The sequence below is a fragment of the Frateuria sp. sgz306004 genome, assembly GCF_057750885.1.
The window spans coordinates 54,854-110,955 of the sequence record NZ_JBYLFE010000008.1 but is presented as its reverse complement, the minus strand read 5'-3'; the positions used below and the strand labels follow the sequence as shown (position 1 = coordinate 110,955).

Sequence of the window (56,102 nt, the reverse complement as noted above, 5' to 3'; positions counted from 1 at the left end):
GGTGGCCGTTGGTTACAGTGCGCACTGAATCCACTTATGCAGTCGATGGAGCGGGCCATGTCCAAGAACTCAAAAGCCAAGCGTGACGCCAAACGAAAGAAACTTCCCACGCGTGGACATGGCGGGCATACGAGCCGTCAGATTGAGCCTCACGGTGAGATGAAGGACTCAACCGGCCGGGTGATTGCCGGTATTGGGCGCCAGGGCAGTGATTGGGTACTGGTGATTGGCAATCAGGTGATCGGCGGCGGCGCTAGTGCGGCGGAGGTGATGGCGATGTTCCATTGCCTTGCGGACATCCAGCAGAAGGATGGAGGAAGTATCTCGCACGCCTACTCCTCGGAATTCCAGGCCGAGGCAGAGCGCGATGCGCTTGAGCAAGGCATGACGCTTGATGCGTATGTGGAACGTGCGCGTGCAGAGATGGCGAAGCCAGAGGATGAGGGCTCGGATGGTGCGGAAGATGACGAGCTGTAAGCTGACATCTTTCGAAGAAAAGGCCCTGTGCACTTCTTTACGCGCACAAGAGGTGCCAACCGTGTTCGTGACGTAAGTCGCATGGCCTCATGCGTATGTTCTGGTAGCGCCTAAAGAGATCTTCGAATTGGTCGTAAAAAATACGGATCATGGAAGAACACAGGAGGTTTCTATGTCGATCATCTCCCCCGCCGCTGCGGCCTCGGCACCCCAGATTGTCGCCTCACTTCCGGGCCTTTGCGGCAAGCCCTCATCATGGTGCACGAACGGCGCTCGCGCTTATCCGCGAGCAAAAGAAAAGGGCCTGCATTTCTGCAGGCCCTTGGAATCATGGTGGCCGGGGACGGAATCGAACCGCCGACACGGGGATTTTCAATCCCCTGCTCTACCAACTGAGCTACCCGGCCAAAATGTCGACGCGCATCGAAGATGCCGCGTGGAGCCGTGCATTAAATCGGAAGCGGGGAGGTTCGTCAAGCCTTTGTGTCGGGTGGCACGAAGCCTTGGGGTTGCTGCACGTCGCCGCCGAACAGGAATTTCTCCATTTCCAGGGTCAGGAACTGGCGCGACTTGGGGTCCAGCGGGTTCAAGCGGTATTCGTTGAGCAGCATGGTCTGGTGGCCCAGCCACTGCTGCCACGCTTCTTTGGAGATTTCCGCGTAGATGCGCTGGCCGAGGGGGCCGGGCCATGGGGCGAAATCCAGTCCTTCGGCGTCGTGGCCGAGTTTGGCGCAATGAACGGTACGGCTCATGGAAAGCGGCTCTTCAATGGTGGGTTTTACAGATCTTGCAGCAGGCTGCGCACGGGCGCAGGCAGGCCGAGGGCGGCGCGTTCGGCAGCGTCGCACCAGCGCCGTTGCGCATTATCGGCGACGCGGCGGTGTGCTGTCGCCTGATCGAACAGCAAGGGTTCGACTTTCAGGCGGTAGTGGCTGAACACGTGCATGAAAGCGGGCAGGGCTTGTGCATCGTCGATCTTGGCGAGGGCCTGTGCCGAGCGCCAGGCGTCGTCGTGATCGGCGGCTTCGGGCAGGCTCCACAGGCCCGACCACACGCCTTGCGCACCGCGTCGCTCAAGCAGCACGCGTCCGCGCGCATCGCGCAGGATCAGCATGACGGTTTCGCGCGTGGGTACGGCTTTGGTGGGTTTGGCGCTGGGCAGTTGCGCGGTGAGGTTGTCGCGCTTGGCAACGCATGAGGCGACCATGGGGCAGGCCTCGCAGCGTGGGCGCGAGCGCACGCATAGCGTGGCGCCCAGATCCATGATGGCCTGGGTGTAGTCGGCCACGCGGATGTCGGGCGTGAAGGCCTGTGCATGCTGCCAAAGCTGCTTCTCGATAGCGCTTTGCCCTGGGTGGCCGTGAATGCCCAGGTAGCGCGTGAGCACGCGTTTGACGTTGCCGTCAAGAATGGCGAATGGCAGGCCATGCGCTTGCGCAAGGATGGCGCCGGCGGTGGAGCGACCAATGCCGGGCAGGGCGGCCAGTGCGTCGAAATCCTTGGGTAGCTCGCCATCGTGATGTTCCACGCAAAGCTGCGCCGCGCGCTGCAGGAAGCGCGCACGGCGGTAATAGCCCAAGCCAGACCACAGCGCGAGCACGGTGTCTTCGTCGGCAGCGGCCAAGTCGCGCAGCGTGGGCAGTGTTTGCACAAAGCGTTGGAAGTACGGAATGACCGTGCTTACCTGCGTCTGCTGCAGCATGACTTCGGACAGCCACACACGATAAGCATCGCGGGGGTGTTGCCAGGGCAGGTCCTTGCGGCCGTGTTCGTCGAACCAGGCCAGTAGGGCGGTAGCAAACGGATTCATGGTGTCTTGCGCGGCGTAGCCGTTTTTGTTGGTGGTGTCTTGAGTGCAGCGCCTGAGGCGGGTGCGGTGGCGCTCGCTGCGGCAGCGGGTGCGTCATCGCCGGCCTGAATGGTGAGGCCTTCGATGCTCATGTCACCCACTTCGAGTTTGGCGATCTCGGCATGGCCGCTGCCGGGGGGCACGGCCAGGCGCGGGCCTTCGTCGTGATCGAGTTGGCTCCACCAGCTTGCCAGCGCCAATGGAGGCAGGCGCAGGTCGGCATGGTTGTCGGGGCCGTCGAGCTTGAGCGCGAGCATCAATGGGTTGACCTCATCGGCTGGGCTCAACGCGAGGGCCATGGTGTATTCGCCGCTGTCGGCGAGGTCGAGCTTGCCCGCTAGGTGCGCGGAGGCGTCGGCCGCACCGCGCCAGCGTGCATCGCCGGTAAGGTGCAGAGTGAGCGTGCTGCTGTGTGAGAGTTGCAGCGCGATGTTGTCCAGTTGCAGCGCATTGTTCTTGATGCGCGGCGTCAGCGACAGCCGCAGTTGCGTGGGGGTGTCGTGGGAATCTTTGGCGGAGGCCGTGAGTGCAAAGGCTTGATCGGGCGCGAGGCGGCCGGTGAGCAAGTCCACGTCGCTCAGCAGCATCTGGTTGCCGCGCACCAGTGTGCCGCGCGTGATGTGCACGCCCGCGTCAATGCGCGGAATGGTGGCGGGCGGCGTGGCAGGGCCGGAGGGAAGGTCGTCGAACCACGTTTGCAGTGCATCGAGATCCACGCGTGGCGAATCGATCTGCATTTGCGAAATCACCGTTTCGCCGCGAAACAGGGTGCGCCAAGGCAAGGCGAGCGTACCGCGCGCCGCGAGCAGAATGGGCATGTTGGCGCCTTGCGCGCTCAGCGTAATGCCCTCCAGTTCCAGTGCAGGGCGAGGAAACAGTGCGGGTGTGGCGGGGCTCGCCAGGCTCAGTTCCAACCCCGCCTCTTTCGCCTGCGACTGCAACATGGCGGTGATGCGCTCGGGTTGCAGCAGCACGTGCACGGCCACCAGTGTGGCCGCTACCAACGCCAGCGTGGCGCTGCTGGCGATGAGCAAGGTGAGGCGTAGCCAGCGCGGCACCGGTCGGCGCCCTTCAGCCTTGACCCAGGCTGGCGGGCAGCAGGCCGTCCACGTAGGCCTCCGCGTCGAACACACGCAAGTCGGTGGCAGTTTCGCCCAGGCCCACGTAGCGGATCGGCAGGCCGAATTCGCGAGCCAGCGCGAACACTACGCCGCCCTTGGCGGTGCCATCGAGCTTGGTCACGACCAGGCCGGTAACGCCGACGATCTGGCGGAACTGGCGTACTTGGCTCACGGCGTTCTGGCCGGTGGTGCCGTCGATCACCATGAGCACTTCGTGCGGGGCTTCGGTGTCGATTTTCTTGAGCACGCGGGCGATCTTGCCCAGCTCGTCCATCAGGCCGCCCTGGGTGTGCAGGCGGCCGGCGGTGTCGGCGATCAGCACGTCGGCCTGGCGCGAACGCGCGGCTTGCAGGGCGTCGAAGACCACGCTGGCGGCGTCGGCGTCTTGGCCTTGGGCGATGACCGGCACGGCGTTGCGGGCGCCCCAGGTCTTGAGCTGCTCAACGGCGGCGGCGCGGAAGGTGTCGCCCGCGGCGAGCATCACCTGCTGGCCTTCATCGCGATAGCGGCGGGCCAGTTTGCCGATGGTGGTGGTTTTGCCCGCGCCGTTGATGCCCACCGTGAGAATCACGAAGGGCTTGTGACTGGTGGTTGCCAGCGGCTGCTGCACTGGCTGCAACAGGGCGATAAGCGACTGGCGCAGTGCGGTGAGCAGTGCGCCGGCGTCGGCGAACTCGCGTTTGTGCATGCGCTTGCGCAGGTCTTCCACCAGCGCGGTGCTGGCTTCGATGCCCACGTCGGCGGTGATCAGGGTGGTTTCCAGCTCGTCCAGCAGGTCGTCGTCGAGCTTGGGGTGGCGCACGAACAGCGAGCTGAGCCCGCGCGCAAAAGCGCTGCCTGAAAGGCGCTCACGCCAGCTGCGCTTGGCGGGCTGGGCGGGCTGGGCGGCTTCGACAACGGCCGCAAGCTCGGCGGCTTCGTCTTGCACTGGGGCCTCTGCCGACGGTGGGGCCTCGGCGAGTACCTCGTCCAGCACGGGCGTGGTGTGGTTAAGCGAGGCGGCATCCGTGTCGTGCGGCGTCCCGGCGGCCGGCGGCACGGGCTCGGCCGCTGGCGCGGCAGGCTGGGCCGGAGGCGTTTCGGCGGGTTTCTTCTTCCAGAACTTAAGCATTGCGGCGACGATTCAAAGACAATGGGCGGCATGCTACCACCCCGACCCATACTCACCGCTGAGTTGAGCCTGCCGTGAAGAGCGCCCCAGGGCGCATCCGCATCATTGGCGGCCAACTGCGCAATTCCCGACTCGATGTGCCCGATTTACCCGGCCTGCGCCCCACGGCCGAGCGTGTACGGGAGACGCTGTTCAACTGGCTGGCCCCGGTGATGTCCGGCGTGCGCTGCCTGGATCTATGTGCCGGCACCGGCGCGCTGGGCGTGGAGGCGCTCTCGCGTGGTGCGGCGGCGGTGCAGTTCGTGGAGCGGGACGCCAAGGCGGCCCAGGCCCTTCGAGCGAATCTGTCGAGGCTCAAGACGAGCGGCGGGCAGGTGACCACGGCCGATGCGCAGGCCTATCTGCACGGGGCGGCGCAGCCGTTCGGGTTGGTGTTTCTCGACCCGCCATTCGCCTTGGGTCTGTGGACGCCGCTGGCGGAGCGCCTGGAGCAGGGTGGCTGGCTGGCACCCTCGGCGTGGATTTACGTGGAGGGCCCTAAAGGTCTGGCCCCAGTGTTGCCTGCATCGTGGGTGCTGCATCGCGAGGGGCATGCGGGCGAGGTGCGCTACGCACTTTACCGCCGCCTGGCACCGGTTTCCTGACCTTTGCGTACGGACGTTGGTCACTCTAGGCGGGGCACGCGAACCGGCCTAAGCTAGCCGCCCCTGTCCCCCCGTGGTCTGCCCTGTGAACAAGCCGCCGGTCAATACGCGTCTCGCCGTCTACCCTGGCACTTTCGACCCGATCACCAATGGTCATGCGGACTTGGTCGCGCGCGCCGCGCCGCTGTTCGAAAAAATCATCGTGGCGGTGGCCGAAAGCCCCAACAAGGGCCCGGGTTTCAGCCTGAACGAGCGCATCACGCTGGCGAGACTGGCCCTGGCCGACCTGCGCAATGTGGAGGTGCGAGGCTTTGACGGCCTGCTCGCGCATTTCGTGGAAGAGGTGGGCGCGGGCGTGATCATTCGTGGCCTGCGGGCGGTGTCCGATTTCGAATACGAGTTTCAGCTCGCCAGCATGAATCGCCATTTGATTCCGCAGGCCGAGACGCTGTTCCTCACGCCGGCCGAGCAGTACAGCTTTATCTCCTCCACGCTGGTGCGCGAGATCGGCCGGCTGGGTGGTGATATTTCCGGCTTTGTGCATCCTGCCGTGCAGCAGGCCATGCGCCAGCGCTGGCAGCGCGGCTAAACCCCACGCGAGTTCACGCCGCACCGCAGCACCGGCAACGGTGTCGGGGCGGGCCGCCGTCGTGTATCCTCGCCGCATCCTGCGGACAGGACAGTCACTCGCCGCGGACCTGTGGGGAGCAGGGTGGGGTGCCACCGCGCTTGCACCCGGGTTTCACGGTGCAGTCGCGCGACGGCTGGATGGTCCAGTCATCCAATGGATCCATAGCCCCAGATTCCACCCTCCAAGGTGACACACATGTACAAGTACGCTCTCCTCGCCGCCATCGCGCTCGCTGGCACCCTGTCGATCTCCGCTTGCAGCCAGCAGGAACAGGCTCAGCAGCCGACCGAGCAGGCCCAGGCCGTGTCCAAGCCGACCGACCCGAACGATTCCAAGGCGTGGAACGCCTACCTCGGTTCGATCGTGCAGAAGAACATGCAGGGCATGACCGCCGACCGTCCGTTCCCGTACCTGGTGCCGGCCGGTGACAGCGACGACGCCAACGCCCTGCGCCAGCGCCAGCTTGACCAGGTGCAGGACACCGTGGCCCGCGGCGTGCTGCCGGGCAACATGCTGGTGTTCGCGGGCCCGGAATCGGCCAAGACCGCTGAGTTCGTCACCGAAGCGTTCAAGGACGCCAAGCCCGGTTCGTTCAAGGACGTGATCGTGCTGGTGATCGGCGACGCCGCCGACAAGGATCGCGTGACCGCCGCGCTGCAGCCCACCGGCGCCACCGTGCGCTACGTGAACATGTAAGCAGCGGTTTCCGATTCGGAAATTCGACCCGCGGCACGCCAGTGTCGCGGGTTTTTCTTTTTATGCGGCGGTAACTTGCGTTGCGGATGGGGGGTTCCTCGGCCGCATCGGTGGGGCCTAGCGTGTAAACTGCCCGGCATGTCTCTGAAAATCCTCGATACCTGCGTCAATTGCGACGTCTGCGAACCGGTTTGTCCGAACAAGGCCATCTCGCTGGGCGAGGAGTACTACGTGATCGACCCGTCGTTGTGCACCGAATGCATCGGTCACTACGACCAGCCGCAATGCATCGAAGTGTGCCCGGTCGAGTGCATCATCATCGACCCCGCACACACCGAAACGCACGAACAGCTCGAACATAAGTACCACCACCTGATGGCCGCGAGCGGCGATGCCGCCGGGGCCGTGAACGATGCCTCCGCAAAGGACGACGCATGACGTTTTCGTTGAACTGGCGCGTAGCGCTGCTCGGGTTGCTGTTTACCGCTGGCGCGGCCTGCGCCGCCGATGGGCGCCCGCCCGTTTCCCCCGCCAACGCGCCTGCGACACACGCCCTTTCCCAGCGCCCCGGCCACGCCGGTATCGCCAGCGCCAATTTCCACGCCACCGAAGCGGGCCTGGAAGTGCTCGCCAAGGGCGGCAATGCGTTCGATGCGGCCATTGCGGTGGCCGCCACGCTGTCGGTGGTGGAGCCGGAAAGCTCCGGTATCGGCGGCGGCTTCATGGCCGTGCTGCACCGTGCCGATGGCCGCGAGGTGTTTATCGATGCGCGTGAAACCGCACCAGCCGCGGTGAATCCGCAGGATTACCTGGACAAGGACGGCGAGCCCAATCGCGACACCGCGCTCAATGGCCCGCTCTCGGCGGGTATACCGGGTGAACCGGCGGGCTTGGCCTGGCTCGCCACGCACTACGGCAAGCTGCCCTTGAAGGATTCGTTGGCGCCGGCCGTGCGCGTGGCGCGCGAGGGCTTTGTGCCGGATGGGCGCATGATCAATGCCATCACCGAGCGCGAGAAGGACATTCGCCGCTGGCCGGCATCCGTGGCCAAGTATTTGCCCAGCGGCAAGCCACCGGTAGCCGGGCAGACCTGGAAGGACCCGGACCAGGCTCGCACGCTGGAGTTGCTGGGCGAGCACGGTTTCGACGGGTTCTATCGCGGCGAAGTCGGTAAGAAGCTGGTAGACGCCGTGCGCGCCGCTGGTGGCAATTGGACGGCCAAAGATCTGGAGGGTTATCAGGTCAAGGAGCGTACGCCGATCAGCGTGGATTACCGCGGTTATCGCGTGCTCACTGCGCCGCCGGCTTCCTCCGGTGGCGTGGCGGTGGCGGAGATTCTCAATATTCTCTCCGGCTACGACCTCGCCAAGCTCGACGAGCCCCATCGCCTGCACTTGGTGATCGAAGCCATGCGTCGTGCTTTCCGCGACCACAACGATTACCTTGGCGATCCGGATTTCGTGAAGATGCCGCTGGATATGCTGCTGTCGCCGTACTATGCGGCGGGCCTGCGCCAGACCATCCTGATGGACAAGGCCACGCCCTCGTCGATGCTGCCGGCCAGCACGGGCGTCGATCCTGGCATGCACACCACGCATTTCTCCGTGATCGATAAGGACGGCAATATCGCCTCGATCACGCTGACGGTGAACTACACCATGGGCTCGACCTTCGTGGCCGAAGGCACCGGCGTGCTGCTCAACGATGAGATGGACGACTTTGCGCTGGTGCCCAACAAGCCCAACGTGTATGGCCTGCTCGGTAGCGCTGCCAATGCGCCGGCACCGGGCAAGCGCATGCTTTCCTCGATGACGCCGAGCATCGTGTTCGGCGCGGATCGCGTGGGCGTGATCGGGTCGCCGGGCGGCTCCACCATCATCACGCAGGTGCTCGAAGGCATCCTTGCTTTTATCGACGGCAAGGACGCCAAGGGCATCGTGGCGCAGAAGCGCTTCCACCATCAGTACATGCCTGACCGCGTGGACGTGGAGCCGGGCGCATTCTCGCCCGCCACCGCCGAGGCACTGACCCGCATGGGCCACACGCTGAAGGATCGCAACCCCTGGGGCTACATGAACGTGGTGACCTGGGACCTCAAGACCAACACGCTTGACGCGGCCAGCGATCCGCGCCGCGAGTCGGGTCTGGGCAAGGTGCAATAACGATGGAGCTCTGGTCGCTCACCGGCAACTCGCAGAAGCTCGATGGTGGCGCCATGTTCGGCAACGCCCCGCGGGCCCTGTGGTCGCGCTGGATCGCTCCGGACGCGGAGAATCGCATTCCGCTGGCGTGCCGCTGCCTCCTGGTGAAGAACCTGGATGGTAAGAACGTACTGTTCGAAACCGGCATCGGCGCGTTCTTCGAGCCCGCCATGCGCGAACGCTACGGCGTGGTGGAAGATCGCCACGTATTGCTCGACTCGTTGGCGCAGGCAGGCCTATCGCACGAGGACATCGATGTGGTGGTGCTCTCGCACCTGCACTTCGATCACGCGGGCGGCTTGCTTGCCGCGTGGGAAGAGGGGCAGGCGCCGCGCCTGCTGTTTCCCAACGCCACCTATGTCGTGGGCGCCGAGCATTGGCGGCGCGCGCTGACGCCGCACTCGCGTGATCGGGCCTCCTTCGTCCCCGAGCTGCAACCGCTGCTGGAAGCCAGCGGTCGGTTGGAGCTGGTGGAGGGCGACCATGCGAAGGCTTTGGGCCAGGCGGTGCGCTTTAGCTATTCGGACGGCCATACACCCGGCCTGATGCTGTCGGAGGTGGCCGGCGTGGTGTTCTGTGCCGACCTGATTCCGGGGCGCTTCTGGGTGCACCTGCCCATCACGATGGGTTACGACCGTTACCCGGAAGCCTTGATCGACGAGAAGCGCCGTTTTCTGGACGACAAGCTGGCAAGGGACGTGCGCCTGTTCTTTACGCACGATCACGATTGTGCGGTGGCGCGCGTGGTGCGTGATGAGCGGGGGCGTTACGGCACGGCGGACGAACAGCGCGAACTGCGGGGCTGACCGGACATAGCCGGTCGACACGGGGGAGATGACCGCGATGCAACCATGGCTACGACGAGTGCTGGGCACGCTGCTGTTGTTGGGCGGCGTGGGCTTGGCGGCAATGACAGAACAGGGCTTGCTCGACCACCGTCGGGCCGCCGAGCGGCATGGCGGGCAAATTCTCGACCTCGGGGCCGACGCGTCGCCGGGGTCGGGTCAGCATGGCTACCTGGCGCGTGTGTCGGGCCCGTTACGGGTGGTCGAAGCGCCTTACGACCCAGAGTTTGGTCAGCGCTCCCAGTCGCCAGTGCTGATTCGGCACGTGGAGATGTTCCAGTGGCGTGAAGTGCGTGTGTCCGATGAGGTGCATTACGAGTTGGACTGGGTAGATCGCCCGATCGACTCCAGCCGCTTTGCGCAGCCCGCTGGGCATGCCAATCCTTCGCGCTTTCCCATCCAGGGTAAGCAGTTCGATGCTGGTCAGGTACGCGTGGGTGGCTATGCGCTGGCGCCCGCCTTGCTGCACGCGTTGCCTGGCAGCGATGTGCTGATGCCGGACGCGAAAAGCTTGCCGCCCAATCTGGCGGCAAGCTTTTCCCTCAATGATCGTTATTTCACCACCAGCGCCAAGCCGGCTCAGCCGCGCCTGGGCGACCTGCGCGTGAGTTGGGAGATCGTGCCCGCCCAGCCGGTGACGGTGTTTGCGCAGATCGATGGCGACCAGTTGGTGCCCGCGGCACAAGCGAGCGATGGCAAGGGCTTCGATGTGCAGGTGGGTGAGCGCGCGCTCAATGACATCGCGCCGGACGTGCCACAACCGCCATCGTATGCGTGGTTGCGCCGCGTGGCTGCCTTGATACTCGGTGCGCTCGGCGTGCTGCTGCTATTGCCGGAGAGCCGTCGCACCCATCACGAGTGGTTGCTGGCGGTGGGCGCGGGTTCCCTGTTGGTTGGCGCGGTGGCCAGTGTGTTGTGGCTGGGCACGGACCTGTCCATGGGCGGACTTTGGTTTCTGGTGGCCTTGGCAGGGCTTGGCCTTACCGTGTGGCGGTTGCGGGTAACCTCGCACTGAGAGCCTGTTCATGATCTCCGCGTGGCCCGCGCCGGGAGCGGTCTGCGCGCAGATCAAGGAAGAACGAGGGCATGTACGTCCGTACACAACCGAGTGATGACGCGGAGCTGGGTGCAAACCGCCCCGGCCCGAAGGGTTGCACTGGTGTGCCCGCCAGTCAGGCGCTTCGCTCCCTGGCGGGCACACCAACGCAACGCGGACTACGCGGAGATCGTGAACAGGCTCAGAAAGCTTTCCGTGCGAGGCGCCCGATCAATTGGGGCGCTGATCCGCGAAGGCGTAGACGTGATCGGCCCACTGGATGGCTTCCAGGTAGATCGCCGCCATGCGACGGATCACTTGCGGCTGCACCTCGCCGCCGCGCAAGTCGCCGGCTTCCCAGGCGCGAATCTGCTCCAGCAAGGGAGCGAACGGCCCCTTGTTCTCCAGCAGGGCACCGCTGATTTCGCGTGCCAGTGGCAGATGCCACAGCACGAAATCCATCGGGGCTTCCATCAGCGAATCGAGCAGTGAGAACAGGCCAGCAGTGAAAGCCATCTCGCGTTGCTCGGGTGCCATGTGCTGGGCGAGCTTTTCGCACATGTGCGCTCGAATCAGCGCGGCGCGCAGCAGTTCCGGCGGGCGATCGCCCATGCCGCTGAGCGCCATGGTGTAGATCCAATTGCGCATGCGTGACGCGCCGAAGAAGATCGCCGCTTGCTGTACCGACTTGAGCTGACGGGGCAGGGCGAAATAGGCGGAATTCACGCAGCCCAGGAGCTTGTAGCTAAGGATGGCGTCGTCGCGCACGATCTGGCCCAGTTCCACCGGGCCCGGGTTGCCCTCCTGCAGCGCCTTCATCAGGCGAAGCAGGCTTAGGCGGTTGGCGGTGAGCACGGGCACTTCCACGGGCTCGGGCTTGAGCAGGAACTGACCTTGCACCGCCTGTACGGGCAGTTCTTCGCAGCGGCGATAGGTCGAGTGATCGTCCACATGCCCGGCGACCACGTGGGTGCCACGCGCGTGCAGGTATTCGCTGCGTGAGCGCAGCACGGTCGGGTCGAGCTTGCTGGCATCCAGGCGAACGAACTGCACCACTCGCAACAGCGGCTCTACCGCGGCGTTGTACTCCAGCTCCATGTCGCCAGCGTCCAGCATCAGCGGGCAACCGCGCTGTGCCATGCGGGTGAGGCGATCGACCAGGGCGGCGTCGGTAGCGGCCTTGGGGTCGAGCAGCACGCCAAAGCGCGGCTGGTGCTGCAGCACGTCGGTTTCTTCCATGAGCAGGTCGCGGGTGAGCCGCAGGAAGGTACGGTTGCCGCGAACCAGTCGAGCCAGGGCGCCATCGGTGATGGTGGCCAGGGCACGACGCATGAGGGTGGCCTCGTCCTCGTCGTCCTTCTGGAACACGATTTCGTAGGCGAATAGTTCGCGCTTGGTGTCCAGCATCGGCAGTCGAATCACCGGCAGCGGTTGTTCGCTGGCGGCGGCTGACGCGTCGAGGGCGGAGGGGATAGCCGCAGCTTCGCTCATGGTCAATCGATCGAGTGGCAGTGATGGAAACAAGCGGCAGGAGCCGCCTGGCGACGCGTGCGTGGAGTGTTCCCCCTCGCGCGCGTCATGGAATCAGGCCTCGGCCAGCGGTTGCGAGCGCAGGCTCGTGCGCAGTTCACCCGCGCGGCCGTACACGCTTGCATCGACATCGTTGTTGCCGGTCAGCACGGCCAGCGCCTTGCGCACCTGCTGCAGGCGTACACCCACCAGGGTGCCGTTGCGCTGGTTGAGCTGCTGGCAGGCGCGCAGCGACTGCAGGATCTGTTGCCAAACCGGCGCCAGTGCGCGGCTGGCCTCGGGCGCGCCCTGGCTGAGCTGCAGGCGCTCGCCGTCCAGTTGCTCCAGGCGGAGCATGAGGGCGTGTTTGCTGGCGCCGGCGCGATTGAGCGCGTCCACGTCAGCGGCTTCCAGCGCGAGGCGCTCGCTTTGCAGCGCATCGGTCAACTGCTCCACTGCGAGCCGCATCTCTTCGACCGCGGCCATCAGGGCATGGTCTAGTTCGGCTTGCAGGGCGTAGTTCATGACTTACCGTTGATCTGGTTTTCCAGCGACAGCATGCGGTCAGCGATGCGGCTGGCGTCGATCTTGTAGGTGCCATTGGCCAGCGCCTGTCGCACCTGTTCCACCTTCTTGGTGTCGACGGTGGCGCTGCTATGGGTGCGGGCGGCCTCCTGGAGGGCGCGCGCGGAGTCAGTCAGCTGCACGCGGTCGTCTCCGCTTTTGCTGCCGGCCGCGGCTTCGGCGCCGGGTGCGCTGGTGGCGCTGGACGTCGAGGCAGTGCCCTGGCCGGCGGGGGCCTGGGGAAGCTTGGGCAAGCCGTTGTTTGAGATAGTGGTGTTCATGGGTCCGTTCTCGAGTGCTTACGTTTGGCCCTGTTGATCTCAGGATCGGCCGGTTGGCCGCAAACTTTAGTGGTCTGTATTGCCGCTAGCTATGGGAGGGCCAGTACCTGGCCCGGCGCAAGCACCATAGCGTCGATCACTTTCCCGGAACTGCCATTGCGCACCCGTAGGCGCGAACCGCTGTCGCCGCTTCCCAGGGCGACGCCGCTGGCGCGGACCTCGATCCCGTTCAGTCGTGACACCAGTTGTACTTGGTCGCCCGCCTTGATGGCCATGCGGCCACCCAAGGCGGTTGGGGTGAGTACGACGCCGGCGCCCATGGCGCGCGATAGCGTGCGGCCTTCCACCTCGCCCATGTCGCTGACATACCCGTAGCCCAGGCGGGTGATGTCGCGCTCCTCGCTCCGTACATCGTCCTGGCGCACGCCATCGCCGCGCTGTAGCGGGCGGGCCATGACCAGTACCTGGCGGAACACTTGGAGCTGCACGGGTACGCGTAGGGTCCAGCCGTCAGGCACGGGGCAGCGGAGGGTGACGTTCATGCGTGGCATCAGGCGCGCGCCCTCCTGCAGGCCTGGCACCGGCGCCACCGGGCAGGGTGCGAGCTGCAGGCGAGGATCGAGCGCGGCGGCCTGTGCGATCACCCGGCTGCCTGGGGTTTCGTATTGCCCGCGCAGCCATTGCTCGGCCTGCGCGCGCGCCGCCTGCACCGCGTCGGCGGCGTGGGCGGACGTCGCGGTGACGCCGATCAGCAGGATGGCCAGCAGGCGCAGGGTCATAGATCGGCCAGAAGCACGTTGAGTTGGGCCAGCATGGCTTCGCGTTCGCTTTCCAGCTGACCCACCATCTGGCTGGCCTGGTCGAGTTGACCGTCGGTAAGCAGGGTGGCAAAGGTGCTGCCATGTTCGCGCAGGCGCTCGCCGGAGGCGGTGAGCGCCGTGGCAGCCGGGTGGCCAATGCGGCCTTCCGCCAGGCGCTGCAGTGTGCGGGAGAGGGCCTGGGTGTCGAACCAGCGACGATCCAGCGCGGCCGGTTCCTGCAGGGCCAGTTCCATGGCCTGGCGCAGGCCCTGGGCGGCCTCGCGCACGGTCAGGCTGAGGCTGGCCGGGTCGTGGCCGCTTTCGCCCTCCAGCCAGTCCAGCGACAGGCGATGGGAGAGCAAGGCGGCGCGGCTGAGGGCCTCGGCCTGGCGGCTGGCCTCGGCGGCGCGTCGGTGCCACGCACCCAGTGAGGCCTGCGCGGCGGTGGCGCGAGCGTGCTGAGCGTCCTGGTTCTTGTGCATGGTGGTGATGCGGTCGCCAACCTGGCGCAGGGCTTCGCCGCTGTCCTGCAGGGTGGTGCCGGTCTGGGCCACGTTGTCCTGGGCGCGTTCCAGGCGCTGCAGGCCCTGTTGTACGTCGCCATCCAGTTGCAGGGAGAACTCGCCAATGGAGCCGGTGACCTGCTCGATCTCGGCGGTAGCCTGGCTGGTCTTTTCGGCCAGTTGCTTCACTTCGTCGGCCACCACGGCGAAGCCGCGGCCAGCCTCGCCAGCGCGGGCCGCCTCGATGGCCGCATTCAGGGCGACCAGGTTGGTTTGGTGGGCGATCTCCTGCACCACGCCGGTGAGCTTGCGGATCTGGGCGACTTGCTCGGCCAGCCGGCTCTGGTTGCGGTTCATGGTGGACAGGGCGGTGCGCAGCAGGCGCAACTGGCCGTCCAGCTCGCTGACGTTGCGCTCGCTGTTCTCGCCGGTCTGGCGGGCGTAGTCGAGGTTCGTGGTGATCTGCTGCAGGGCCGTCGAGATTCCGGCACTGCCATCCGTCAAGCGACCGACGCCATCACGGCACTCCTCGGCGGATTGACGCATGCCCGCCTGCTCGCGCACCAGCGCCTGCGCGGCGCTCAGTACCAGGCCTTGTTGCTCAAGCGTCTGCAGTGCCACGGCGGCCGGCGGCGGCACGCTGGATACCGCCTTTAGCAGCGGCGCCAACGCTTGCGCGGCGCGGGGATGGCGTGCGGACAGCTGTGCCACGCGCGCCCGATCACCTGCGGCGGCGGCGCGTGCAAGCTCGGTAAGGTGCTGGCTCCAGATCAGGCTCATGGGCGAATCGTTCCTTCCCTAATAAGGTCGTCCCGGCATCGGCGGGACAGGTCGGAACTTGAGAAAGCAAGCGACGTGCCACGTAGCCGAGGGCGTTGCCTCAAGCCGGCGTGTTTCCGGCCGATACGCGAGCGATGAGGCAACCCGCGGCGACCAGCCGCCTGGCGAGGAGTCCGCATGAGCGGCGCGTGGATGGAAAAGGTGGAGCAGCAGACCCGCTTGGCCGGGCACAATCGCGTGGCGATGCTGCTGTTCCGAATGGGCGACGAGCAGTTGTTCGGCATCAATGTATTCAAGGTGCGCGAGGTTATGCGCCGCCCGCCCATGGAGCGCATGCCCGACGCCGTGCCGCTGATTGCGGGCAGTTGCGACTATCGCGGCCAGACTATCCCCGTCATCGACCTGGCCGTGGCCCTGGGCTACCCGCCGCTGCGCGATGAGCCCTCGGCCCATTTGATGGTGACCGAGTTCAGCCGCACCGTGCAGGGCTTTCTGGTGGCCGAACCGCAGCGCCTGGTGCACTGCGCGGGTGAGTCGCTGGCCACGCCGCCGCCGGCTCTGGGCTTTGGCACGCGCGTGAATGCGGTGACCCGCATCGACGGCGCTTTGATCGCCATTGTGGACGTGGAGCACGTGCTGGCTAGCCTCAACGCCACCACCACGGAGCTCTCCGGCCCCATGCAGCGCATCGCCCGCGTGCACGATTTGCAGCCGCGCCGCGTCATGGTGGTGGACGATTCCCTGGTGGCCCGCAACCAGTTGGTGAACCTGTTCCGCCAGATGGATGTGGAGTGCGTAGTCGCCCGTGATGGGCGCGAGGCACTGGAGCGCTTGACGGAGTTGGCCACGGCGCCGGACGACAAGAGCATCACCTTGGTGGTGTCCGATATCGAAATGCCGCGCCTGGACGGCTATGCGCTTACCCGTGCGATTCGCGAGACGCCGGAGCTGCGTTCGTTGAAGGTGGTTCTGCACAGCTCCATCAGCGGCATTTTCAATGAGGCGATGGTGCGCGAGGTGAACGCAGACCGCTTCGTGGCGAAGTTTCAGCCGGATGTGCTGGCGCAGGCGGTACTGGATTTGATGCCGGAGCGGTTGGACGTTCGTTGACTTTTCCGGCTTGGCGGGTTGGGTTTGGAGTGGGCCTTTACCTAACGTCATTGCGGTGAAGGCAGAACGGCGGCCGAATGGCCGGTCTATTCGTGCTTTGCGCGCTTGGGGGATGTTCTCGCGGTCTCGCTCGCCTACGGGCTTCCGACCTCCTGTCGGAGGCTGGGGCACGTTCTGTTACTTGCCCGAGAAAAAGGAACGAAAGAGACCAGGGCGCCCGGGAGCCGGCAGATCAATAGCTAAGAGCCAACGCAAAGGCAAAGTCACTGGGTCCCAGCGCTTGCCCCCTTTTGGGGTTCGCTGGGACAACGATGAGGTGCGCCGCGAGCTAACGCAGCCCACATCAGCACCCCGCGCTTGATGAAATGGCGGCTGAGGAGCGTGAAGCACGCTGCCTTAAGCCCTCTTGGCTAAGGCGCGTTGCGGTGTAGCCGCTACGGTGCGGCGGAGGTGTTCCCCAACAGAACCATCCAAGCCTCAAGGCTCTTCCCAACACAAAGCTGCCCGCTCCTAAGGCCATTTCTTTGGGTTACTTCTCTTTGGGCCAGCAAAGCTAAGGTGACTTGAGCGCGCCAAAGGAGCTAGCTTCGCGTCGCCCGCAGGCGATCGAAACGCCCGCCGCGAAGGCGGCCAGATTGCCCCACCCCCGCATCGCCTGCTCCCCCACGGGACCACCGGCCCATCACCTGCTGCAAAGCACGCCAAGCTTTGGCCTCTTAACGCCATAGCGCTCAAAGACCATCACCCCAAACACACCGTCAAAACCCCGGCGACGAGAACCCGCTACCACCCAGTCGAAAAACCGACACCCCCTCCATTTCGCGCCACCCACCCCGCCAAGAAAAGCGCGAAAACCCAACAATGGCGCGCCTTCCCGCCACATCGCCAAAGCGTGGCACGCAAATTGCTCAAACCCTCCCGCGGCCCTCGCCGCAGGAGCGAGACATGAGTTCGATCAACGACAACCTGTTTGGTCTGCATACCCAGGCACTCGATCTCTGGCAGCGCCGCGGTGAAGTGTTGGCGAGCAACCTTGCCAACGCCGATACCCCCGGCTATCTCGCGCGCGATATCGATTTCAAACAGGCGCTCTCGCATGCCAGCGGCACCAACGAAAAGTTGCCGATGACCATTACGCAGCAAGGGCAAATCGATCCGTCCGCAGATGCTGGACAGAAACTCGCCTATCGGGTGCCGAGCCAGCCTTCGATGGACGGCAACACCGTCGACACCCAGACCGAGCAAGCCAACTTTGCCGCCAACGGCGTGCATTACCAGGCTTCGCTTTCCTTCATCACCGCGCAGATCCATATGCTGCGGACCGCCATCACTGGAGGCCAAGGCTAATGTCGATGTTCAAGATTTTCGACGTCGCCGGCTCCGGCATGGCGGCGCAGTCGCTGCGGCTCAATACCGTGGCCAGCAACCTCGCCAACGCCGACAGCGTGTCGAGCACGCCCGAGAATGCTTATCGCGCCAAGCAACCGTTATTCGCCGCGGTGCAGCGCGCGCTGGGTGGCACCAGCAACGCCGACACCGATAGCGCCGTGGGCGTGCAGGTGAAAGGTGTGACCGAAAGCCAGGCCGATGTTCAGACGCGCTACGAGCCGGGTAACCCCATGGCCGATGCCGACGGCTACGTCTACGGCAGCAACGTCAATCCCATCGATGAGCTGGTGAATATGATCACCGCGTCGCGTTCTTACCAGAACAACGTCGAAGCGATGAACACCACCAAGCAGCTCATGCTCAAGACCCTCGACCTCGGCAAATAAGCCGGGAGGATGCCTACGTGTCGACCATTCCCAGTACTAGCAGCACCAGCAACCAGGCCAGCACGTCCAGTGTGAATCAGGCCTTGTCCAACACCATGACGCAGGCCGACTTCCTCAAGTTGATGACGGCGCAGTTGCAGGCGCAGGACCCCACCAACCCGGTGGACAACTCGCAGTTCGTGTCGCAGATGGCGCAATTCAGCCAGCTTTCTTCGACCCAGCAGTTGGATACCGACCTGCAGACGTTGAGCAGCAACCTCAGTACGGCCATGCAGACGTCGCAGGTGCTCAGCTCCTCCAACCTGGTGAATCGCCAGGTGATCGTGCCTTCCTCCACCATGAGCTTCGACGGCAGCACCAGCATGCTTGGCGCGGTGAATGTTCCAAGCACCGAAAGCGTCACCGTGCAGGTGCTCGACGGCAGCGGCAACGTGGTGCGCACCATGCCGCTAGGCACCAAGAACACTGGACTGGCCCAGTTCACCTGGGACGGCAAGGACGACAACGGCAACACCCTTGCGCAGGGTGACTACACGCTCAAGGCCACCAGTGGCACCACCTCGCTCAATACCTACGTGGCCGGAACGGTCACCGGTGTCGGCTATGGCGGCAGCACGTTGGGTACTTACCTGCAGGTATCGGGCGTGGGCGGGGTGTCGCTCAGCCAGGTGGCGCAGATTCTCTGACGCTCCACGCGTCAATCTCATCACGAGGAACCGAACATGGCACTGAATACGGCGCTCAGCGGCATCAACGCGGCCCAGTCCGATCTCAACGTCATCGCCAACAATATTGCCAACGCCAACACCACGGGCTTCAAGGGCTCGCGCGCGGAGTTCGCAGATATCTACGCGGTGACTGGCCTTAACCTCAATTCCACCGCGATCGGTAGCGGCGCGCGCTTGCAGGACGTAGCCCAGCAGTTCAGCCAGGGTGACATCCAGACCACCAACAACAGCCTGGACCTGGCCATTTCGGGTAATGGCTTTTTCGTGGTGAACAACGGCAGCGGCGCGCAGTACACGCGTGCTGGCGATTTCCAGAAGGACAACAATGGCTATGTGGTCACCCCGACGGGTGCGCGCTTGCAGGTGTACCCGTCCAATGGTGCGGGTGGCTTCGACACAAGCACGCTGAAGGACCTCAACCTGGTGGGTGCGCAGAGCAATGCCACTGCCACCTCGTTGGTCACCATGAACTCCAACCTGCCGTCCAGCGCCACCGTGCCGACCAATGCGTTCAGCACCAGCGATTCCACGAGCTACAACGCGGCCACCCCGGTGACCGTGTATGACTCGCAGGGCGGTTCGCACCAGGCGACGGTTTACTACGTGAAGACCGGCACCAATGCCTGGAACGCCAATCTTTACGTGGATGGGCAGAACGCCGGTACGCAGGCGCTTACCTTCGACACCAGCGGCAACTTGGCGACGCCCTCCAACGGTGTGCTTGCCTTTAACTCCGTAAACCTGGGCAACGGTTCGTCGGCGATGACGCTGTCGCTCAATGTCACCAACACCACGCAATTCGGTACTGCTTACTCGGCCGGCAACATTTCGCAAAATGGTTTCGAGGCGGGCACTCTGTCCAACATCGACATCGACAGCAAAGGTGTGGTCACGGCGTACTACTCCAACAACCAGAGTACGCAGATCGGCCAGGTCGCCATTGCCAACTTTGGCAACGTGCAGGGCCTGCGTCAGCTCGGGAATACGACTTGGGCAGCGAGCAGCGACTCCGGCCCGGCGGTAATGGGTACTGCCAGCACAGGCCAGTTCGGCGCGTTGCAGTCGGGTGCGTTGGAAAGTTCCAACACGGCCGACACCACCTCGCAATTGGTCAACATGATCCAGGCCCAGCGCAACTACCAGGCCAATGCTCAGGTGCTGTCGACCGACAACACCCTGGCCTCGGCGCTGTTCAACGCTGTCTCGCGCTGATAAGCCGCCATGGATCGTTCCGTCTACGTAGCTATGACCGGGGCCACGCAGATCATGCGTGCCCAGGACGCGGTGGCCCACAACCTGGCCAATACGTCCACGGTCGGCTTCAAGAGCGAGCTGTCCGCGTTTCAGAGCGTACCGGTGCTTGGCACCGGTACGCCCTCGCGCATCAACGCGGTTACTCAGGGCATCGGGCAAAGCGAGACGCAGGGTTCACCCGTCAACACCGGCCGTTCGCTGGATATTTCCGTGCGAGGCAGTGGATGGATCGCGGTCCAGGCACCGGACGGCAGCGAGGCATATACCCGCGCGGGTGATCTGCAGCTCACGGCCGATGGTGGCCTGACCGACGCGCGTGGCAACCCGATCATGGGCAGCTCCGGCCCCATCACCATCCCCCCGGCGGCCGAGATCAACATTGGTGCCGACGGAACCATTTCCAGCGTGCCATTGGGGCAGGGCCCCAACTCGGTGACCACGCTGGATCGCATCAAGCTGGTCAATCCTGACGCTACGCAGCTCGCACAGGGCAGCGACGGGTTGATGCATATGACCGATGGCAGCACAGCCGGTCAGGACAACAACGTGATTCTTTCATCGGGCGTGCTCGAGGGCAGCAACGTCAATCCGTCGGCAGAGCTGGTGAAGATGATCTCTTTGTCGCGCCAGTACGAGATGCAGGTGAAGTCCATCAAGACCGCCGAGGACAACGCCGACTCCAGCCTCAAGCTGATGCAGTCGAGCTGACCGCCCCACCTATTCATGGAGTGACCGATGTTTTCTTCTCTCTGGATTGCCAAGACCGGCCTTGATGCGCAGCAGACGCGCATGGACGTGATCTCCAACAACCTGGCCAACGCCAACACCACCGCGTTCAAGAGTTCGCGTGCGGCGTTCCAGGATCTCATGTACCAGAACAAGGCCCAGCCCGGCGGCCAGACCACCGAGCAGACGCTATCGCCCTCGGGCCTGATGCTGGGCACGGGCGTGCGCGTGGTGGGCAACGAAAAGCTGTTCACGGAAGGCAATATCGCGCAGACCGGCAACTCGCTCGACGTGGCCATCCAGGGTCGTGGCTTCTTGCAGGTGAGCATGCCCGACGGCAGCGTGGGCTATACCCGCGATGGCTCGCTGCACACCGACGCCAATGGCCAACTGGTCACCGCCGACGGCTACCCGCTGGAGCCTGCCATCACCGTGCCGCCGAATGTGCAGAGCATCACCATCGGTTTGGATGGCACGGTGTCCGCCACCACCACGGCATCGGCCACGCCCGCAACGCTGGGTACCTTGCAACTGGCCGACTTCATCAACCCCGCCGGCCTGCAGCCGATGGGACAAAACCTCTACCTCGAATCCGCCTCCAGCGGTGCGCCGCAGACCGGCCAGCCGTCGCTCAATGGCATGGGTTCGCTGGCACAGGGATCGCTGGAATCCTCCAACGTCAACGTGGTGGCCGAAATGGTCAACATGATCGAGACGCAGCGCACCTACGAGATGAACTCCAAGGCCATCAGCAGCACCGATCAGATGCTGCAGGACTTGACCGACAAGATGTGAGTACAGCCATGCCGTCCTTCCGTCCATTGTTTCGCTTCTCACTCTTGCTGGCCGTCTGCACGCTTGCGGGTTGCGGCATGCAGCCGCCGCGCGACGATCATCGGTGGGCTGCCACCATGCCGCAGGAGCCGATGGCCGCGCCGCCCACCGATGGCTCGATCTACCATGCCGATCAGGGCATAGAGCTATTCAACGATGCGCGCGCGCACCGTGTGGGCGACATCCTCACCATCACGCTGGTGGAGAGTACACAGGCGTCGAAGAAAGCCAGCACCAATACGAGCAAGAAGGACGCCAGCACCATTTCCGCGCCCAGCATTCTTGGTCACACACTCAAGGTCGGCGGGTCGACGGCGGACACCAGTCTCAACGGCAACCGTGCATTCGACGGTAGCGGCGATAGCAGCCAGAGCAATCAGCTCTCCGGCTCCGTCACGGTGACGGTGGCCCAGCGCTTGTCCAACGGCAATTTGTTGGTGCGCGGCGAGAAGATGGTCACCATCAACCAGGGGCAGGAGCAAATTCGTATTTCCGGCATCGTGCGTCCGCAGGACATCCTGCAAGACAACAGCGTGCCATCCACGCGCGTGGCCGACGCGCAGATCGGGTACACCGGCAAGGGGGCTCTGGCCGACGCGAATACCCAAGGCTGGTTGTCACGGTTCTTCAGCTCCAAATGGATGCCCTACTGATGAACGCCTTGGCTTCTTATCGCCCCTTTGGCTGGCACCGTGCCCGTCAGCGTGTGCTGTCGGTCTTGCGTGGCGCGGTGATCGTGCTGTGCGGTTGTCTGTCGGTGAATCAGCCAGTGCATGCAGACAAGATCCGCGACCTCGCCCAGGTGGGCGGTGTGCGCACCAACCAGTTGATTGGTTACGGCTTGGTGGTGGGCCTGGATGGTAGCGGCGACCAGACTACGCAGGCGCCGTTTACCACGCAGAGTCTGGAGAACATGCTGGTGCAGTTCGGCATCAAAGTTCCGGCCAACGTGACTCCGCAGTTGAAGAATGCGGCCGCAGTGATGGTGACGGCGCAGTTGCCGCCGTTCGCCAAGCCTGGCCAGACCATTGACGTGACGGTCGCCTCGATCGGTAACGCCAAGAGCATTCGCGGTGGCGAGTTGCTGATGACGCCGCTGCGTGGTGCCGATGGCAACGTCTATGCCATGTCGCAGGGCAGCGTGGTGGTCGGCGGCATCAGTGCCTCTGGCAAGAGTGGCTCCAGCGTGCAGGTCAATATTTCCGCCAGCGGCCGCGTACCCAACGGTGCGACGGTCGAGCGACCGGTGGCGTCCTCATTCGGCAGCGGCGGGGACCTCGTGCTCAATCTCAATTCGGCGGACTTCACCACGGCCACGCGCATTGCTGAGGCGATCAACCGCACCTATGGCGCAGGCACTGCCAGCGCGCTGGACGGCGGTTCCGTGAGCGTGCGCGGCCCGGTGGACCCGGCCCAGCGCGTGGCCTGGATGGGGGCGATCCAGGGTTTGGACGTGGCACCCGGCGACGCGCCCGCTCGCGTGGTGGTGAATTCGCGCACGGGTACGGTGGTGATCGGCTCGGAAGTTCGCGTCACGCCGGCTGCTGTTGCGCACGGTTCCATCCAGGTAACCATCACTGAGACCCCGCAGGTGAGCCAGCCCGGGCCGTTCAGCAAGGGCGGGCAGACCGTGGTGGTGCCGCAGAGCGACGTGCAAGTCAGTGAAGATGGCGCGCACATGTTCAAGTTCGGCCCTGGCACCAACCTCGACACGATCGTGCGTGCGGTGAATCAGGTGGGGGCCTCGCCTACCGATCTCATCTCGATCCTTCAGGCGCTCAAGCAGGCGGGTGCGTTACATGCCGAGCTTGTGGTGATCTGATGACCGTCAACGCCGACGCCAGCAACAGCCTGAATACCTGGACTGATCTGTCCGGGTTCCAGGCGCTGCGCAACAGTGCGCAGAGCGACGCGAAGGCAGCGCTGCCGGCGGTGGCCAAGCAGTTCGAATCCATCTTCACCCAGATGATGCTCAAGTCCATGCGCGACGCCAGCGCGGGCGACGGGCTGTTCGACAGCGAAGCGGGTAACGCCTGGCGCGACATGTTCGACCAGCAACTGTCCATTCAGCTGTCCCAGCATGGCAATGGCCTGGGCATTGCCCAGATGTTGGTACGCCAACTGGGCGGAGCCAGCACCACCGGCGCCGACGCGGCATCCACTGCGGCCGCGAGCGACGACTGGCAGCAACGCCTACGTTCCGTGATGGGCGCCGCGCGCTCGGCAGGCGACAAGGTGCTCAAGTGGTTGCCGCAGGATGCGCAGCAATTCGTGCAGCAGCTGGCGCCGTATGCGGAAAAGGCGGCCCAGAAGCTGGGTGTGTCGGTACGCGCCGTGCTCGCTCAGGCCGCGTTGGAGACCCAGTGGGGACAGCACCTGCCGACCCATTCCAACGGCAACACCAGCAACAACCTGTTCGGCATGAAAGCAGGCAGCAGTTGGGGTGGGGACAAGGTCAGCGTGCCCACTCTGGAGTTCGAGGATGGGGTGGCGGTCCGCAAGCACGCCCAATTCCGCTCCTACGCCAATCCGGGCGAGTCCTTCGACGACTATGCCCGGCTGATTGCCGACAACCCGCGTTATGCCAACGCGCTCAACCACGGCGACGATGTACTGGGTTTTGCCCGCGGCTTGGTCAACGGCGGCTACGCCACGGACCCGAGCTACGCCCAGAAAATCGCCGCCATCGCCAACAGCCCCGCCATGCGCGAGGCTCTCCAGGCACTCAAGAAAGTCGCGGCCGCGCCGAACTCTATCGAGTGATCTGTCCAGGAATGACCCATGTCTAACCTTCTCAGTATTGGTGCCTCTGGTCTCAACGCCGCTCAGGTGGCGCTGAGCACCGTGAGCAACAACATCAGCAACGTCAACACGCCGGGCTATAGCCGACAGACGGTGCTGCAGAGCGAGGCGCTGTCGGGCAGTGGCGGGGTTTTCACCATCGGCAGCGGCGTAACCGTGCAGTCGGTGCAGCGTGCCTATAGCGATTTTCTGACCCAGGCGCTGTGGACCAGCAACTCGGGCATGCAGCGGGCCACGACCTACAACAACCTCACCACCACGCTGAACAGCGCGTTGAGCGCCAGCGGCAACCTGCAGACGTCGCTGGACAACTTCTACGGCGCCTTCAGCACGGTCGCCAACACGCCGGGTGTCGCCTCCAGCCGCCAGTCGCTGCTGGGCACCGCCAGCTCGATGGTCACCAACTTCAATACACTCGCCCAGCAGTTGAGCGCGCAGCAAGGCCAGATCAACAGCCAGATTTCCACCACGGTCAGCAGCATCAACAGCGTGGCCAGCAATATCGCTGACCTCAACGCCAAGATCCGCCAGGCCGGAACCAACGTTCCCAACGACTTGCTGGATCAGCGCGACAGCATGGTGCAAACCCTGTCGGGCTACCTGGGCGTCACGGCCAATGCCCAGTCGGATGGCACCATCAGCATCTATGCCACCAATGGGCAGGCGCTGGTCAGCGGCGATAAGTCCTTCGCGCTGAGCACGGGCAACAATGCCTATGACAGTTCGCGCACGGACGTGTTCGACGGTACCGGCACCGACATCACCAGCAAGCTCAGCGGTGGCAGCCTGGGTGCGTTGCTCGATTACCGCAGCAACGTGCTGGACCGTACCCAGAACCAGTTGGGTCAGGCTGCCATCGGCCTGGCCAACAGCGTCAATCTGCAGCAGTCCAAAGGGCTGGACCTCAACGGCAAGCAGGGCGGGGCCATGTTCAGTGTGCCGTCGCCGGCCGTGCTGGGCAGCACCGCCAACAAGGGCAGTGCCACCGTGGCGGCCAGCATCAGCGACACATCCAAGCTGACCACGTCCGACTATGTGCTGAGTTACGACGGCGCCAGCTGGAACCTGCAAACCACCGCCGGGCAGAACGTGGCGCTCACTTCCAATCCGGACGGTTCGTTGTCCGCCGACGGGCTCACCTTCAATGTGTCCGGCGCCGCGCAGGCCGGCGACAGTTACATGATTCAGCCCACACGCGGTGCCGCCGGCAGCCTGGCGCTGACCATGACCGACCCTAACGGCATCGCCGCCGCCGCAGCGCTCAGCGGCAAGGCGGCCAGCGCCAACACCGGCACCGCCACGCTCGGTTCGCTCACCGTGCAGGACCCGACCAACGCCGCGCTGCTGAGCAATGCGACGTTGAGCTTTCCCACGGCGGGCAGCTATCAGGTGGCCGACAGCGCGGGCAATGTGCTTGCCAGCGGCAGCTACGCCCCGGGCCAGACCATCAGCGCCAACGGCTGGAGCGTGACGCCCTCGGGTACGCCGGCCGGTGGCGACAGCTTCAGCATCGGCGCCAATAGCAACGGTCTCAATGACACCAGCAATGCGTTGGCGCTGGCGGCCTTGTCCGATCAGGGCGTGCTCAATGGCGGCACCAGCTCGATCATTGCTGCCTACGGCACGCTCACCACCAGTATCGGCTCGGCGGGCAGTCAGGCACAGACCAATCTCACCACGCAGACCAGCCTGTACAACCAGGCCATGTCCGCCCAGCAATCCGTGTCCGGTGTGAACCTCGATGAAGAGGCCGCCAACATGGTGCGTTACCAGCAGGCCTACCAAGCCTCGGCGCAGGTGATCTCCACCTCGCAGACCATCTTCGCCAGCCTGCTCACCGCGATCCAGGGATAAACCGCCATGCGCCTCTCCACTAGCTGGATGTATCAGCAATCGCTCACCACCATGCTTAATCAGCAGAGTTCGGTGGCTGCGACGCAGAACCAGGTGACGACCGGTCAGCGCATCAACGTGGCGTCCGACGATCCGGCGGGTGCGGGGCAGGTAGTCAGCCTCAATCACATCATCGCGGCCAACACGCAGTACACCAATAACATCAACACCGCTACCACGCGCTTGAATACCGAGGCCAGCACGCTCAGCTCGGCCAACACCGCGCTGGACAGCGCGCGCACGCTCGCTTTGCAGGCCATGAATGGCACGTTGTCGGCCTCCGACCGCAGCAGCATTGCCAGCCAGCTCAGCCAGATTCGTGACCAATTGGTGCAACAGGCCAATACGACGGACAGCAACGGCAACGCATTGTTCGCCGGCACCAGCACGGTCAAGACGCCCTTCCAAGTGGGTGTCAATGGCGTGGTTACCTATGGCGGCAATGATGGCCAGCAGCGCTCCGCCATCGGCTCGGGGTTGCAGGTCGCGACCAGCGACAGCGGTTCCAGCCTGTTCATGGCTATCCCCAACGGCAATGGGTCCTATGTGGCCAATGCGGGCGCCGGCAACACCGGCACGCTGGTAGTGGGAGCCAATAGCGTGACCGATCAAACGGCATGGAATGCGGCCAAGGCCACCAGCGGTGGCGGCTACACCATCACCTTCGGCGCCAATGGCGCGTGGACGGCGGCGGATGCCAAGGGCAACCCGGTATTGGACAGCAGCGGCAATCCGGTGGGTGGCACCTACCAGGATGGCGGCGCGATCAGCTTCAACGGCATGAGCATTTCGCTCAGCGGCACGCCTTCATCCGGCGATACCATCGCGGTATCCAACAGCAGTTCGCAGGACGTCTTCAGTACGTTGACCAACATGATCAACGCGCTGCAGGGAAACATCAGCAATACACAGCTGACCAACGTGATGAGTCGCCAGGTGGAGTCGATCGACCAGACCCAAGCGACGCTGAGCGCTACGCAGGTGTCCATCGGTGGGCGACTGAACACATTGACTCAGCAGCAGTCGGCTTACCAGGATCTCAACGTCACCTATCAGTCCGCACTCTCGGATGTGCAGAACGTGGATGCGTATACCGCCATCAGCAATCTGTCGTTGCAGTCGGCGGCGCTGCAAGCCTCGCAGCAGATCTTTTCTCAGGTGAAGTCGATGAGCCTGTTCAATTATCTGAAGTAAGGCGTGATGTTCGCGGTCGTCGTGCTTGGCGGCCGCCGGTTCGATGAGGCGTGGCAACAGGAACGGAAAGGAGGTCTACGGAAGGTTGGCTGGGTGAGCTCTACGGCGAAGGCAAGCGGTTTCGGTGGGTGCTGATGTGCACTACGTCACGAAAATTTGGCGTCATGCTTAAGTAATCGCTGAGACAGCCGAAAAGCTCACTGAGGCGGATGGTGACTCCCACGGAGCATCGGGCCGCCGGCAGGTATCAAGCAAACCGAACCGGTCACCGGTTACGTAGGAGAAATCCATGTCTCTCGTTATCAATACCAACGTTTCGTCGCTGAACGCGCAGAACAACCTGACCAAGTCGCAGAGCGCGCTGGCCCAGGCCACGCAGCGCCTGTCGTCGGGCTTGAAGATCAACAGCGCCGCCGACAACGCCGCGGGCTTCGCGATCTCCCAGCGCTACACCACCCAGATCGGTGGCCTGAAGCAGGCCAGCGCCAACGCCTCCGACGCCATCAACCTGGCGCAGACGGCCGGTTCGGCTCTGGACCAGGTGACCGCCAACCTGCAGGCCATTCGTGACCTGGCCGTGCAGTCCGCCAACGGCACCTACACCTCCAGCGACCGTGCGTCGATGGACCAGGAAGTGCAGCAGCGCCTGGCGGAAATCACCCGTATCGCCAACCAGACCACCTTCAACGGCAAGAACGTGCTGGATGGCTCGCTGAAGACCCAGAGCTTCCAGATCGGCTCGGATGTGGGCCAGACCATCAGCGTTAGCCTCGGCCAGAGCGTGAAGGCCCATGACATGGGTGCCATCGGCGAGCTGAACACTGGTGACCTGAGCGGCGCATTCACGGACGCCACCGGCAAGGCGTACACCCTCGACCTGTCCAAGATCACCATCACGGACTCGGCTGGCACGGCGCACACGCTGTCTGGCAAGGCCTCGAGCGTGCAGGACCTGGCCGATGCCATCAACGCGGCGGGCATCAGCGGCCTGAGCGCTGCGGTGGACGGCAATGGGGGAATGGGCATCTACTCCAACGGCACCTTCAAGGTGACGGACACGGGTTCGATCGCTGCTGGCTCGACCCTCGGTAGCCAAACCACCCCGCAGACCAGCATCGCCGGCAACTCCAGCGTGAACGGTGCTGCCGCCGCCAACAACGATGCCGCCTCCGTCGCCACCGCCGGTGGCCTGGATACCGGCAACGTGACCAGCGTGGATAGCGCCAATGCACTGATCTCCCGCGTGGACGTGGCGCTGAAGTCGGTGGCCGACTTCGCCGCGCAGCTGGGTGCCGTGCAGAACCGCTTCCAGTCGACCATCTCCACGGTGGCGGCGCAGACCACCAACCTGCAGGCTTCGCAGTCGACCATCCAGGACGCGGACTTCGCGGCCGAGACGGCTTCGCTCAGCAAGTCGCAGGTGCTCCAGCAGGCGGGTATCTCGGTGTTGGCCCAGGCCAACTCCAACCCGCAGCAGGTGCTCAAGCTCTTGCAGTAACGGACGCAAGGCCAGTGGCGACTCTCCCGGGTCGCCACTGGTCGCGACCGGTGGTATCGCCGGGTGGGTTTGCTTTCGGCAACCCGCCCAGCATCACGGGAGCCACCGGCAAAAGCCTTGCTTAAAGCGAGGCTTTTGCCGGGGGCTCGAGACGCCCGCCTCGTGCGGGAACCGATCGGGAAACTGACAAGGCAACACCATGACGACAAGCAGCGCAACGTCCGGCAGCAGCCTCAGCTCTCTGCTGAACCAGCTCAGCTCGAGTACAACCGGCACCAACAGTTCCGGCTCGAGCAGCGCGTCGGGAACGTCGAGCAGCTCGTCATCCGGTACCAGCGACTCCGCGTCCACCTCGTCGGGCAACTCCACGATCAGCTCGCTGGGTATCGGGTCGGGTCTGAACGTGAGCGCCATCGTTACCGCGCTGGTCAACGCGCGCAAGGCGGCCTCGCAGCAGCAGATCGACACCCGTACCGCGCAGACCAACAATCTGCTGACCGGCCTTTCGTCGCTGAACTCGGCGCTGGGCGGCATCCAGACCGCATTGGCCACGCTCAAGTCGATCAACACGTTCAATAGCTTCACCGGCACGCTCACGGCTGTGGGCACTTCGACGAGCATTGGCACGGTATCCACACGTTCAAACGCCCAGGTGGGCAACTACACAGTTGCGGTATCGCAGCTGGCGACCGCACAGAAGCGCACCAGCGACCCGTATGCCTCGGGTACCGCCGTGGGCGCGGGCAACCTGAGCATTGGCGTCGGCAAGAACACCATGACCATCCCGGTGTCGGCCACCAACTCCATTTCGGACATCGCCGCCGCCATCAATAGCTCAAGCTCCAATCCGGGCGTTACCGCCACGGTAGTGAGCGGCACCAATGGCCAGCAGCTGGTGCTCACGTCGAGCAATACCGGCGTGGCGAATGCGTACACGATCAGCGCGGACGCGACCAGTAGCGCTGGCCTCACCGCGCTGGCCACCAAGCTCAGCACGGCTGGCAGCAACGAAGCACAGGACGCTAAGCTCACCGTGGACGGCATTCCCGCCACCAGCGCGAGCAATACCGTCACCGGCGTGATGGATGGCGTAACGCTCAACCTCACCAATACCGGCACCAATACCCTGAGCATTGCTCAGGACAATTCGACCGCCACCACGGCCATCCAGGCATTCGTAACGGCTTACAACAACTACGCCACCACGGCGGCATCGCTGTCGAGCTACGACAAGAACTCGGGTGCGGCTGGCGTGCTGCTAGGCGATACCACGCTTACGTCGGTACAGCGTCAAATATCGTCCGTGCTCAGCGGTGCGGTGAAGGGCAACGGCATTGGCACGCTGGCCAATCTGGGCATTACCCGCAATGCCGATGGCACGCTCAGTCTGGACACGGACAAGTTGGCGACGGCCTTCCAGTCCAATGCTTCCGCGGTAAAAGACCTGTTCTCCGGCACCAACGGTTACGCCAATACGCTGAACACGGCGATCAATACGTACACGTCATCGAGTGGCATCATTGCCACTCGCATGGACAGCCTCAACAATACGTTGACGCAGTTGAGCCAACAGCAAACTGCACTGAACGCGCGCATGGCTACCTACCAGACGCAGCTGCAAAACCAGTACACGCAGTTGGATACGCTCATGTCCACGCTAAACAACACCAGCAGTTACCTGACCACGGCGCTGGCGCAGCTCAACAACTCCAACAGTTCAAAGAACTAAGCCCGAGGCAAGGACATGACCTACGGCTATATGCGTAACGCGAGCGCCGCCTACCAGGACACCAATGCGCGAGGTAGCGTGGAGGGAGCGGACCGCCACCAGCTCACCGGCATGCTGTATGACGGCGTGATCGATCGGCTCAACCAGGCGCGTGGCGCCATGCGCCGCGGCGACGTGCCTGCCAAGGGCATGCATTTTTCCAAGGCGCAGGCCATTCTTGGCGAATTGCGCGGTGCGCTCGACCACAAAGCCGATGCCAAACTGGCCGGTCGCCTGGACGCCTTGTACGATTACACCTGCCGCCGCCTCTTGCAGGCGCAGCTCAACAACGACGAACGCGCGCTGGACGAAGCGCTGGATTTGCTCACCCCCATACGGGATGCCTGGCGGGACATTCGCACCACGTATCTGGCATCTGCCAGCAAAACGGCGCCGTAAGGAGACGGCAGGCATGAGCGCTACCGAACTACTGCAAGCCAGTGCCCGCATGGCCGCCTCGGCGCGGGCAGGGGATTGGGATTCGGTGGCCATGCACCAGGCCGAACGCAGTCGTTTGCTCGAAGCGGTGTCGCTGGACGACCCCGCCATGGCCGATACCATCCGGGTCTTGCTGCAGGACAACGAGGAAACCTTCCGCCTGGTGGGTGCCGCCCGGGATATGGCGGGAGAAGCGCTGGGCCAGCATCAGCATCGGCACCGCGCGCTGCATTCCTATCTCAAGGCCAGCCTGGACTGAGGGAAAGCGGCCGCTGTCGCGCCGGGCCGCCTGCACATACACTTCACTCCGTCCGCCGACTGGGTGGCGCTTCCCTGACGATCGAGAGTCGCATGCACGAGGATTCCTGGCAGGCCTTTTCGGACCGCGTCACTTTCGAAGACGAACTTCACGTCGACTGTGCCCCTCTGACCGCACCGCTGAGCGATTTGCAGTACGGCGCGCTTCGCGAGCGCAATCTCAATGTGCTCAATACGCTGCTGGTATTCGGCGAGCGGCGTGCCGAAGCCGTGGACGAAGACAGTGCCGTGGGACAGGAGATGCAGCGGCTGGACAGCAAACTCAACGTGCTGATGGCCATGATGGATCAGTTGTTGCGGCGAAACACTGAGCTTCCGTCGCGTCGCCTGGTGCGATTCAACGCGCATGGCGCGCTGCTTCCGCGAATGATCTGGCCGGTGGGTGCCGAGCGTGCGCTGCTGCGCCTCCATATCGACGGATGCTTGGCGCTTCCCCTGGAGTTGCCGGCACGACTCATGCAAGAGCGTGATAGCGATCACATTTTTGTTGCCTTCGAAACTTTGGATGAAGTGACGCGCGATGCCCTGGAGCGTCTCGTATTCCGACATCACCGACGCAAAGTGGCAGGTCAGCGTCTAACCTCTGCTTAGACGCCCGATGATGACCGTGGCGGATATGTGACTCGGTTCACGCTACGAACGATTGGCGCACAGGTTCTTTGACGCGTGTCTCGCGCCAGTGCCGTGAAAGGTCACCATTTCAAGGACCGGTATACCCCTGGATTTGTCCAATGATTTCAGGGTTCTAAGGCATCCTGTGACGTATGCTTCACGGGGGCCGCAGAAGAGGTGACGCGACGCGACACCCACCCCTCGCCGGGAGGCGACAAGAAAACGTGGCACGCTGGCCCTCTTCTTGCTGAACACGTCCTGTAGCGGCGACGGATTGTCGACGCGAGTTGCACGTCCGTGTTCAGGGGTCCACAGATGAATGATCAAACGCAAGATAAAGGCATGGGTAAGTTCGATGTATTGGTGATCGAATCGGATCACCAGAGAGCGGAATCGGTTGTTTCGGCACTTCAGTTTCTCGGTTATCGCCCGCAGCGCGGCCAGGAAGTGGAAGAAGTGGATGACGCGACGTATGCCTGGCGTGCGGTTTATGTGGGTTCGGTAGCGCAAGACGAGGTGGCGGAACAGCAGTTCGCTCTTCTGGGTGCGGATGCGGCACACGTAAAGGTGCTGCTGTCTGCCGATTCGACCTGGAACACACGCTTGGGTACGGCCACTTCGCCGTTCGCCGCGCGTGTGGGCATCGTGCAGTTCCCGCTGCGTTATGAGCAGCTCAATGAAGCGATGCACGGCCAGCAAGCGGCCGCGCAGATCACGGTGCGTCGTCCGGAACTGCGCCTGGTGGGCAGCTCCGGCCCGATGTCCCGCGTGAACGCGCTGGTGCGCCAGGTGGCACCGTTCGATTCCAGCGTGCTGGTGCTGGGCGAGTCGGGTACGGGCAAGGAAATGGTTGCGCGCAGCATCCATGAATGCTCAGACCGCCGTGACAAGCCCTTCGTGGCCATCAATTGCGGTGCCATTCCGGCGGAATTGCTGGAGAGCGAACTGTTCGGTCACGAGAAGGGCGCCTTCACCGGTGCGATCAGCACGCGCAAGGGTCGTTTCGAGATGGCCGAGGGCGGCACGCTGTTCCTCGACGAAATCGGCGACATGAGCCTGCCGATGCAGGTGAAACTGCTTCGCGTGCTGCAGGAGCGCGTATTCGAGCGCGTAGGCAGCAATCGCACCCAGCGCTGCGATGTGCGCATCATCGCCGCCACGCATCGCAATCTGGAGGCAGCCATCGCCGGTGGCCGCTTCCGCGAGGATCTCTATTACCGCTTGAGCGTGTTCCCGTTGGAAATGCCCGCCCTGCGCGAGCACCTGGACGACCTGTCCGAGCTGGTGGCCGAGTTCAACCAGCGCCTGACCCGCCGAGGCCTTGCCTGCGTGCGTTTCAGTGCCGGTGCATTGCATGCACTGCACGGATACGCCTGGCCGGGTAATGTGCGTGAGCTTTACAACCTGGTCGAGCGCCTTTCCATCCTCTACCCGCACAGCGAAGTGCGCGTCAGCGATCTGCCGGAAAAGTATCGCGGCCAGCAAGTGGTTGAAGAAGTGCGCGGGGCAGCCTTGCTGTCGTTGATGACGGGCCAGCCGGGCATGTTGCCGGAGCCCATGACCGTGACGGCTGCCGACTCGTTGGTGATGCTGCCGGAAGGCGGCCTCGACTTGAAGGATCACCTCGCTGACATCGAGGTGGGGCTGATCCGTCAAGCGCTTGACGTTACCGGCGGTGTGGTGGCGCATGCGGCGAAGTTGCTGCGCATGCAGCGCACCACCTTGGTGGAGAAGCTGCGCAAGTACGGACTGCAGCCCATGCAGGCGTAATGCATGGCGCCATTGGCGCGGGCAGTGCTCAAAAAAAGCCTTGTTTAAGCCGGTTTTTGAGAACTGCCTCGCGCTCGAGGCGCCATGGTCGACGGTGGCACACCTTGTGCATCTACACACCTGTAACCCGTCACGCGTTGGATTTCCGTCATGAGCCAGATCGACGTAAACAGTCTGCTGTCGCAAATGCGCCAGCTCTCCTCGCAGGCCAAACCGGCCGAGCAGTCGTTCACCGCGGCTGCCACGAATCAGCCGGATTTCGCTGGCTTGCTCAAGCAATCGATATCGGCCGTGGCCGATCGCCAGGTGGATGCGGGTCGCGAAGCGGCGGCGTTCGAACGTGGAGACGCCAACGCGGATCTCGGTCGCACCATGGTCGCGGTGCAGAAGGCCGACCTTTCCTTGAATGCGCTTACGCAAGTGCGCAACAAGCTGGTCGACGCCTACAACAACATCATGAACATGCCGGTCTGACCGACGTGTTGCTGATGCCCCCGCATCCTTCGATCTCGAGCTGCTTCCATGGCTGATAACGCCCTCGCGACCACCGACGAAAAAGCCGGTTCTCGCCTGGACCTCAAACAACTGGCGCGCACGCCGGCCACACGGCAGCTCCTGCTGCTGTTTGGCGTGGCCGCGGCCGTGGCGCTCGGCGTGGCCGTGGTGCTGTGGTCGCGCGGCCCCAACTATGGCCTGCTTTACGCTGGCCTGGAGCAGAAAGACGCGGCCGCGGTGACGCAAGCCTTGCAGGCCGCCAATGTCCCTTACACGCTGGGCGGCGACGGCAGCTCGATCATGGTGCCCGCCTCGGATCTGGCGGCGATACGTTTGAAGCTCGCCTCCCAAGGCCTGCCGCAGGGCAGCGTCACCACCACAACCACTCCCGGTGGCGATTCGCCGTTCGGCATGAGCGATCTGGCCGAACGCACGCGCTACCAGCAAATGCTGGAAACCGACCTGGGCAATACCATTTCGGGTCTGCAATCGGTGCGTGCGGCACGTGTGCACCTGGCCTTGCCCAAACCGTCGGCCTTCATTCGCGACAATCGCGAAGCGAGTGCCTCGGTGCTGGTGACGCTGTACCCGGGGCGCCAGCTTGATGCGAGCCAGGTGGCAGCCATCGTGCACCTGGTGGCGTCCAGCGTACCCAATCTCGATCCCAAGCAAGTCTCGGTGGTCGATCAGCAGGGCCAACTGCTCACCAGCAGCGATCCCGCCAATGCCAGTTCGGTGGGCGACGCGCGCCTGCGCCTGGCCACCCGCATCGAGAACACCTATGCGCAGCGCATCGAGGAGTTGCTGACGCCACTGGTCGGGCCGGGCAAGGTACGCGCCCAGGTGTATGCAGACCTGGATTTCAGCGAAACTGAAAAAGCCACCGAAACCTTTGGCCACGAACACCCCGCGTTGCGCAGCGAGCAGACCAGCAGCGAGCAGCGCACTGGTGAAGCCAGTGACGCTGGTGTGCCCGGCGCGCTGAGCAATCAGCCGCCCAACACGGTGGCGCAGCCCACCGCGGCCCGACCGGCCGCCGGCAAGGCACCGGGTAAGGGCGCCAACGCCACGACGGCGCAGGCGGCGCCGCCGGGCGAAACCTCCAGCAGTGCCACGCGAAATTACGAGCTCGATCGCACCGTCAGTCATGTGAGCGATCCGGCTGGGCGTTTGAGTCGCCTCACCGTCGCGGTGGTGGTGGACAACAAGACCGTGGCCGATAAGGCCGGCAACAAGAGCGTGCCATTCACGCCGCAGGAGCTGGAACATCTCACCACGCTTGCACGCAACGCGGTGGGCTTCAGCGAAGCGCGCGGCGACAGCGTCAGCGTGATCAATCAACCCTTCCATCAGGACCCGTCCACGGACGTATCGCCCACCGCCACTCCCTTCTGGGAGCGCCCGGGCATGCTGGACCTGATCAAGCAGGCGGCTGGCATTCTGGTCGCGCTGTTGGTGGCGTTCGGCCTGCTGCGGCCCTTGCTGCGTGGCCTTGCCCGCAGCCCGGTGCCATCGCAGGAGTTGGCCCTGGCCGGCGCGGTGCCGGGAGGCGTAGCGCCGACCATTTCCGTGCGCATCGACGATCAAGAGGAGCTGGAGGACGACGTGGCGCGCATCAGCGCCGTCAAACCGGCCATGGCCTACGAGCAACGCATTTCCCTGGCGCGCCGCATGGTGAACGACAACCCAAAGCAGGTTGCGCAGGTGGTCAAGAGTTGGGTGGGCGAAGATGGCGGCTAAGCACACCTTGATCGAATCAAGCTCGCTGTCGGATGACGACGCGGTGGCGACGACACAAAGCGGAGCGGTCGCGCGCGCGACCACTCACCAAGCGGATACCGAAACCCTGGCGGGCGGGCGAGACGACACATGAAGGCCGAATTGCAACTCGGTGGCGCACAGCGCGCGGCCATTCTGCTGCTTACCCTGGGTGAGCAAGATGCGGCTGAGGTGCTCAAACACCTCAATGCACGCGACGTGCAAGCCGTCGGCCAGGCCATGGCGAGCCTCACCAATGTGTCGCGGGACCAGGTGGAGCAGGTGCTCGAGCGCCTCAATGACGACATGGGGCACCACACCTCGCTCGGCATGGGCACCGAGGAATACATCCGCAAGATCCTGGTCAACGCGCTGGGCGAGAACAAGGCCGGCGGTCTGATCGATCGCATCCTGCTGGGTCGCACCAGCAAGGGCCTGGAATCGCTCAAGTGGATGGAGAGTCGCGCTATCGCGGAGATGATCCATCAAGAGCATCCGCAGATCATCGCGTTGGTGCTGGCGCACTTGGAGCCCGACCAGGCCGCCGAGGTCATCGGCTATCTCCCGGCCCGCACGCGCAGCGACGCGGTCATGCGTATCGCCACGCTGGACGGTGTGCAGCCGCATGCACTCAATGAGCTGGACGAGATCATGGAGCGCCAGTTCTCCGGTGGCACCAAGAAGCTCAAATCCGCCAGCGTCGGTGGCCTCAAGGCGGCGGCCGACATCCTCAATGCGATGGAGAGCAGCCGCGAAACCGAATTGATGACGGCCATTCGCCAGCACGACGCCGGCCTGGGTGGGCGTATCGAAGAACTGATGTTCGTGTTCGACGACCTGGCGGAGCTGGACGACCGCAGCATGCAGACGTTGTTGCGCGAAGTGCCCACCGCACGCCTGGTCACAGCCCTCAAGGGTGCCGAGCCCGGGGTGCGCGAGCGCATCTTCGCCAACATGTCCAAGCGTGCAGCCGACATGTTGCGCGACGATCTGGAAGTATCCGGCCCGGTGCGCCTGAGCGAAGTCGACGCAGCGCAGAAGGAAGTGCTCGGCATTGCGCGCAAGCTGGCGGATGCTGGCCAGATCAACCTTTCCGGTTCCGGTGACGAGATGGTCGCATGAGCGCCGTATTGGATCGCGAACATCTTTCCGCATTCGAGCGCTGGCTGCCGCCGGAAGTGGGCGACGGCCCCATGGCTCACGTGGTGTCGCACACGCCGGCCGAGCAGCCGGCACAGCCGACGCTGCGTGATCTGGAGCAGATCGAGCAACAGGCCCGCGACGAGGGCTACGCCGCCGGTCATGCCGAAGGCATGGCTGCCGCACGCGACTTGATCAACGCACGCCTTAGTCGCCTGGATGCGCTGCTGGATGCCGCCGCACGCCCGTTGCGCGCCATGGACGACATGGTCGAACTGGAGCTGGCCCGTCTTGCCATGACCGTGGCGCGCCAGGTCGTAGCGCATGAATTGCGCACCACGCCGGACCTGATCGTGGACGCCGTGCGCAGCGCCGCCTTGGCGTTGCCATCGGCCACCGGCAACCTTCGCGTACGCCTGCACCCGGACGATCTGGCTCTGTTGCGGAGCCTGCAAGTGGCCGAGCCGCATTGGCAACTGGTCGCCGATGGCGCGCTGCATCCCGGTGATTGCGTACTGGAGAGCGAACGTTCTCGGCTGGATGCGCGCGTGGAAACCCGCCTCGCTGCCGTGGTAGAGGCGGTGCTCGGCGCCGAGTCGGAAGATGGCGACGCCGGAGTCGACGAGGTGCGTGGGTGAACACCCCGGTCGACCATTCGCCCGCGACGCTGTGGCAGGAGCGACTGGCTCGTCGTCGTCAGCGCGCATTGGCCGCCCACACCTTGACGGTGGAGGGGCGCCTGCGTCGCGTGGTGGGCCTCACGCTGGAAGCCGAAGGCTGCGAGGCTCCGTTGGGCGCGCGCTGCCTGGTGTCCACCGCGGATGGCAGTGAACTGGATACCGAAGTGGTGGGCTTCGCCGACGAACGCCTGCTGCTGATGCCCGTGACCGAGATGCATGGTGTGCTGCCCAACGCGCGCGTGCGCCCCTGCGCACACGCCAGTGGCCTGCCGGTGGGGCAGGGGCTGCTGGGTCGTGTAGTGGGCGCCGATGGCGTTCCGCTCGACGGCTTGGGCTCGCTGGATGTGGACGAGCACGCCAACCTCAAAGGCGCGCCGATCAATCCCATGGCCCGCAAGCCTATCGATACGCCGCTGGATACCGGCGTGCGCGCGATCAACGCGCTGCTCAGCGTGGGTCGAGGGCAACGCCTTGGCCTGTTCGCCGGTTCGGGCGTGGGTAAGTCCACCCTGCTGGGCATGATGACCCGATACACCGACGCCGACGTCGTGGTGGTGGGGCTGATCGGCGAGCGCGGTCGTGAAGTGAAGGAATTCGTGGAGCACACGCTCGGGCCGGAAGGCAGGGCCCGCGCGGTGATCGTGGCTGCCCCCGCCGACGCGCCGCCATTGCAGCGGCTGCGCGGCGCTCAGTACGCCACGGCCATCGCGGAGTGGTTCCGCGATCGCGGGCAGCGCGTGTTGCTGTTGATGGATTCGATTACCCGTTACGCCCAAGCCCAGCGCGAGATCGCCCTGGCGATCGGCGAGCCGCCGGCCACCAAGGGCTATCCGCCGTCGGTGTTTGCGATGCTGCCGGCGCTGGTGGAGCGGGCAGGCAACGATGCCGAAGGGCGCGGTTCCATCACCGCGTTCTACACCGTACTCACCGAAGGCGACGACTATCGCCATGACCCGATCGCGGACGCTTCGCGCGCGATTCTGGATGGTCACATCGTGCTTTCGCGCGACTTGGCAGAGGCTGGCCACTACCCGGCTATCGATATCGAGGCATCGATCAGTCGTGTGATGCCGGCGGTGGTGACGCGCGAGCACCTGCGTGCCGCGCAGCGTTTCCGCCAGGTCTATTCGGCCTACCGCCAGCAGCGCGATCTCATCGCTGTGGGCGCTTATCAGAAAGGTTCCGACCCGCAGGTGGATCACGCCATCGCCATGTGGCCGCGCTTGCGCGATTTCCTACAGCAAGAAGTCGACGACCCCATGTCCTTGGGCGAAGCCATCGCTGCGCTTGAGTTAATCACCAGCGGAGGCAATCCGTGAAATCCCGCGCGAACCGTTTGCAACCCGCAGCGGACCTGGCCCATGAGCGCCAGGAAACCGCCATGCTCCGCTTGGCCGAGCAGCAGCAACGGTTGGCCAAAGCCGAGCAGCAGCTCGCGGATCTTCGCCGGTATCGCGACGAGTACGCGCAAGCGAGTGGCGGGGTTACGGTCACCGCATTGCTCAATCGGCGCCAGTTCGTCGAGCGCATCGATCAGGTCATTGCCCAGCAGGGCGACGAAGTGACGCGCCTGCATCGACTGCTGGACCACGTGCGGGGGCAATGGCGTGACGCCCATGCACGCGAGCAGGCGCTGTCTCAGGTGATCGATCGCTACCGCGAGCAAGAGCGCAAGAGCGAGGAGCGCCGCGAACAATCCGAAATCGACGAGCGTATGCAGCATCGTCGCCCTGCGCGGGAGTGGTCACGATGAACGTTGCGCGCCCGTCTTTTCAGGAGACTCGTTCATGACGCCCCCCGTCGCCTTGGCCGCTCCTGCGCCAACACCGTCCGCCGCCCCGTCCGCGTCTTCGTCGGGTGCTTCCCGCGACAGCAGTGCGAACAACGACTTCCGCCAACCGTTCCAGCAGGCGCGTCAGCAGATGAGCCAGCAGGCCAGCGCGTCGTCTCAACAGAACAAGCCGTCGCCCGCGCGCGCGACGGGTTCGAGTGCGTCCAGTCAGCGCAACGCCGGCAACGCGTCCGGTGTCCAGGCCGCCGCCAGCAACGCAACCACCGCAGCGTCGGCCACGAGCACGCCAGTCAGCGGCACGCGCGCGAGCGCCGGCAGTACAGCTTCCGCCGCAGCCAGCGGCACCACCCAGGGCAATGACTCCAGCGACGACGCGCCCACCAGTGCCACGCCGGATCAGGCCGCGGCCATGCTCGCCCTGTTGGGTCAGAGCATCCCCGCCACGGCCGCACCCGCTGCCGTACCGGCGGATGGGGCAGCGGGCCAGTCTGGCGCTACGCTGTCGGCCTCGTCGACCCCGGCCACTACCAACGTAGCCAGCCTGGTGTCGATGCAATTGGCACAGGCGCGCGCGCTGAGTGCTGGTGCCACTACCGATGGGGCGGGGACTGCGTCGGCGGATGCGGACGACTTGAGCGATTCGGCGACATCTCTGGACGCCATGGCGGGCAAGGCACTCGCCGCGGCCAGCGATGGCGACGACGAACCGGCGACCTCCACGCTTTCCACAGGCTTCGCCGCCATCGCCAAAGCTATAGGGGGGGCATCCACCACGGTTACATCGGCTAACAACACGCAAGGCGAGCATGGCAACACGCTGGACGCCCTGCACGCACTGGTCGCCACACCCTTGCCGCCGCCGCAGGCGGCACCCACCGCCGCGACCCACACGCTGACCATGCAGTCCAGCGCCGGCAGCCCGGCGTTTGCGCAGGAACTCGGGCAGCAGGTGGCGTGGCTGGGCGGGCAGGACATCAAGGAAGCACGCATCCGCTTGCACCCGGAGGATCTCGGTGCGCTGGACGTGAAAGTAAGCGTGCTGCACGACCGCGTGGACGTGAGTTTCATGGCACAGCATCCGCAGGCCGTACATGCCGTGCAACAGACGCTGAGCCAACTCGACAGCCTCTTGGCGCACCACGGCTTGACCCTGGGTCAGGCCCAAGTGGGGCAGGGCGGGCAGGGCCAGGCGTCCACAGGCCAGGGCGGCGCGGCTGGGAACAGCTCGAACGCTGAAGGCGCTGACGGCAACGAAAGTGGAGTGGCCGCGGTCGTTACCCCGCTGGTGAAGGCGGTAGGCCTGCTCGATACCTTCGCTTGAGCTGACGTACTCTGACCTTGGAAAGGTCTGATTAATCGACATGTTGCTTGTCATGCCTGCGGAAGCAGGAATCCAGTGCCTTTAGGTTCAGAGATATACAGGCACTGGATGACCAGCCCTTCGGCTGTTGAAAGGCGCCTCCAGCTCTCGCCCCTTTTGCGGGGTTCGCTGGGATAACGAGCAAGAACGCAGATCGCCCCTCACGCTCGCTCCCGGCACGGCACCACGCCCCGTGACGGCGATCCGTCAAACGCCATCACGGCGTCGCGCGCATTCCCCGTCGCGCGTCAAGAAAGCAACGCAAGCACTTTGCTCCCCTATGAAAACCCACTGAAAACAAGGTTCTTCACCGATGGCATGGCGTTTGCTACCAACGGTCAGGGGCGGCCGCGCGGGCGGCTGTCGATGCATCGACGAGTAATAGGGAACGACATCGCATGGCTCAGAACGAGCAGGTAACGGAAAACGGCAACGGCGCTCGCAAGAAGGGGCCGTCCAAGATGATCTGGGTCATGGGCGTGGCCCTGCTGGCGATGGCGGGCGTGTGTGCCTACGTGCTGCTGGGCACGCGACAAGGTCACGGCAACGCGCCGGAAGAGCCCAAAGTGGTGATGTCCAAGCAGGAGCAATTCCTGCCGCTCGATCCGCCGTTCGTCGTGAACTTCAAGGACGACCAGTCCATGCGCTTCCTGCAGGTCGGCGTGAGCCTGATGTCGCACGACGCGGCGGCGCTCACTGCCGCCAAGGAAGCCGAGCCAGTGATTCGCAATGCGTTGGTCATGCTTTTCAGCAGCCAGGACTACACCATCCTCAGTGACCCCGCCGGCAAGCAGAAGCTGCAGGCGCAGGCGCTGGAAGCGGTGCGTCAGATCATTCAGAAGCGCCTGGGTCGCCCCGGCGTGGAAGCGCTCTATTTCACCAGTTTCGTGATGCAGTAACAGGCGAACGCCCATGAGCGATCTGCTTTCCCAGGAAGAAATCGACGCCCTCTTGGATGGTGTGGAGGGTGGTGCGGTCGAGACCGGCAGCGACGAACCGTTGTCGTCCGAAGAGGTCATCGCCTATGACTTCACTCAGCAGGACCGCATCGTTCGCGGTCGCTTGCCCACCCTGGAGATGGTCAATGACCGCTTCGCGCGCTTCTTCCGCAGCGCCGTGTTCGGCGTGCTACGCAAGACCTGCGAGGTGTCGGTGCTCGGCGTGAAGATGATCAAGTTCGCCGAGTACGTGCATGGTCTCACCGTGCCGACCAACCTTAACCTGGTGCGCATCAAGCCGCTGCGCGGCACAGGGCTGGTGGTGATGGAGCCGCGTCTGGTGTTCACCATCATCGACAATTTCTTCGGTGGCGACGGCCGGTTTCACGCGCGCATCGAAGGTCGCGATTTCACGCCCACCGAAAACCGCGTGATCCAGATCATGCTGACGGAGCTGTTCGCCGCCATGGTGGAGGCGTGGGCGCCGGTGATCCCGCTGACCTTCGAGTACATGAACTCGGAGATCAACCCGCAGTTCGCCAACATCGTGAGCCCCACCGAAACCGTAGTGGTGTCCAAGTTCCACTGTGAGCTCGATGGTGGTGGTGGCGAGATTCACCTCACCATGCCCTACGCCATGATCGAGCCGATCCGTACCTTGCTCGACGCGGGCGTGCAGAGCGACCGCGTGGACCGCGACCAGCGCTGGGCCGAGACATTGCAGGACGAAGTGCTCGATGCCGAAGTCGAGTTGAGTTCGCTGCTGCTCGAAAAGCGGCTGACGATCCGTGAGTTCCTGCACCTTCGCCCGGGCGACGTCATACCGGTCAATCTGCCCGATCTCGCCACTGTCTTCGCCGAAGACGTGCCGATCTTCCGTGCACGTTATGGCCAGAACAACGGACGCAACGCCGTCCGCTTCCATGAGCAAGCCGGCCGCCGGGAAGTGCGCCTGCCTGCCGAAAACCCCCTGGAGAGCCTCACCGCATGAGCACCATCAACGAAGCAATCGCCGGCTCTACGCAGCGCGTCGAGTTCGACCCCATCACCGGCGCAGGCGGCGAGGGTGCGGACGTCAATCTGGACATGATCCTGGATGTGCCGGTGACCCTGGCCATGGAAGTGGGGCGCACCCGCATCAGCATCCGCAACCTGCTGCAGCTCAACCAGGGTTCCGTGGTGGAGCTGGACCGCTCCGCCGGCGAACCGCTGGATGTGTTCGTCAACGGCATGCTGGTCGCGCATGGCGAAGTGGTCGTGATCAACGAACGCTTCGGCATCCGTCTCACCGACGTGATCAGCCCCGCCGAGCGCGTGCGTAAGCTGCGGTGAGTACCATGCTGCTTGCCCTTGCCCTTCCTGTTGCCAGTACGCCCGACATCCATGTCGGCGGCGAGCTGTTGCGCGTATTGCTAAGCCTGGCTGGCATCGTGGCGCTAATCTTCGCCGCCGGCTGGCTCAGTCGCCGGTTGCAGGCGCGTACGACATCGGGCGGGCGACGCCTGCGCTGCGTGGAATCGATGGCGGTCGGCGCACGCGATCGGCTGCTGCTGATCGATGCCGACGGCAAGCGACTGCTGGTCGGCGTGGGGCAAGGCGGCATGCGCACGCTGCACGTATACGAAGGTACGGCCGACGCGGTCGTGTCCGAGCCGGTTACTCAACCATCGTTGCCGGCGTTCGGCGATGTACTGGCGCGCTGGAAGCGCAAATCATGAAGCATCTCCGTTGGATCGCCGTCGCCCTGCTGTTGTTGTGCCCGTTGGTTGCCTGGGCCGCGCCCACCATGCCGGCCATGCCCAGCATGCCGCAGATGCCTTCCTCTCCCGCGGGCATTCCTGCGCTGACCGTTCAGAACGGGCCGGGTGGCGTTCAGAACTGGACGCTTTCGTTGCAGATGCTGGCGCTGATGACGGTGCTGACCGTGCTGCCGGCAGTGCTGCTGATGATGACCTCGTTCACGCGCATCATCATCGTGCTTGGCTTCTTGCGGCAGGCGCTGGGCACCCAATCCACGCCATCGAACCAGATTCTGCTCGGACTCTCGCTGTTTCTGACGCTATTCGTGATGTCGCCGGTGCTCAGTCGCGCGTACGACGATGGCGTTAAGCCCTACATGGACGGCAAGCTGGCCATGGAGCAGGCCGTGCCGGCCGCTGCCGCGCCGTTCAAGCATTTCATGCTGGACCAGACGCGCGATGCAGACCTGCAGCTGTTTACTCATCTAGCCAACGAAAAGCCCTATGCGAGCAAGGACGACGTGCCCTTCCGCGTGGCGATGCCGGCCTTCGTGACGAGCGAGCTGAAAACCGCCTTCCAGATGGGCTTCCTCCTGTTCATTCCGTTCCTGATCATCGACTTGGTAGTGGCCAGCGTGCTCATGTCCATGGGCATGATGATGGTGTCACCGGCGATCATCTCTTTGCCGTTCAAGATCATGCTGTTCGTGCTGGTGGATGGCTGGACGCTGCTGCTGGGTACGCTCGCCGGGAGCTTCTACACATGAGCGCGCCAAGCGGTGGAAACGGGGTGCCGGCATGACGCCCGAATCGGTCATCGAGTTCGGCCAGCATGCGCTGTACGTGGCCATGATCGTGGCCGCGCCGCTGCTCCTCACGGCGCTCGCCGTGGGCCTGATCATCGGCGTGGTGCAGGCCGCCACGCAGATCAACGAAATGACCCTGAGCTTCATCCCCAAAGTCATCGCCATGGCCACCGTGGCGTTGATTGCCGGGCCATGGATGCTGCGCACGTTGGTGCAGTTCACCCGCCAATTGATCGAGAGCCTGCCCGGGGCGGTGAAATGAACACGCTGGACCTGGCCGACCTGCAGCGCTACGTGGGTGCTCTGCTGTGGGCCATCGGCCGGGTGGGCGGTGCCTGCATGACGGCGCCGGTATTTGGCGACAAGGTGGTGCCGCAGCGCATCCGGCTGGGCGTGATCATCGTGCTCTCGATAGTGCTTGCGCCGTTGGCGCCCACCAGCATCGACCCGATGACCGCGGACGGCGTCGCCACTATGGTGAGCCAGGTGCTGATCGGCGCGGCGATTGGTTTTGTGCTGAAGCTGGTGTTCGAGGCGGTGTCGTTCGGCGGTCAGTTGGTTGGGCAGAGCATGAGCCTTGGGTTTGCCGAAACGGTGAATCCCAGCGCCGGCGGTAGCTCGCCCGTGCTCAGCCAGCTCTACGTGTTGCTGGTAACGCTGCTTTTCCTGGCAATGGATGGTCACCTGCGCCTCATTGCCCTCTTGGGTGACAGTTTTCACACCTTGCCCCCGGGCCGTGCCGCGATTGACAGCAACGGGCTGCACACGGTGGTGGCCTTTGCCACCCAGTTGTTCGGCGGCGCGGTGCGCGTGGCCTTGCCGGCCATGACGTCCCTGCTGATGGTGAACATCGGCTTCGCCGCCATCAGCCGTGCGGCGCCATCCATGAATCTGTTTGCGGTGGGTTTCCCCATCACGGTGACCTTGGGTTTTGTGGCGCTGTGGCTCTCGCTGCGCAGCGTGCCGGGTGCGTTCGACGCGTTGTTGACCCGCGCCTGGGCGTTGATGCACGACTTGGCCGGCGGTTGAGGGGCGCGCCATGTCTGAACATGACGAACAGGAACGCACTGAACAACCCTCAGAAAAGCGCCTGCGCGAAGCGCGGGAAAAAGGCGAACTGCCACGCTCGCGCGATCTGTCCGGTGCGGTGGTGGTGCTGGCGGGCGTGGCCGCTCTCATGAGCGGTGGCGAAAGCGCCTACCTGCATATGCAGCGCATCTACACACTGGGCCTGAGCTATGGGCGCGATGCGTTGTTCTCAGAGCAACTCCCCTCGCATGTGCTGGGGCTGGCGTTGCGCGAAGCCATGCTGTTGCTGGCGCCGATCGGTCTGGCCACGGTATTGGCGGCACTGGCAGCGCCGGTGCTGTTGGGCGGCCTGAACTTCAGCACCCAAGCGCTGGAACCCAAGTTCGAGCGTCTGGACCCGATTACGGGCCTGGGGCGCATCTTTGCCATGCGCGGCCTGGTGGAACTGGCCAAATCGTTGCTCAAGCTGGTGCTGATTGGTGCCGTGCTGATGATGGTGCTGTTCAACTGGCAGCGCGACATGATGGACACCGGCCAGGGCGAAGTCGGACCCGGCATGGTGCGGGCGATGAGTCTGCTCGGCCATGGTGCTTTGCTGTTCGGCACGGTGTTGGCGCTGATCGGCGGCATCGACGCGGTGTACCAGAAGTTCGATCACAACAAGCGCCTGCGCATGACGCGCCAGGAACTGAAGGACGAGTCGAAGGAAAGCGAGGGCAACCCCGAGCTCAAGGGACGCATTCGCCAGTTGCAGTTCCAGATGGCGCGCAAGCGCATGATGCAAGAGCTGCCCAACGCTGACGTGCTGATCACCAACCCCACGCACTTCGCCGTGGCCTTGCGCTACGACGAGGGCCGCATGGGCGCGCCGCGCGTAATCGCCAAGGGTGTGGACGAACTAGCCATGCAGATTCGCATGGTGGCCAATAGCCATCGCATTCCCACGGTGGAGGCGCCGCCGCTGGCGCGCGCGCTCTACGCCACGACCCGGCTGGACCGCGAGATTCCCGCGTCGCTGTACGTGGCCGTCGCGCAGGTACTGGCCTATGTGTTCCAGCTCAAACAGGCGACGGCTCGCGGCGACGAGCCGCCCACGGCGCCGCAACCCGATGTCGATCCGGACCTGATGGGTCCCTACAAGCTCTAAACGGATACGTGCATGGCCAACGCAAACGCCATCGATAGTCTGAAATCGCTCGGCCGCCGCGGCGTGGGTGCGCCGATCATCATGCTCGCCGCCCTGGCAATGATGATGCTGCCGCTGCCACCGTTTCTGCTGGACATGCTCTTCAGCTTCAACATCGCGCTGTCGCTCGTGATTCTGCTGGCGGTGATCTATGTGATGCGTCCGCTGGAGTTCGCGGCGTTTCCCACCGTGGTGCTGATGGCCACGTTATTGCGGCTGGCGCTCAACATCGCCTCCACGCGCGTAGTGCTTCTGCACGGTCATGATGGCCCCGGTGCGGCCGGCAAGGTCATCGAGGCGTTCGGTGAGTTCGTGATCGGCGGCAACTTCGCCGTGGGCCTGGTGGTGTTCGCTATCCTCACCATCATCAACTTTGTGGTGGTGACCAAGGGCGCCACGCGCGTGTCCGAGGTGACCGCGCGCTTCACCTTGGATGCCATGCCCGGCAAGCAGATGGCTATCGATGCCGATCTCAACGCCGGCCTGCTCAACCAGGAGCAGGCGCGCGAGCGTCGCCAGGAAGTGCGAGAGGAAGCCGACTTTTACGGCTCCATGGATGGTGCCTCCAAGTTCGTGCGCGGCGACGCTACGGCGGGCATCCTGATCCTCTTGATCAACATCGTGGGTGGCTTCTTCGTGGGCGTGCTGCAGCACGGGCTGTCCGCCGCCGAGGCCGCCAGGACCTACACGCTGCTCACCATCGGCGATGGCCTGGTGGCGCAGGTGCCCGGACTGATGCTGTCCATCGCCACGGCGGTGATCGTGACGCGCGTGTCCAAGTCGCAAGACATGGGCAAGCAGTTGGTGGGCCAGTTGTTCGGCCAGCCGCGTGCGCTGGCGGTGGCCGGCGTGGTGCTGGGTGTGATGGGCCTGATCCCGGGCATGCCGAACATTGCCTTCCTGTTGCTGGGTGCCACCTGCGGCGGCGCGGCCTGGCTGATGATCAAGCGCGAACGCGAAGCCAAGGAGCGCGCCGCACAGGCCCTGGTGGAACTGCCACCCCCGGCGGCACCGGCCGAGCGGCTGGAGCTGGGTTGGGAAGACGTTGCCAGCGTCGATCCGCTCGGCCTGGAGGTGGGGTATCGCCTCATTCCGCTGGTGGATGCGCATCAGGGCGGCGAACTCATGGGACGCATCAAATCCGTGCGCCGCAAGCTGTCGCAGGAGTTGGGTTTCCTCATTCCGCCGGTGCATATCCGCGACAACCTGGACCTGGGCGCCAATACCTACCGCATCACCCTGATGGGCGTACCCATGGGCGAGGCCGAAGTGCACAACGATCGCCTGCTGGCGATCAACCCCGGCCGTGTGCAGGAGGGGCTGCACGGCATCGCCACGCGCGACCCGGCCTTTGGCCTGGAGGCGCTGTGGATCGAGCCCGGGCAGCGTGAACAGGCGCAGAGCCTGGGTTACACGGTGGTGGACCCGGCCACCGTCATCGCCACGCATCTGTCTCACATTCTCCAGGGACACGCGCACGAACTGCTGGGCCATCAAGACGTACAGCAACTCCTGGACCGCCTGGCGCAGAGCGCACCCAAGCTGGTGGAAGACCTGGTGCCCAAGCGCCTGTCGCTGGGCGTGGTGGTAAAGGTCATGCAGAACCTGCTCGCCGAACGGGTGCCGATCCGCAACATGCGCAGCATCGTCGAATCCTTGGCGGAGCATGCGGCGCAGAGTCAGGATCCCGGCACGCTTACCGCCGCCGTACGCGTGGCGCTGGGGCGCCAGATCGTCCAGGAGATTTCCGGGCTGGGTACCGAGATTCCGGTGATCACGCTGGCGCCGGAGCTGGAGCAAATTCTGCTGGGATCGCTCGCCAATGGCGGCGCAGCGGGCGCCGCCGTGGAACCGGGCCTTGCCGATCGCCTGCAACAAGGCGTGGCAGAGGCCGCCCGCAAGCAGGAAATGAGCGGCGAACCGGCGGTGTTGTTGGTCTCGCCGCAGCTTCGGCCGTGGCTGTCACGCTTTACCCGCCATGTGGCACAGAACCTGCACGTACTCGCCTACAACGAGGTGCCCGACAACCGCAGAGTGCGGCTGGTGCAGGCACTGGGTCGTTAACGGAGAGGAACAGGGTCATGGCGAAAAGGGAATGGAAGCGGGTTAGCGCAGTGGCATCCGGCGGATGCTTGCGCCGGGCGGCTGGCGTCGCCGGCGCGCTCCGCGGACACCGCCCGGCCGGCCCTGCGCCCCGCTCGCGGAGTTTCAAAGCATGAAGATCAAGCGTTTCGTAGGCGCCGATATGCGCCAAGCCATGCGCGAAGTGCGCGAAGAGCAGGGGCCCGACGCGGTCATTCTCTCCACGCGGCGCATGGAAGACGGCATCGAGATCATCGCCGCCGTCGATTTCGATGAGGCCCTCGTGCGCGAAGCTGCGCGCCACGGCACCCCGCTGCCGGAATCGCCTCGCGCACAGCCGGCGGCTCCCGCGGTCAACGCGCCGGTGAGCGCCCCTGCCAGTGCACCGGTTGCTCCCGCTGAGGTGTCGGTCATGATGGCCCGCCGTCAAGACGTATTGCCGCCGCCGCTACCGCCGATTTCCCGTCGCGAAGAAGACGGGGTGACCGTCACTCTTTCCCAGCGCGCGCCGTTGCCGCCGCCCGCCGTACCCGTCGTCGAGGCGCCAGTTCAGGCGCCGCAGGCCGAAGCTGTGGCGCAGGCCGCTGACCTCACGGCGGCCGCGATGGAAGCCGCCGGCCCGTTGCAACCGCTGCTGGAGCGGGCCATGCAGGACACCGCTCGCGTGCGTGCCGAACTGGGCAGCCTGCGCGAGTTGCTGGAGACGCAGCTGTCGAGCCTGCTATGGAACGATATGGAGCGCCGTCAGCCGATGCGGGCGCGCGTGCTGCGCGAAATGACCCGCCTGGGTATCGAGGCCGATGTCGCACGCAAGCTGGTCAGCGAGCTGCCTGACAACATCAATGCCGAACAGGCGCGCTATCTGCCGCTGGGTATCTTGAGTCGTAGCCTGTCGGTGAGCCGGCGCGAGCACTCCGAGCGTCGCGGCGTGATCGCCATGGTCGGCCCCACCGGTGTGGGCAAGACCACCACCATCGCCAAGCTTGCCGCGCGCGCGGTCATGCGTCATGGCGCATCCCAGGTGGCCCTGGTGAGCACCGACCATTACCGCATCGGCGCCGCCGCGCAGCTTGAACACTACGGCCGCTTGCTCGGCGTGCGCGTCTACCCGGCTTACGATGCGGACAGCCTGCGCCAGGTGCTGGAGCTGTTGCGCGGTTGCCAGACCGTGCTGGTGGATACCGCGGGCCTTGCCGGCAACGATCCGCGCCTGGCGGAACAACTGGAGGTGCTTGGCAACGGCGGCGACCTGCGCTCGTGCCTGGTGCTGGCGGCCAACGCGCATGCCGCCTCGCTGGATGAGTCGGTGCGTGCGTACCTCTCGGTCAAGCCGCACGCCTGCATCCTTACCAAACTCGACGAGGCCCCCAACTTGGGCGGCGCCTTGTCGGTACTGATCCGCCATCAGCTCGCACTCGATTACGTCACCGACGGCCAGCGCGTGCCCGAGGACATCGCCAACGCCGATGCGCGCGTGCTGGTGTGCCGAGCCGCGCAGGTACTCAAAGCCAGTACCTCGGCAGATGACGACCTGATGGCCGAACGCTTTGGACTTGCGGTGGTGAATGCATGAACGGTGCCTTTGCAATGAATCAAGCCATGGGACTGGAAGCCATGTTACGTGCACTTGCCGAACGTCACGGCAGCAAGCCTTCACCACTGCCCGAGCCCGCCTTCAACCCGGTGGCGCCCGCTCCGCGTCGCCGCTGCCGCGCCATTGCGGTCGCGGGCGGCAAGGGCGGCGTCGGCAAGACCACGGTGTCGGTGAACCTGGGCATGGCGCTGGCGATGGACGGTCACCAGGTGATCCTGCTCGACGCGGATATGGGCCTGGCCAACATCGACGTGCTGCTCGGACTCACGCCCACGCGCCACATCGGTCACCTGCTCGACGGCAGTTGTCATATCGAAGATCTGTTGCTCTCCGCGCCGCACGGCCTGAAGGTGGTGCCGGCAGGCTCGGGCACGCGCCGCCTCGCCCAGTTGGGCAATGGCGAGCATGCCGCGGTGATCCGGGCGTTCGACGATTTGCCCGATCCGCCGGATTACCTACTGGTGGATACCGCCGCGGGCTTGTCCGACAACGTGGCCATGTTTGCCGCAGCGGCCGATGACGTGGTGCTGGTGGTATGCGACGAACCAGCCTCGCTCACCGATGCGTATGCCTTGCTCAAGGTGCTCAGCCGCGACTTCGGCGTGCGCCGCTTCCGCATGGTGGCCAACATGGTGCGCAACGCCAGCGAGGCCCGCGTGCTGCATCAAAAGCTGGCTCGCGTCTGCGACCGCTTTCTCGATGTGGCGTTGGAATTTATGGGCATGGTGCCTAGCGACGAGCGGCTCAAGCAGGCCATTCGCCGCCAGAGCGCCGTGGTGGATCTGTGGCCCTCCAGTCGCTCCGGCCAGGCATTCAAGCAATTGGCCAGTGCGGTCGATACATGGGGTGAACCCGAGCGACTGGGGCTGGACCGCATAGCGTTCTTCAGCAGGCACGCCACAGTGGCGACGGGGTGGTGACATGAGCGTGGCTTCCGAATATCTGCAACTGCAGAAGCAGAGTGCCGATGAACTGGTTCGCCAGCATGCGCCACTGGTGCGACGCATTGCCTATCACTTGATGGGCCGGCTGCCGCCCAGTGTGGATGTAAGCGACTTGATTCAGTCGGGCATGATCGGGTTGCTGGAGGCAGCGCGAAATTTCACCACCGGACGGAATGCGAGCTTCGAAACGTTTGCGGGTATCCGCATTCGAGGCGCGATGCTCGATGAGTTGCGGCGTACCGACTGGACTCCCCGTTCGGTGCACCGAAAGGTTCGCGAGATGGCGGAGGTCGTTCGTCAGATCGAGATCGAAACCGGCTCGGATGCCGAGGACGCCGAAGTCATGCGGCGACTTGGCATCGGTGCCGAGGAGTACCACCAGGTGCTGGCCGATGCGGCGAGTGCCCGGTTGCTCAGCTTGTCCGCGCCCGATGACGCCGATGGCGGCGCGGCGTTCGATGTGGTCGATGGCGACAGCCTGGGGCCGCAGGACAGCGTGGAGCACGAGGGCATGCGCGGCGCGCTGGTGGAAGCCATTGGAACCTTGCCGGAACGCGAACAACTGGTGATGTCGCTGTACTACGAAGAGGAAATGAACCTCAAGGAAATTGGTGCAGTGCTCGGCGTCACCGAATCGCGGGTCTGTCAGATCCACGGCCAGGCCATCGTGCGCTTGCGTGCCCGCATGGCAGGTTGGCGCGAAAAGAATTGAGCAGTACCCCGGACATTTCCTTACGTCATGGCGCACCGGAGGGCACGGTGCAAGCGGAGAACGTGGTTTGGACAAGAATATGAAGATCCTGGTGGTGGACGACTTTTCCACCATGCGGCGCATCGTTCGCAACCTGCTCGTCGAGCTGGGTTTCAGCAACGGGCTGATCCAGGAGGCCGACGACGGCGAGAGCGCATTGACGGCTTTGCGCAGCGCGCCGTTCGACATGGTCGTGACCGACTGGAACATGCCCAACATGACGGGCATCGACTTGCTGCGCGCTATTCGTGCCGAGCCGGCATTCAAGACGATCCCCGTGCTGATGGTCACCGCCGAGAACAATCGCGAGCAGATCATCGCCGCCGCACAGGCGGGCGTGAACGGCTACATCGTCAAGCCGTTCACCGCTGCGATCCTGCAGGAAAAACTCACCAAGATCTTTGAGCGCCTCGGCGCCGCCGGAGCCGCCGCATGAACGCTCAACCCGCATTGATGGCCGCCGAAACCTTGCCGCCCGAACTGCACGATCTGCTCAATAGCGCCGACGGCGCTGCCTTCGAAAAAGCGCTGGACGAACTCGTGCGCCAGCGCGAGCAAGGCCTGTTTCGCGCGCTTGGCTTGTTGGCCCGCGAGCTGCACGATGCCGTACGTCGGCTAGGCGGCGACCTGGCGCAGGAAGGCGTTCCGGGCAGCGTGGCCGACGCGCGTCAGCATCTGGAAGACGTGCTGGAGATGAGCGCGCAGGCGGCTCATCGCACGCTCGATTTTGCCGAACGCATGCGGCCGCAAGCAGACGCACTGGCCGAGAACGCCCACGCCGTGGTCGACGGCACGCCGGCTGGCGACGTGGCGCATGTGCTCGCACAGCAATCGCTGAGTTTCGCGACCAACTGCCGCGACGGCCTGGCTGATTTCGTGGTGGCGCAATCGTGGCAGGACCTTTCCGGCCAGCGCATCAAGAAGGTCGTGGGCTTTATCAGCAGCGTGGAAAGCTCGTTGCTGGAACTGGTGAACCTTACCGGCGCACTGGCCGGCAGCGAAGCAGCCAGCGGCCCGGTCAAGGTGTCCAGCCAAGATGAGGCCGATCGCCTCCTGAGCGAGTTTGGTTTCTAAGGAGAGTGGTTCCGTATGGATCCCACGTTGGACAGCGAGCTGCGCAATGATTTCCTGGTGGAAGCCGGGGAGCTGGTGCAGCGCCTGGGCGAACAACTGATCGGCCTGGAAGCCGCGCCGCGTGATGCGGACCTGCTCAATGCCGTGTTCCGTGCCTTTCATACGGTGAAGGGAGGCGCAGGCTTTCTCGCGATCGAGCCGATGGTGCATCTGTGCCATCACGCCGAGGACCTGCTCAATGTGGCGCGTAACGGGCAACTGCTACTCGACGCTGACCGCATGGACGCGCTGCTGGAAGCGCTGGACCTGCTGAACGACATGCTGGCCGCGCTGGCCGGTGGCGACAGCATGACCATGCCGCCCCAAAGCCTCTTGCAGCGGCTGTCGCCCAGTGGCGCAGCCGCCCCCGCATCGGCTCCTAAGCCGGCGCCGGCGCCGGTGGCGCCGCCACCGAGCGACGGCACCATCGATGATTCGGAATTCGAAGCGCTGCTGGATAGCCTCTACGGCACCGGCGGCGCGCCGGGAGCCGTCGCATCGACGACGGCAGACGCATCCGGCAGCATTTCGGATGATGAGTTCGAAGCCCTGCTGGACAACCTGCACGGCAAGGGTGGTACGCCCGGCGTTGCCGTCTCGGCGCCCGCACCCGCGGTCTCCAACAGCATTTCCGACGACGAATTCGAATCCCTGCTCGATAACCTGCACGGAAAGGGATCGGCACCAGGCGCCGCCGTAACGGCACCCAGCCCGGCACCGGCTCCCGCCGCTGCAGCGGCCAAGCATGCGGCGCCCGCACCGGAGAACACCGTGCGCGTGGACACCGCACGCCTGGACGCGCTGGTGCATCGCGCTGGCGAATTGGTGCTGGTGCGTAATCGTCTGCTCAGCCTCTCTGCCAAACATGGCGACGAAACGCTCGCGCTCGCGGCGAGCGAGCTGGATCGCGTGGCCGATGCCTTGCAGAACGCCGTGCTCGGCATGCGCCTGCAGCCGGTGAGTCGATTGTTCCAGCGCTTTCCGCGCATCGTGCGCGATCTCTCGCGTCAACTCGGCAAGGAAGTGGAACTGGTGCAGGAAGGCGAGGGCACCGACCTTGACCGCAGCCTGGTCGAGGCGCTCGCCGACCCCATGGTGCACCTGATCCGCAATGCGCTCGACCATGGCCTGGAGTCGCCGGCCGACCGCGAAAAGGCCGGCAAGCCACGCAAAGGCACCGTGACGCTCGGCGCCAGCCAGCGTGGCGAACGCATCATCATCACCGTGGCCGACGATGGTCGCGGCATGAATCCCGACGTCCTGCGCCGCAAGGCGCTGGAGAAGGGCGTGATCGACGAAGCTCAGGCTGCGCGCCTGAGCGAAAACGAATGCTACGAGTTGATCTTCCGTCCCGGGTTCAGCACGGCCGCTACCGTCTCGGATATCTCCGGCCGTGGTGTCGGCATGGACGTGGTGAAGACACGCGTAGCCGAACTTGGCGGCACCTTGCAGGTGCGCTCGCAGTTGGGGCGTGGCAGCACGCTTGAACTGGCCGTGCCGCTGACATTGGCGATCCAGCGCGTGCTGATGGTGCGCGTGGGAGCGCGCTTGCTTGCGCTGCCCTTGAGCAACGTGGAAGAAGTGTTCGAGCTGGCACCCGGCCAGAAGCAAAAGCTGGATGGCCGCACCGTGGCCTCGCATCGCGGTCGCGCACTGGCGCTGGCTGACCTGGCCGGATGGATCGGCGTGGATGGCCCTTCCGGCGGCCACGTGGTGGTGCTGCATATCGGCCACATGCGACTCGGCTGCCTGGTGCACGAAGTGCTGGGCCGCGAGGACGTGATGGTCAAGCCGCTCGGCCCCTTGTTTGAGGGCGTGCCCGCCGTAGCGGGCGCCACGGTCACCGGCGACGGCCGTCTTGCGCTGGTGATGGATCTGGCCGGCCTGGCCGGCGGCGACGGTCAACTCCTCCCCTCCCTGCGAGTAAGCGCCTGACATGGACCTGGTAAGTCTCATCGGTACGATCCTGGCCTTCGTGGTCGTGATCGTCGGCACCATCCTCAAGGGCTCCAGTCTGGAAGCGCTGTGGAATCCGGCTGCGTTTGTGATCGTGTTCCTTGGCACGATCGCGGCCCTGCTGGTGCAAAACTCCGGCAAGACGCTCAAGCGCGCGATGGGCATGTTTCCGATGGTGTACAAGCCGCCGCATCACCAGCCATCGGACCTGATCAGCCGCATCGTCGGCTGGAGTGAAATTTCGCGCCGCCAGGGTCTACTGGGCCTGGAGCCGCAAATCGAATCGGAAAGCGACACCTTTGTGCGCAAGGGCCTGCAACTGCTGGTGGACGGCAGCGAACCCGACGCCATCCGTGGCGTGCTGGAGGTCGAAGTAGGCGCCCGCGAGCACACGGACCTCGCCGCTGCCAAGGTGTTCGAGAACGCCGGCATCTTCTCGCCCACCATGGGCATCATCGGCGCGGTGATGGGCCTGATGGCCGTGATGCAGAACCTGGCGGACCCGAGCAAGCTCGGTCACGGCATCGCCGCCGCGTTCGTGGCCACCATCTACGGCGTGGCGCTGGCGAACTTGCTGATGCTGCCGATGGCCGCGCGCCTGAAGGGCTTGATCCACAAGCAGACGCAGATGCGCGAGATCCTGGTCGAAGGCCTGGTGGCCATCGCCGAGGGCGCCAATCCGCGCCAGATCGAATCGAAATTGCAGGGATACCTGCCATGAAAAAGAAGCACCACGAAGACCACGTCAATCACGAAGCATGGGCCATCCCCTATGCCGACTTGATGACCTTGTTGCTCGCCTTCTTCGTGGTGATGTACGCCGTGTCCGTGGTGAACGAAGGCAAATACCGCGTGATGTCCGAATCCATCATCGAGGCGTTCAATGGTTCCAGCCATGTGATCGCAGCCATGCCGGAGTCGCGCGCCAAACCGCACAATGTGGATCCGGCGGTGGCCTCGCCGCAGAGCCA

At 64.5% G+C, this 56,102-nt stretch carries 60 protein-coding genes and 1 tRNA gene (1 of these 61 cut by a window edge); 50 read left to right on the top strand and 11 right to left on the bottom strand.

The features are described from left to right. The first annotated feature begins 57 nt into the window (after positions 1-57). Entirely contained in the window at positions 58-477 is a 420-nt protein-coding gene (locus AC3G2C_RS17165) for a hypothetical protein (protein ID WP_488385857.1), read from the top strand. 331 nt (positions 478-808) lie between these two features. Here the strand turns inward: AC3G2C_RS17165 and AC3G2C_RS17160 are convergent. The 5 genes from AC3G2C_RS17160 to ftsY form a co-directional block, all read right to left on the bottom strand. After that, positions 809-884 (bottom strand) — tRNA-Phe (locus tag AC3G2C_RS17160). Positions 885-950: 66 nt separating this feature from the next. Further along, positions 951-1,229 (bottom strand): oxidative damage protection protein, encoded by a 279-nt coding sequence (locus AC3G2C_RS17155; protein ID WP_488385856.1) that lies wholly within the window; start codon positions 1,227-1,229, stop codon positions 951-953. Between the two features lie 26 nt (positions 1,230-1,255). Further along, positions 1,256-2,287, bottom strand: a complete 1,032-nt coding sequence (mutY, locus tag AC3G2C_RS17150) for an A/G-specific adenine glycosylase (RefSeq protein WP_488385855.1) — start codon at positions 2,285-2,287, stop codon at positions 1,256-1,258. Next, a complete protein-coding gene (locus AC3G2C_RS17145; protein ID WP_488385854.1) occupies positions 2,284-3,384 on the bottom strand; it encodes an AsmA family protein in 1,101 nt (366 codons plus the stop codon). The genes mutY and AC3G2C_RS17145 overlap by 4 nt, the downstream gene beginning before the upstream one ends. 13 nt (positions 3,385-3,397) lie before the next feature. Beyond that, a complete protein-coding gene (ftsY, locus tag AC3G2C_RS17140) occupies positions 3,398-4,558 on the bottom strand; it encodes a signal recognition particle-docking protein FtsY (protein WP_488385853.1) in 1,161 nt (386 codons plus the stop codon). Between the two features lie 74 nt (positions 4,559-4,632). Between ftsY and rsmD the strand changes: the two genes are divergently transcribed. The 7 genes from rsmD (at position 4,633) to AC3G2C_RS17105 (ending at position 10,590) form a co-directional block, all read left to right on the top strand. Continuing rightward, complete coding sequence (gene rsmD, locus AC3G2C_RS17135; protein WP_488385852.1) at positions 4,633-5,202, top strand: 16S rRNA (guanine(966)-N(2))-methyltransferase RsmD; 570 nt, start codon at positions 4,633-4,635, stop codon at positions 5,200-5,202. Positions 5,203-5,287: 85 nt separating this feature from the next. Continuing rightward, on the top strand, positions 5,288-5,791 hold the full coding sequence (gene coaD, locus AC3G2C_RS17130) for a pantetheine-phosphate adenylyltransferase (protein ID WP_488385851.1): 504 nt from the start codon (positions 5,288-5,290) through the stop codon (positions 5,789-5,791). A 237-nt stretch (positions 5,792-6,028) separates the two neighbouring features. Beyond that, on the top strand, positions 6,029-6,529 hold the full coding sequence (locus tag AC3G2C_RS17125) for a hypothetical protein (RefSeq protein WP_488385850.1): 501 nt from the start codon (positions 6,029-6,031) through the stop codon (positions 6,527-6,529). Between the two features lie 138 nt (positions 6,530-6,667). Further along, positions 6,668-6,967 carry a YfhL family 4Fe-4S dicluster ferredoxin gene (locus tag AC3G2C_RS17120; protein WP_488385849.1) on the top strand — a complete coding sequence of 100 codons (300 nt, stop codon included), beginning with the start codon at positions 6,668-6,670 and terminating at the stop codon, positions 6,965-6,967. Next, positions 6,964-8,691: a gamma-glutamyltransferase gene (gene ggt, locus AC3G2C_RS17115; protein WP_488385848.1), complete on the top strand. Its 1,728-nt coding sequence runs from the start codon at positions 6,964-6,966 to the stop codon at positions 8,689-8,691. The genes AC3G2C_RS17120 and ggt overlap by 4 nt, the downstream gene beginning before the upstream one ends. A gap of 2 nt (positions 8,692-8,693) precedes the next feature. Further along, positions 8,694-9,536 carry an MBL fold metallo-hydrolase gene (locus AC3G2C_RS17110; protein WP_488385847.1) on the top strand — a complete coding sequence of 281 codons (843 nt, stop codon included), beginning with the start codon at positions 8,694-8,696 and terminating at the stop codon, positions 9,534-9,536. Between the two features lie 37 nt (positions 9,537-9,573). Then, on the top strand, positions 9,574-10,590 hold the full coding sequence (locus tag AC3G2C_RS17105) for a TMEM43 family protein (RefSeq protein ID WP_488385846.1): 1,017 nt from the start codon (positions 9,574-9,576) through the stop codon (positions 10,588-10,590). Between the two features lie 252 nt (positions 10,591-10,842). On the opposite strand, the gene AC3G2C_RS17100 is transcribed toward AC3G2C_RS17105, so the two are convergent. From AC3G2C_RS17100 to AC3G2C_RS17080, 5 genes are all read right to left on the bottom strand, one after another. Continuing rightward, the gene (locus AC3G2C_RS17100) at positions 10,843-12,102 is read right to left on the bottom strand and encodes an EAL and HDOD domain-containing protein (protein ID WP_488385845.1); all 1,260 of its coding nucleotides are present in this window, start codon (positions 12,100-12,102) and stop codon (positions 10,843-10,845) included. Between the two features lie 93 nt (positions 12,103-12,195). Continuing rightward, entirely contained in the window at positions 12,196-12,645 is a 450-nt protein-coding gene (locus AC3G2C_RS17095) for a flagella synthesis protein FlgN (protein ID WP_488385844.1), read from the bottom strand. After that, positions 12,642-12,965 carry a flagellar biosynthesis anti-sigma factor FlgM gene (flgM, locus tag AC3G2C_RS17090; RefSeq protein WP_488385843.1) on the bottom strand — a complete coding sequence of 108 codons (324 nt, stop codon included), beginning with the start codon at positions 12,963-12,965 and terminating at the stop codon, positions 12,642-12,644. Before flgM ends, AC3G2C_RS17095 begins: the two co-directional genes overlap by 4 nt. An 89-nt stretch (positions 12,966-13,054) precedes the next feature. Further along, on the bottom strand, positions 13,055-13,744 hold the full coding sequence (flgA, locus tag AC3G2C_RS17085; RefSeq protein ID WP_488385842.1) for a flagellar basal body P-ring formation chaperone FlgA: 690 nt from the start codon (positions 13,742-13,744) through the stop codon (positions 13,055-13,057). Next, a complete protein-coding gene (locus AC3G2C_RS17080; protein ID WP_488385841.1) occupies positions 13,741-15,048 on the bottom strand; it encodes a methyl-accepting chemotaxis protein in 1,308 nt (435 codons plus the stop codon). Before AC3G2C_RS17080 ends, flgA begins: the two co-directional genes overlap by 4 nt. 177 nt (positions 15,049-15,225) lie before the next feature. Between AC3G2C_RS17080 and AC3G2C_RS17075 the strand changes: the two genes are divergently transcribed. The 13 genes from AC3G2C_RS17075 (at position 15,226) to AC3G2C_RS17015 (ending at position 28,862) form a co-directional block, all read left to right on the top strand. Then, positions 15,226-16,158: a chemotaxis protein gene (locus tag AC3G2C_RS17075; RefSeq protein ID WP_488385840.1), complete on the top strand. Its 933-nt coding sequence runs from the start codon at positions 15,226-15,228 to the stop codon at positions 16,156-16,158. 945 nt (positions 16,159-17,103) lie between these two features. Beyond that, a complete protein-coding gene (gene flgB, locus AC3G2C_RS17070) occupies positions 17,104-17,505 on the top strand; it encodes a flagellar basal body rod protein FlgB (protein ID WP_488385839.1) in 402 nt (133 codons plus the stop codon). Continuing rightward, positions 17,505-17,933 carry a flagellar basal body rod protein FlgC gene (gene flgC, locus AC3G2C_RS17065; RefSeq protein WP_488385838.1) on the top strand — a complete coding sequence of 143 codons (429 nt, stop codon included), beginning with the start codon at positions 17,505-17,507 and terminating at the stop codon, positions 17,931-17,933. Before flgB ends, flgC begins: the two co-directional genes overlap by 1 nt. 17 nt (positions 17,934-17,950) lie before the next feature. Then, positions 17,951-18,619 (top strand): flagellar hook assembly protein FlgD, encoded by a 669-nt coding sequence (locus AC3G2C_RS17060; RefSeq protein WP_488385837.1) that lies wholly within the window; start codon positions 17,951-17,953, stop codon positions 18,617-18,619. A gap of 36 nt (positions 18,620-18,655) precedes the next feature. Further along, on the top strand, positions 18,656-19,873 hold the full coding sequence (gene flgE, locus AC3G2C_RS17055; protein ID WP_488385836.1) for a flagellar hook protein FlgE: 1,218 nt from the start codon (positions 18,656-18,658) through the stop codon (positions 19,871-19,873). A gap of 9 nt (positions 19,874-19,882) precedes the next feature. Beyond that, a complete protein-coding gene (gene flgF / locus AC3G2C_RS17050; protein WP_488385835.1) occupies positions 19,883-20,623 on the top strand; it encodes a flagellar basal-body rod protein FlgF in 741 nt (246 codons plus the stop codon). Between the two features lie 27 nt (positions 20,624-20,650). Then, a complete protein-coding gene (flgG, locus tag AC3G2C_RS17045; protein ID WP_488385834.1) occupies positions 20,651-21,436 on the top strand; it encodes a flagellar basal-body rod protein FlgG in 786 nt (261 codons plus the stop codon). Positions 21,437-21,444: 8 nt separating this feature from the next. After that, positions 21,445-22,128 (top strand): flagellar basal body L-ring protein FlgH, encoded by a 684-nt coding sequence (flgH, locus tag AC3G2C_RS17040; protein WP_488385833.1) that lies wholly within the window; start codon positions 21,445-21,447, stop codon positions 22,126-22,128. Beyond that, on the top strand, positions 22,128-23,297 hold the full coding sequence (locus tag AC3G2C_RS17035; RefSeq protein WP_488385832.1) for a flagellar basal body P-ring protein FlgI: 1,170 nt from the start codon (positions 22,128-22,130) through the stop codon (positions 23,295-23,297). The genes flgH and AC3G2C_RS17035 overlap by 1 nt, the downstream gene beginning before the upstream one ends. After that, positions 23,297-24,238, top strand: coding sequence for a flagellar assembly peptidoglycan hydrolase FlgJ (flgJ, locus tag AC3G2C_RS17030; RefSeq protein ID WP_488385831.1), 942 nt, complete (start codon positions 23,297-23,299; stop codon positions 24,236-24,238). Before AC3G2C_RS17035 ends, flgJ begins: the two co-directional genes overlap by 1 nt. A gap of 18 nt (positions 24,239-24,256) precedes the next feature. Next, positions 24,257-26,131, top strand: a complete 1,875-nt coding sequence (gene flgK / locus AC3G2C_RS17025) for a flagellar hook-associated protein FlgK (RefSeq protein ID WP_488385830.1) — start codon at positions 24,257-24,259, stop codon at positions 26,129-26,131. 6 nt (positions 26,132-26,137) lie between these two features. Then, positions 26,138-27,364, top strand: coding sequence for a flagellar hook-associated protein FlgL (flgL, locus tag AC3G2C_RS17020; RefSeq protein ID WP_488385829.1), 1,227 nt, complete (start codon positions 26,138-26,140; stop codon positions 27,362-27,364). A gap of 289 nt (positions 27,365-27,653) precedes the next feature. Next, a complete protein-coding gene (locus AC3G2C_RS17015; protein WP_488385828.1) occupies positions 27,654-28,862 on the top strand; it encodes a flagellin N-terminal helical domain-containing protein in 1,209 nt (402 codons plus the stop codon). A 93-nt stretch (positions 28,863-28,955) separates the two neighbouring features. Here AC3G2C_RS17015 and AC3G2C_RS17010 read toward each other — a convergent pair whose 3' ends face one another. Beyond that, positions 28,956-29,276 carry a hypothetical protein gene (locus AC3G2C_RS17010; protein ID WP_488385827.1) on the bottom strand — a complete coding sequence of 107 codons (321 nt, stop codon included), beginning with the start codon at positions 29,274-29,276 and terminating at the stop codon, positions 28,956-28,958. Between AC3G2C_RS17010 and fliD the strand changes: the two genes are divergently transcribed. The 29 genes from fliD to motD all read left to right on the top strand — a co-directional run. Continuing rightward, entirely contained in the window at positions 29,266-30,591 is a 1,326-nt protein-coding gene (gene fliD / locus AC3G2C_RS17005) for a flagellar filament capping protein FliD (protein WP_488385826.1), read from the top strand. The two genes, AC3G2C_RS17010 and fliD, sit on opposite strands and share 11 nt — an antisense overlap. 15 nt (positions 30,592-30,606) lie before the next feature. Then, a complete protein-coding gene (gene fliS, locus AC3G2C_RS17000; protein WP_488385825.1) occupies positions 30,607-31,029 on the top strand; it encodes a flagellar export chaperone FliS in 423 nt (140 codons plus the stop codon). 13 nt (positions 31,030-31,042) lie between these two features. Then, positions 31,043-31,327, top strand: coding sequence for a flagellar protein FliT (gene fliT / locus AC3G2C_RS16995; RefSeq protein ID WP_488385824.1), 285 nt, complete (start codon positions 31,043-31,045; stop codon positions 31,325-31,327). 92 nt (positions 31,328-31,419) lie between these two features. Continuing rightward, complete coding sequence (locus tag AC3G2C_RS16990) at positions 31,420-31,977, top strand: PilZ domain-containing protein (RefSeq protein WP_488385823.1); 558 nt, start codon at positions 31,420-31,422, stop codon at positions 31,975-31,977. Between the two features lie 363 nt (positions 31,978-32,340). Next, positions 32,341-33,768: a sigma-54 dependent transcriptional regulator gene (locus AC3G2C_RS16985; protein WP_488385822.1), complete on the top strand. Its 1,428-nt coding sequence runs from the start codon at positions 32,341-32,343 to the stop codon at positions 33,766-33,768. Between the two features lie 150 nt (positions 33,769-33,918). After that, positions 33,919-34,242: a flagellar hook-basal body complex protein FliE gene (gene fliE, locus AC3G2C_RS16980; protein ID WP_488385821.1), complete on the top strand. Its 324-nt coding sequence runs from the start codon at positions 33,919-33,921 to the stop codon at positions 34,240-34,242. A gap of 48 nt (positions 34,243-34,290) precedes the next feature. After that, complete coding sequence (gene fliF / locus AC3G2C_RS16975) at positions 34,291-36,003, top strand: flagellar basal-body MS-ring/collar protein FliF (RefSeq protein ID WP_488385820.1); 1,713 nt, start codon at positions 34,291-34,293, stop codon at positions 36,001-36,003. A gap of 129 nt (positions 36,004-36,132) precedes the next feature. Beyond that, positions 36,133-37,143: a flagellar motor switch protein FliG gene (fliG, locus tag AC3G2C_RS16970; RefSeq protein WP_488385819.1), complete on the top strand. Its 1,011-nt coding sequence runs from the start codon at positions 36,133-36,135 to the stop codon at positions 37,141-37,143. Then, complete coding sequence (locus AC3G2C_RS16965; protein ID WP_488385818.1) at positions 37,140-37,799, top strand: flagellar assembly protein FliH; 660 nt, start codon at positions 37,140-37,142, stop codon at positions 37,797-37,799. Before fliG ends, AC3G2C_RS16965 begins: the two co-directional genes overlap by 4 nt. Then, positions 37,796-39,160 (top strand): flagellar protein export ATPase FliI, encoded by a 1,365-nt coding sequence (gene fliI / locus AC3G2C_RS16960; RefSeq protein WP_488385817.1) that lies wholly within the window; start codon positions 37,796-37,798, stop codon positions 39,158-39,160. The genes AC3G2C_RS16965 and fliI overlap by 4 nt, the downstream gene beginning before the upstream one ends. Then, positions 39,157-39,594 (top strand): flagellar export protein FliJ, encoded by a 438-nt coding sequence (fliJ, locus tag AC3G2C_RS16955; RefSeq protein ID WP_488385816.1) that lies wholly within the window; start codon positions 39,157-39,159, stop codon positions 39,592-39,594. Before fliI ends, fliJ begins: the two co-directional genes overlap by 4 nt. A 34-nt stretch (positions 39,595-39,628) precedes the next feature. Beyond that, a complete protein-coding gene (locus AC3G2C_RS16950; RefSeq protein ID WP_488385815.1) occupies positions 39,629-40,954 on the top strand; it encodes a flagellar hook-length control protein FliK in 1,326 nt (441 codons plus the stop codon). A 437-nt stretch (positions 40,955-41,391) separates the two neighbouring features. Beyond that, positions 41,392-41,892, top strand: coding sequence for a flagellar basal body-associated FliL family protein (locus AC3G2C_RS16945; protein ID WP_488385814.1), 501 nt, complete (start codon positions 41,392-41,394; stop codon positions 41,890-41,892). Between the two features lie 13 nt (positions 41,893-41,905). Next, a complete protein-coding gene (gene fliM, locus AC3G2C_RS16940) occupies positions 41,906-42,922 on the top strand; it encodes a flagellar motor switch protein FliM (RefSeq protein ID WP_488385813.1) in 1,017 nt (338 codons plus the stop codon). Beyond that, entirely contained in the window at positions 42,919-43,263 is a 345-nt protein-coding gene (gene fliN / locus AC3G2C_RS16935; protein ID WP_488385812.1) for a flagellar motor switch protein FliN, read from the top strand. Before fliM ends, fliN begins: the two co-directional genes overlap by 4 nt. Positions 43,264-43,268: 5 nt before the next feature. Continuing rightward, on the top strand, positions 43,269-43,649 hold the full coding sequence (fliO, locus tag AC3G2C_RS16930; RefSeq protein WP_488385811.1) for a flagellar biosynthetic protein FliO: 381 nt from the start codon (positions 43,269-43,271) through the stop codon (positions 43,647-43,649). After that, a complete protein-coding gene (gene fliP / locus AC3G2C_RS16925) occupies positions 43,646-44,437 on the top strand; it encodes a flagellar type III secretion system pore protein FliP (RefSeq protein ID WP_488385810.1) in 792 nt (263 codons plus the stop codon). Before fliO ends, fliP begins: the two co-directional genes overlap by 4 nt. 31 nt (positions 44,438-44,468) lie before the next feature. Next, entirely contained in the window at positions 44,469-44,738 is a 270-nt protein-coding gene (gene fliQ, locus AC3G2C_RS16920; protein WP_488385809.1) for a flagellar biosynthesis protein FliQ, read from the top strand. Continuing rightward, positions 44,735-45,505 (top strand): flagellar biosynthetic protein FliR, encoded by a 771-nt coding sequence (gene fliR / locus AC3G2C_RS16915; protein WP_488385808.1) that lies wholly within the window; start codon positions 44,735-44,737, stop codon positions 45,503-45,505. The genes fliQ and fliR overlap by 4 nt, the downstream gene beginning before the upstream one ends. A gap of 10 nt (positions 45,506-45,515) precedes the next feature. After that, the gene (flhB, locus tag AC3G2C_RS16910; protein ID WP_488385807.1) at positions 45,516-46,652 is read left to right on the top strand and encodes a flagellar biosynthesis protein FlhB; all 1,137 of its coding nucleotides are present in this window, start codon (positions 45,516-45,518) and stop codon (positions 46,650-46,652) included. A 12-nt stretch (positions 46,653-46,664) separates the two neighbouring features. After that, positions 46,665-48,755, top strand: a complete 2,091-nt coding sequence (gene flhA, locus AC3G2C_RS16905; RefSeq protein ID WP_488385806.1) for a flagellar biosynthesis protein FlhA — start codon at positions 46,665-46,667, stop codon at positions 48,753-48,755. Between the two features lie 151 nt (positions 48,756-48,906). Continuing rightward, positions 48,907-50,346, top strand: a complete 1,440-nt coding sequence (gene flhF, locus AC3G2C_RS16900) for a flagellar biosynthesis GTPase FlhF (protein WP_488385805.1) — start codon at positions 48,907-48,909, stop codon at positions 50,344-50,346. Between the two features lie 14 nt (positions 50,347-50,360). Continuing rightward, positions 50,361-51,287 (top strand): MinD/ParA family protein, encoded by a 927-nt coding sequence (locus tag AC3G2C_RS16895; RefSeq protein ID WP_488385927.1) that lies wholly within the window; start codon positions 50,361-50,363, stop codon positions 51,285-51,287. A gap of 1 nt (position 51,288) precedes the next feature. After that, the gene (locus AC3G2C_RS16890) at positions 51,289-52,023 is read left to right on the top strand and encodes an RNA polymerase sigma factor FliA (RefSeq protein WP_488385804.1); all 735 of its coding nucleotides are present in this window, start codon (positions 51,289-51,291) and stop codon (positions 52,021-52,023) included. 67 nt (positions 52,024-52,090) lie between these two features. Continuing rightward, positions 52,091-52,498, top strand: coding sequence for a chemotaxis response regulator CheY (gene cheY, locus AC3G2C_RS16885; protein ID WP_488385926.1), 408 nt, complete (start codon positions 52,091-52,093; stop codon positions 52,496-52,498). Further along, complete coding sequence (locus AC3G2C_RS16880) at positions 52,495-53,136, top strand: protein phosphatase CheZ (RefSeq protein ID WP_488385803.1); 642 nt, start codon at positions 52,495-52,497, stop codon at positions 53,134-53,136. The genes cheY and AC3G2C_RS16880 overlap by 4 nt, the downstream gene beginning before the upstream one ends. A 15-nt stretch (positions 53,137-53,151) precedes the next feature. Then, a complete protein-coding gene (locus AC3G2C_RS16875; protein ID WP_488385802.1) occupies positions 53,152-55,110 on the top strand; it encodes a chemotaxis protein CheA in 1,959 nt (652 codons plus the stop codon). 1 nt (position 55,111) lies between these two features. Beyond that, complete coding sequence (locus AC3G2C_RS16870) at positions 55,112-55,852, top strand: flagellar motor protein (RefSeq protein WP_488385801.1); 741 nt, start codon at positions 55,112-55,114, stop codon at positions 55,850-55,852. Further along, positions 55,849-56,102, top strand: the start of a protein-coding gene (gene motD / locus AC3G2C_RS16865) for a flagellar motor protein MotD (RefSeq protein ID WP_488385800.1). It continues 868 nt past the right edge of the window; the window shows 254 of its 1,122 coding nt (coding positions 1-254); it begins with the start codon at positions 55,849-55,851; its stop codon lies off the right edge, out of view. Before AC3G2C_RS16870 ends, motD begins: the two co-directional genes overlap by 4 nt.

Bases quoted from the DNA above. Each gene is read 5' to 3' on its own strand.
- AC3G2C_RS17165 (WP_488385857.1), top strand. From the start codon at position 58: ATGTCCAAGAACTCAAAAGCCAAGCGTGACGCCAAACGAAAGAAACTT.
- AC3G2C_RS17155 (WP_488385856.1), bottom strand. From the start codon at position 1,229: ATGAGCCGTACCGTTCATTGCGCCAAACTCGGCCACGACGCCGAAGGA.
- mutY (WP_488385855.1), bottom strand. From the start codon at position 2,287: ATGAATCCGTTTGCTACCGCCCTACTGGCCTGGTTCGACGAACACGGC.
- ftsY (WP_488385853.1), bottom strand. From the start codon at position 4,558: ATGCTTAAGTTCTGGAAGAAGAAACCCGCCGAAACGCCTCCGGCCCAG.
- AC3G2C_RS17125 (WP_488385850.1), top strand. From the start codon at position 6,029: ATGTACAAGTACGCTCTCCTCGCCGCCATCGCGCTCGCTGGCACCCTG.
- AC3G2C_RS17120 (WP_488385849.1), top strand. From the start codon at position 6,668: ATGTCTCTGAAAATCCTCGATACCTGCGTCAATTGCGACGTCTGCGAA.
- ggt (WP_488385848.1), top strand. From the start codon at position 6,964: ATGACGTTTTCGTTGAACTGGCGCGTAGCGCTGCTCGGGTTGCTGTTT.
- AC3G2C_RS17110 (WP_488385847.1), top strand. From the start codon at position 8,694: ATGGAGCTCTGGTCGCTCACCGGCAACTCGCAGAAGCTCGATGGTGGC.
- AC3G2C_RS17105 (WP_488385846.1), top strand. From the start codon at position 9,574: ATGCAACCATGGCTACGACGAGTGCTGGGCACGCTGCTGTTGTTGGGC.
- AC3G2C_RS17100 (WP_488385845.1), bottom strand. From the start codon at position 12,102: ATGAGCGAAGCTGCGGCTATCCCCTCCGCCCTCGACGCGTCAGCCGCC.
- AC3G2C_RS17095 (WP_488385844.1), bottom strand. From the start codon at position 12,645: ATGAACTACGCCCTGCAAGCCGAACTAGACCATGCCCTGATGGCCGCG.
- flgM (WP_488385843.1), bottom strand. From the start codon at position 12,965: ATGAACACCACTATCTCAAACAACGGCTTGCCCAAGCTTCCCCAGGCC.
- flgA (WP_488385842.1), bottom strand. From the start codon at position 13,744: ATGACCCTGCGCCTGCTGGCCATCCTGCTGATCGGCGTCACCGCGACG.
- AC3G2C_RS17080 (WP_488385841.1), bottom strand. From the start codon at position 15,048: ATGAGCCTGATCTGGAGCCAGCACCTTACCGAGCTTGCACGCGCCGCC.
- AC3G2C_RS17075 (WP_488385840.1), top strand. From the start codon at position 15,226: ATGAGCGGCGCGTGGATGGAAAAGGTGGAGCAGCAGACCCGCTTGGCC.
- flgB (WP_488385839.1), top strand. From the start codon at position 17,104: ATGAGTTCGATCAACGACAACCTGTTTGGTCTGCATACCCAGGCACTC.
- flgC (WP_488385838.1), top strand. From the start codon at position 17,505: ATGTCGATGTTCAAGATTTTCGACGTCGCCGGCTCCGGCATGGCGGCG.
- flgE (WP_488385836.1), top strand. From the start codon at position 18,656: ATGGCACTGAATACGGCGCTCAGCGGCATCAACGCGGCCCAGTCCGAT.
- flgF (WP_488385835.1), top strand. From the start codon at position 19,883: ATGGATCGTTCCGTCTACGTAGCTATGACCGGGGCCACGCAGATCATG.
- flgG (WP_488385834.1), top strand. From the start codon at position 20,651: ATGTTTTCTTCTCTCTGGATTGCCAAGACCGGCCTTGATGCGCAGCAG.
- flgH (WP_488385833.1), top strand. From the start codon at position 21,445: ATGCCGTCCTTCCGTCCATTGTTTCGCTTCTCACTCTTGCTGGCCGTC.
- AC3G2C_RS17035 (WP_488385832.1), top strand. From the start codon at position 22,128: ATGAACGCCTTGGCTTCTTATCGCCCCTTTGGCTGGCACCGTGCCCGT.
- flgJ (WP_488385831.1), top strand. From the start codon at position 23,297: ATGACCGTCAACGCCGACGCCAGCAACAGCCTGAATACCTGGACTGAT.
- flgK (WP_488385830.1), top strand. From the start codon at position 24,257: ATGTCTAACCTTCTCAGTATTGGTGCCTCTGGTCTCAACGCCGCTCAG.
- flgL (WP_488385829.1), top strand. From the start codon at position 26,138: ATGCGCCTCTCCACTAGCTGGATGTATCAGCAATCGCTCACCACCATG.
- AC3G2C_RS17015 (WP_488385828.1), top strand. From the start codon at position 27,654: ATGTCTCTCGTTATCAATACCAACGTTTCGTCGCTGAACGCGCAGAAC.
- AC3G2C_RS17010 (WP_488385827.1), bottom strand. From the start codon at position 29,276: ATGGCGCTCACGTTCAGACCCGACCCGATACCCAGCGAGCTGATCGTG.
- fliS (WP_488385825.1), top strand. From the start codon at position 30,607: ATGACCTACGGCTATATGCGTAACGCGAGCGCCGCCTACCAGGACACC.
- fliT (WP_488385824.1), top strand. From the start codon at position 31,043: ATGAGCGCTACCGAACTACTGCAAGCCAGTGCCCGCATGGCCGCCTCG.
- AC3G2C_RS16990 (WP_488385823.1), top strand. From the start codon at position 31,420: ATGCACGAGGATTCCTGGCAGGCCTTTTCGGACCGCGTCACTTTCGAA.
- AC3G2C_RS16985 (WP_488385822.1), top strand. From the start codon at position 32,341: ATGGGTAAGTTCGATGTATTGGTGATCGAATCGGATCACCAGAGAGCG.
- fliE (WP_488385821.1), top strand. From the start codon at position 33,919: ATGAGCCAGATCGACGTAAACAGTCTGCTGTCGCAAATGCGCCAGCTC.
- fliF (WP_488385820.1), top strand. From the start codon at position 34,291: ATGGCTGATAACGCCCTCGCGACCACCGACGAAAAAGCCGGTTCTCGC.
- fliG (WP_488385819.1), top strand. From the start codon at position 36,133: ATGAAGGCCGAATTGCAACTCGGTGGCGCACAGCGCGCGGCCATTCTG.
- AC3G2C_RS16965 (WP_488385818.1), top strand. From the start codon at position 37,140: ATGAGCGCCGTATTGGATCGCGAACATCTTTCCGCATTCGAGCGCTGG.
- AC3G2C_RS16950 (WP_488385815.1), top strand. From the start codon at position 39,629: ATGACGCCCCCCGTCGCCTTGGCCGCTCCTGCGCCAACACCGTCCGCC.
- AC3G2C_RS16945 (WP_488385814.1), top strand. From the start codon at position 41,392: ATGGCTCAGAACGAGCAGGTAACGGAAAACGGCAACGGCGCTCGCAAG.
- fliM (WP_488385813.1), top strand. From the start codon at position 41,906: ATGAGCGATCTGCTTTCCCAGGAAGAAATCGACGCCCTCTTGGATGGT.
- fliN (WP_488385812.1), top strand. From the start codon at position 42,919: ATGAGCACCATCAACGAAGCAATCGCCGGCTCTACGCAGCGCGTCGAG.
- fliO (WP_488385811.1), top strand. From the start codon at position 43,269: ATGCTGCTTGCCCTTGCCCTTCCTGTTGCCAGTACGCCCGACATCCAT.
- fliP (WP_488385810.1), top strand. From the start codon at position 43,646: ATGAAGCATCTCCGTTGGATCGCCGTCGCCCTGCTGTTGTTGTGCCCG.
- fliQ (WP_488385809.1), top strand. From the start codon at position 44,469: ATGACGCCCGAATCGGTCATCGAGTTCGGCCAGCATGCGCTGTACGTG.
- fliR (WP_488385808.1), top strand. From the start codon at position 44,735: ATGAACACGCTGGACCTGGCCGACCTGCAGCGCTACGTGGGTGCTCTG.
- flhB (WP_488385807.1), top strand. From the start codon at position 45,516: ATGTCTGAACATGACGAACAGGAACGCACTGAACAACCCTCAGAAAAG.
- flhA (WP_488385806.1), top strand. From the start codon at position 46,665: ATGGCCAACGCAAACGCCATCGATAGTCTGAAATCGCTCGGCCGCCGC.
- flhF (WP_488385805.1), top strand. From the start codon at position 48,907: ATGAAGATCAAGCGTTTCGTAGGCGCCGATATGCGCCAAGCCATGCGC.
- AC3G2C_RS16895 (WP_488385927.1), top strand. From the start codon at position 50,361: ATGAATCAAGCCATGGGACTGGAAGCCATGTTACGTGCACTTGCCGAA.
- AC3G2C_RS16890 (WP_488385804.1), top strand. From the start codon at position 51,289: ATGAGCGTGGCTTCCGAATATCTGCAACTGCAGAAGCAGAGTGCCGAT.
- AC3G2C_RS16880 (WP_488385803.1), top strand. From the start codon at position 52,495: ATGAACGCTCAACCCGCATTGATGGCCGCCGAAACCTTGCCGCCCGAA.
- AC3G2C_RS16875 (WP_488385802.1), top strand. From the start codon at position 53,152: ATGGATCCCACGTTGGACAGCGAGCTGCGCAATGATTTCCTGGTGGAA.
- AC3G2C_RS16870 (WP_488385801.1), top strand. From the start codon at position 55,112: ATGGACCTGGTAAGTCTCATCGGTACGATCCTGGCCTTCGTGGTCGTG.